A 57,671-nucleotide genomic window follows, 5' to 3' on the forward strand; every position below is an offset into this window, starting at 1 on the left:
CTGCGCCGGCAGCGAGGCGCTCAAGCTGCGCTTGAACATGAACAGCTGCGGTGCTTAGCTGTTCGACGAGGCTTACAGTCGCATCAATTCCGTTGTTTACGTCATCTGAGTAAGCCTCGGTTTGCTGTACTTCTGTCAAAACTTTAGTTGTTTCTTCAGCAATCTCTTGAAAAACCGAGCTAATCGTTTTGACGTTCTTAAGTCCATTTTCTACAGTTGCTTTCGTCTGCTGCATTTCAGAAGTGAGTGCATCAGCATTGTCTTGAAAAGCTGTGAGTGTTGTCTCAACGGTTTCTGCATGACGGCTCGTTTCATCAGCAAGTTTACGAACCTCAGCGGCCACGACGCTGAAGCCTTTTCCTGATTCGCCTGCGCGTGCAGCTTCAACTGATGCGTTTAAAGCAAGCAGGTTGGTTTGGTCGGCAATTGAAGAAATTCGGTTAAGTGTCGCTTGAACATCGGCGGCATGCTCCTGCATTAAGGAGCTGCGTTTCTCCGTTTGTATAACATTTTCTTCAACTGATTGGATCATCTGCTCGGTTTGTTTCATCGACTGTCTGCCGGATGCTGCATTGGATGCTGTTGATTGCGCAGCTGTCAGCGCATTGTTCAGCTGGTTAATCATATGTTGCACGAGGTGCGAGCTTTTCGTTAACGTCGCGCGCATCTCTTCAGTCTGCTGACGTTGCGCTTCATAATTTTCATTCATTTCTTCAAGCTCTGTAGCTGAAGTTTTTGAAACCGCTCGTGTTTCCGCTGCGCCTTTACGCACCTGTCCTGTCTTTTCTTTTACTTCAAGGGCGGTATGTTCAATTTCTTCATTTAACAAATACATATCCTTTTGATATCGAGCTTCACGGGCTTCAACTTTCGTTTCATACCGCTTTTTGGCTTCGATTTGCAGCATAACCGCACTGCTTGTAAATAAGAGAAAAACAGCATGAATCATGAGCAGGCCGAATGGGTAGTCACTGGTGCCACAGATGAGCTCCGGGGCTGTAAAATAACCCGCAGCATGATGGGCAACAAAAATGCCCGTACTAATTAGAATCAGCCGGTGGCTTGCAAAATAGGCAAGGGCTGCAATGACCATAAATATGGAAAAGTGATACTCAACCATACCGTCGCCGCCAGCAATGATTGATATGCTTGCAAATGTTAAGGTGAGTGTCATAAGCATTGGCAGCGCTCGGTGCGTGCTGTTGCGGATGTATAAGATGATCACAATGAGAAAAGTGAGAATTGGAAGCAAGAGTAATGCGTTTAACGCCGGCACTAAATGCGCCTGCTGACTGCTGTGCATCATGGAAACGGCGAGGTACATATCCATCCAGCCGAAACCGCGGTGTAAGATATGGATGACAATGGATAAGAGGACAGTAAAAGCGGTAATTCCGAGCATAACCCGGTTTTTTTCTTTGTACATTAGATCACCAATTCTCATTGTAAGATAGTTAACCATACACTGTACAAACGTGAAACAAAACCTGCGGTTCTTGTACATATCTTCAGATTTACTCAGATTGATAAATATAAAAAAGCACCTAACCCCGATTGTAGAGGGTTAGGTGCTTTCGTTCATTTTGGAAGTTTCCTCAGCCTTTATTTAATAATCATGACCGGGCAGTTGACGCGTTTAGCAACTTTGTGGCTGACACTGCCGAGTACCATGCTCTGCAAGTTATTTAAGCCGCGGCTTCCGACAACGACCACGTCGTAATCATTTTCATTGGCTCGTTTTACAAGCGTCGGGCCCGGCTCCCCGTGCACGATGTGTACCTCGTAGGAAACTTCACTTTTCAACACATCTTCTACGCCGTGCAGTTTCTCGCGCCGCTTGTCATCAAGCATGTGCGATTCGCCGAATTTGAGCACTTCCGTTTTTGCTGTCTCAGAATCGATGATGTTGACGATATCGATATGGCTGTTTGCTGTAATGTTTGCCAGCGCAAGTGCGTGTTCGGCTGCCCGGATGGAGTGGTCTGAACCGTCAGCGGCTAGTAGAATTTTTTTGTACATTGTAGTCCTCCCTTATTCCTTTGTAAACGTTGTCACTATCTCTATCATATTAAAAACACGGTAAGATGAATAGTAGGTCTGCTTCTCTTTTGTATGCAAATCGCGACACAATGTGAAAAAACGGGCTGCCCGAAACTCGGACAGCCCGGCACTGTTCTTACTTAATGCCCGCCTGCTTTCATGGCGGCAGCAGCTCGTTCAACAAGTTCGGAGCTTTCTTTGTTTAAGCCAACGACATGCACGGTAATGTCATTCTGTTCGAATTTTGTTTTCACCCGCTCTAAAGCGTCGACGGCAGAATCATCCCACAGATGGGCTTTGTTTAAATCGATGGTAACTTCTTCAACTGTATCATCGTACTTAAAAGATTTGATAAAGTCGGTGACAGAAGCGAAAAATAGCTGACCGTCCACTTCGTAATGACGTTTGGCTGTGTCTTCAGCAATGTTGGTCACTTTCACTTTAGAGATCTTAGCTGCAAAGAAAATCGCACTCAAGATAACACCGGCAAGAACACCGATCGACAAGTCGTGGGTGATCACAACTGTACTTACGGTCACGACCATAACGGCAGCATCGGTTTTTGGTACTTTATGAATCGTGAATACAGAGTTCCAGTCAAACGTGCTGATCGAAACCATAATCATAACTCCGGCGAGTGCCGCAAGAGGAATTTGTACAACCAAATCCCCGAGAAGCAGAATCATCCCCATTAACACAGTTCCGGCAACGAGTGAAGATAAGCGGCCGGCAGCACCGGATTTCACGTTGATCACCGACTGACCAATCATCGCACAACCAGCCATACCGCCGAAAAAGCCGGTCGCAACATTGGCATACCCTTGTCCGCGGGATTCTTTATCTTTATCACTATCAGACTGGGTCATGTCATCAACAATCGTTGCGGTTAAAAGTGATTCTAAAAGACCTACCATGGCAAGCGACAACGCGTATGGAAAGATAATCGCAAGCGTTTCAAAGGTAAGTGGAATTTCTGGAATTAAAAACATCGGGAGTGTATCCGGCAGTGCGCCCATGTCTCCGACCGTACTTACGCCAGAACCTGTAAAAATCACAACACCTGTAATGACAACAATCGCGACAAGCGTTGAAGGGACAGATTTAGACACTTTCGGAAACAAGTAAATAATGAAAAGTGCAGCGGCAGTAAAAGCATACATCTGCCAGCCGGCGCCTTCAAAATGGTCGAGCTGCGCCATAAAGATTAAAATCGCAAGCGCGTTCACAAAGCCGACAAGGACGGAGCGCGGCACAAACTTCATTACTGAAGAAAGTTTAAATACACCGAATAAGACTTGTAAAATTCCCGTTAAGACGGTGGCAGCAAGTAAGTACTCCAACCCTTCATTGGCAACGAGGGTAACCATTAAAAGCGCCATCGCCCCGGTTGCACCACTAATCATGCCCGGCCGGCCGCCGACAAACGCAATAACAACAGCAATACAAAATGCTGCGTACAAGCCGACCTGTGGATCAACTCCGGCAATAATGGAGAAGGCGATCGCTTCCGGAATCAATGCCAGTGCAACAACAATGCCGGCAAGCACCTCTGCTTTCACGCCATTACCAAGCCACTGTTGTTTAAGTGTTCCTGTTTTCAAAACGACGACACACCTCTTTCTATTTTGTTGTTTAGGCATTGCATCGAGCAGCCGGAAGCCTCGCCCTACGGCGGTGTAAGGAGAGACGCCTCTTTGATGAAGAAACTAACCAGCGAACTTTTTGCAATAAAAAATGGCCTTTGCCTGTGCAAAAGCCGGCGTTTTGAACAAAGATTATTGTAGCATAGGCAACACTTTCGACAAAACCTTATGTAAGCGCATAATATAAAGTTTTTCTTTTATTTACACTTACATGCTCGTTTATATGTGGTTCGTCAATAAATCGTAAAAATGAGCAGGAAACGCGTGCTTAAGGTAGGCGGAAGGCAGCAAGCGTGATAAAGTAAGTAGCGGATATCAAAGCGAAAGAAAACGGGAAGGAGGGAGTCGATGAAGCAGTTAACTGTTCCGGCAGGGCTTGACCCGGCAGAACCTGTTGCACCAGCTGAACCGGCCGTGATGGACACAACGGTAGACCGCGTTGAAGATGGTGCAGCTGACGCATCATTTTTCCGGGCACTTGAGGGTGACGGCGTGTACTTAAATCCTGAACAACTGGCAGCCGTGCGGCATACAGACGGTCCGGCGCTCGTTCTTGCCGGTGCCGGAAGCGGGAAAACGCGGGTGTTAACTGTGAGATGTGCATATTTGATACATGAGCATCATGTGTCACCGGAGCAGATCATGCTGTTGACGTTTACGCGCAAAGCAGCAGATGAAATGAGCGAACGGCTCGGCCGGATTCCGGGCATTTCACGTGAAGCAGCCGGCCGTGTAACTGCCGGTACGTTTCACAGTGTCTTTTTGCGTCTCCTTCGTTTCCGTGGAAACCATGAAACAATTATAACTAGTGAACGGCAGAAGCAGGTCGCGCTCAAAGTATTAATGAAGCAGCAAGGATTAAAAGATGACTATGAGCCGGAAGTTCTTCTGCACGAACTGTCCAATTTAAAAAACTGCTTGCAGACGATTCACGATCTGCCTGAACGCACCACCCAGGACAAGCAGAAGAAGTCCCTTCTTTTAGCCTATGAAGATTGGAAAGCTGAGCGGCAGTTGATCGATTTTGATGATATTCTCGTCAATGCTTATCAGCTGCTGCAAACCGATGATGCGCTGCGTGAGAAGATGCAGCGTCGGTTTCGTTATATCTTGTGCGATGAATTTCAAGATACAAATCCCCTGCAGTACCAGATTGTGCAGCTGATTGCGGCGCCGGATAACCATTTATTTTGTGCCGGTGATGATGATCAAACGATTTATTCGTTTAATAGTGCTGACAGTGCGATTATGTTGAATTTCACAACAGATTATCCTGAAGCTGTCCGGCTGCCGCTCTTAATTAATTACCGCTCGGATGCCCGGATCTTAGGGCTTGCAAATCAAGTCATTGCCAAAAATCAGTATCGCCACGTAAAGTCACTGCAGGCAGCAGGCGCGCCGGCGTCTCTTCCGGTCTTTTTACAGCCGGGAAGTGTGCAGGAAGAAGCAGAGAAGGTGCATCAGCTTATTTACGAATTAACGGCTGCGGGCACTTCGTTTCAAGAGATCGCTATACTGCACCGGACCGCAAATACAGCCCGGGCGTTGTTTGAAGAATTGACGTTTTCAGAAGTGCCGTTTACGTCTTACAGTCAGACAGAAACATTTTACGAACAATCTTATGTGAAGCCGGTCGTTGATCATCTCCGTCTTGCGTTAAACGATGACGACGAAGCGGCACTTTCCGGGATTTTGCCGTCGCTTTATATTGCAAAAGATACATCAGTTCCTAACGTAACAAGCGACGGGCTGCTTCAGTCACTGCCGCTTTTGCCGCAGTTAAAAGCCTTTCAAAAAACGAAGGTGGAAAAACGGGTGGAGCTCATCAAAAAAGCAGCTTCACGTGCACCAGAGGCAGCAGTGAAACTGATCCGTGAACCGTACGAAGCGTATTTAACAGCTGATGGTTCTGGAGAGACAACAGCCGATCAGGCGATGGTGCGCGAAACGCTGGACGAGCTGGAGACGTCAGCAAAACGGTTTAAAACGATTGCTGCGTTTATCGAATATATTGATGAGCTCACCCGGCGCACGGAAATGGTGCGTGAGCGCAGTCAAAGTGTGACAGATGGTGTGAAGCTCATGACAATTCATAAAGCGAAAGGCTTGGAGTTTCCGGTGGTGATTGTCCTCGGTGCAAGCGAAAATTTACTGCCGCATCACACGGCGCTAGAAGCGTGCGCTGACCGGACGTATGCCCAAGGTGCTGCAGGTCAGGCAAGGCCTTCGCAGCAGAAGCTTGCGCTTGAAGAAGAACGGCGGCTGATGTATGTCGCAGTCACAAGAGCAGCGAAGCAGTTGTATGTTAGCTCGCCGGCACAGGTGCACGGCAAACCGGCAGGGGTTTCCCGCTTTCTGCTTGAGGCGTACCAAACAACCGGCGCAACTGAAGCGGATGCGCCGGCAAAAAGTGAACCTGTATATGAAACGAAAGAACGCCTCGTTTGGGACTGTGCAAATCGGAACTGTCATGCGTGGCAGCAGATCAAAAGTGAAGCAGAAGAGGAAAAGCAGTGTCCCCTCTGTGGGTCGCTCATGAAAAAAGCAGTCAAAGAAGTCCCGCTCCGCACGGCGAATGCTTAGCGCATGGGGCGTAGTTGAAAGGCTTCGCCGGCTTCGATGTGCTCAAGCAATGAGACGTCTGCATCAATGATTTGTCCAACAACGTTGACGCAAGGGTCCGGCGGGAGCGGTTGTTTGACAAGCTGCAATTCGCCTTCGTAACGCCCGTAATGACTGTTATCAATGGTGATTGCTCCGCGTGGCCGTGGTGCAGGCGCTGAAAGTGGTGCAATCGATAAGGCGCAGCTCGCAGCATGCGGGCGCGCCGTTTCTGAGCGGACCACATCGCGGGCAGGATCAGGGCGGCGGTAGTGCGTGAGCGAGAGCAGTTCGGCTTCGGCTTCAGTTGCCGGAAAGAGCGTTGCGCGCACCGGAAACAATCCATCTTTGAACCGGGAAAAAGCGGTCTGCGCTTCCTTTGAAAGGTCAGGGTCACCAATGATAACATCATCGACGCCGGCACCCCGCCACAGCGAAACAGCCGATGCAAATGGTGCTGCGCCGCGGTGCTCCTCAAGGGTCGGGAGCCCGCGCTCAAGCGGGCCGCGCATGGCACCATCCCCCGGGACGAAGGCAGCGATGCGTAGGCCTTCGCTTTTAAGCAACGCATTTTGCGCCTGTAATGCGCTTCGGTCCAGCCCGGTTTCCGGTCGGGGATAAAAATTGTGGCATGCAGCGGCTTCACCGAGGTTCAGCCCGGCGTTACGAAGGGACGTTAATTCTGCATGCGCGCAGGTGCTCGCATTTAAAATGATGCGGTGGCGCTTCGCGAGGTCCGCCATTTGTTCAGCTTGTAAGCTGTGGTCGATGCGCACATGGATCGGTCCTTCTAAATGATCGAGCAGCGGCAGCGCAGCCGGAGACGAATCGGTGATTAACGTCAAACCAAAAGAGGCGGCTTCTTCTGCTAACGCTTCAAGGCGGCGTTTATACAGCGTTTGGTCTTCTTCTGGAATATGAATAGATGTAAATATGTAAGAAAAGCCGGCCGCATGCATTTCCTGCATATAGCGCCGGCGTTTTTCATTCATTGGTTCATTCAAATAAAGCGAGAATCCGTACATAGGAAATCCTCCCGATTAATATAAGTGATCAGCCATGGCTTCGCGAAAGCCGAACAAGTAAGTGAAGAGAAATCCGAACACGTACGCTGCGGCTAAGCCGGTGAGAAACTGGACGTACATGCCGTCGTCAATTAACGGAAGCAATGAGATGCCTGAAACGCCAATACTTGTAGCAGCTGTACCGAGTACAGCTTGTACAGCACCGCCGCAGGCAGCGCCGAGACATGCTGTGAAAAACGGGCGGCCAAGCGGCAGTGTCACCCCGTAAGCAAGCGGCTCACCGATCCCGAGCACCCCGACAGGCAACGCTCCTTTAATGGTTGTGCGCAGCTTTTGGTGATTCGTTTTGATAAAAATGGCACCGGCCGCTCCGACCTGCCCCGCACCCGCCATAGCAAGTATCGGCAGAAGCGGCGTAGCGCCAGCTGTTTGGATGAATTCCAAATGTACAGGCGTGAGCCCGTGGTGCATACCGACGACAATAAACGGAAGGAAAGCACCAGCAAGTACTGCGCCTGCAAGAGCACCCCCGATGGTTAAAACCTGCTCAATAAACTGCGTTGTCCAGTGACTAATCAACGCACCTGCTGGATGTAAAATCGTAAAGGTGACGCCGCTTACGAGAAGCACAGTAACAACGGGGGTGAAAATAATATCTACTGCCGGTGGTATCATACGGCGGACGAGGCGCTCAACTTGAGCCATCACCCACGCTGCGAAAATGATGGCTAAAATGCCGCCGGTATCCGGTATGAAGTTTTCCCCGTACAAAGCAAAGCTTTCAAGGTCCGGGTGAATAATAATTGCGCCGGCAATTGCGCCAAAGGCAGGGGTTCCGCCAAACTCACCTGCAGCACACCAGCCGACGAGGACACCCAGGAAAGCAAAAATGGCTCCGCCTGCTAAAAGAAACATGGCAAGCCAGGTGGTATCCGGGTCAACTCCGGCATTCGCTGCAGAATTTGCGATACCGCTAATCAAGCCGGAAGCGATTAGGGCAGGCATTAGTGGGATGAAGATATTACCAATCGACTTTAAAAATCTTTTCACCCCGGTTTGTTCATTAGCTGGAAATGTTTTTTCAGTATCACGGGCTTCGCTTGCAATTGTACGAGTTTTGAGGCCGCTTTGAGCTGCAAGTTCATCAGCAAGTGGCTTCGACATTTTTGAACCGACGACAATTTGGATCATTTGTCCTTCAATGACCCCCATGACTTCGTCGCTGCTTGTTAAACTGTCCCAGTTAACGAAATCAGTATTATAAACAAAGGCATGAATACGTGTCATGCAGTGGGTAATCGACTGCACGTTAGCAGGACCACCGAGTGAGGATAATAAATGATGAGCAAGCTGTGGTGTCGTTTCCATATCCAACGGATCCTCCTCGGAGTTACTTGCGTCTTTCGTCTGCTTTTTCTTTCGCGTCGCCGAATGCATCAAGCAGATCAGAACCGAAGGCTCTAAAAATAGATACGTAGAGTGCATCGATCAAATTGAGTTGAATGGTGCGCGAAGCGATACTGCCGATTCGGTTTTCAAATTCAACATCCGGCATGGGAAGGACATAATCTGCCGCCCGGTAAAGTGGCGTTGTTTCTAAGCGTGTGATCGCAACAACGGTGATGCCGCGCTCTTTCGCGTACTCGGCAACTTTCACGACTTCATGTGTGCGGCCGGAGGTGCTTAAACAAAATACGACTGATGGGGTTTCCATTAAACGTAAAAGCGGCAGCATATAATGGTAATCGGCGGAAGCGGTTGCGTGATAGCCGAGCCGCATAAACTTATACTCGCCGTCCACCGCTGGGGAGTAAGCACCGCCAACACCGAAAAAGGCGACGGAGCGGGTGTTTTTAAGTGCCTCAACGACTTGTTCAAATTCAACATACCCCACAGTCTTAGGGGTCATATCGAGCCCCATCCGGTTAAGGGTGCTTACTTTTTGCAGCAATGTGTAGGAGCTGTCATTTGATTCTAAGAGCGATGTGCTGTTGATGGCTGGTTCGCCGTGGGAGAACTCTTGGGCGAGGGCAACTTTCAGCATGCGGAAGCTTTCCATCCCAATTCGTTTACAAAATCGGATGATACTGGATTCGCTAGCATTTGCTTCAGCGGCGAGCTGCTTTGTTGTCATGGTCGGTACAAATTCCCCGTTGTTTAAAATGTAATCCGCAACTTTTCGTTCTGCTTGGGTAAATTCGTCCCATGAATTTCGGATTTTCGCGACGATGACAGTATCCACCATAATAAGCCTCCGGTTCTTCAAATAAATTCATTTACTTTATATTATCGAGCATCAGCCTGTTGCTTGGCAAGGCGGTATCATCGACAACCTAGTTTGCTTGTCTTATCATGAAATTAGCATTAAATATATAAGGTATCAAATGGTTGTTTAAGAAGGGAAGGATTAGGTGGCTAAGCCGAGGATACTCGATTTTCGTGAAGATGTTACAAATGTTCTTGAAGGTGTATATTTAGCTGGTACCACAATGTTTATGGCAGAAGTGCCACTTGTGTCATGCAGGTGTCACCTGTTGGGAGCTTTCGATCAAGCCAATCCGCTTGTAGAAACGGTACGGGGGATTGAAAATGCAACGTTTGATCGGGCAAGCGCTTCACCGCTTGGTCAGTTTTATGATATGTATCAACCGGAAACACTTGCAGAGGCGCTCGGTTTAACTGAAGATGAAGCGACAGAAGAGCTGAAGCGTTCGCCGGTAGGGGCTTTAGCACCTGCACCATGGGATGCTGGCCCTGTCTTGAAGCGAAGTGGAAAAAAGCGCAGCTCCTCAAAACGACAAAGCAGCCGGCTGCGGTCTACAGACGGTTCGCTCTATTACGGCCCTGCAGGCGAGACGTTTATTCAAAAACAGATTGATAAGCTGACGGCGCTGCAAACGCATGCCGCGGTAAACGGGAGTGAACCGGGAGCGGACTTTGATTTTATTCATGGCAGTTTACTGCTTACAGAACAATCACACAGTATTTGGATTTCTAAAGGGCACTTAGCGCTTGCTGTGTTAGCCGCCGCAGGCTATGAAACAGTGCCTGTCGTTTTTGGGGATAAACACCACCCGCATGTGATCCGTCGTGAAGATGCACCGTTTTGGGCGCTCGTTCAGCGTAAAATATTCACGCAGGTACAAGCACGCCGGATTTTTGATCAAGTGCTTGGCGCACGTATGAGCGATCCTGGTGAAGCCTATATTCATTAAAGGATTACTGCCCCGCAGCGGAACGCCGGAAAGCCGCCTGTTGCTCAAACACATATTGAATGATTTGCTGACGGTCAGCATCACGGATGGTGCTGAACTCTATTGTAAATATTTCGTTTTCAAAGGCACTTTTTTTCAGCTTTCGTACGATCGAAGCCCGGGTGCGGATCCACGGGAGAGCCCCGCTTTCCATTGGGAGCACGAACGAAACATCAATCTCCCCGTGTTCCGGGATAACTGCCCCTTTAGGCAGTGAAAGAGCAGCCCCACCGCCGCTGATGTTCAAAGTGAAAGTGGTAAATGGCGTAAATGCGCCAGGCGAAAGTGGGTGGACGGCAGCATTTACACCAGCATCCACACGAGCGTAATTGCGCCGTTGAATGCGGGTGTGTTTTTTTCGACCTGGATCATTCAGCAGTAGAACAGGCACGTTACGATGCTCGCGGCCAATAATTTTTGTATGAAAGATATAAAGGGCTTGATCAATGCCGACAAATGAAGCTTGCAGCACCTTCCCTACAGGAAATGGTGTTGTTTTCCCTGTTTCTTCATTTATGGGTAAATCAATAATAAATGTATCATCCTGCCGATCCACCAAGCGGCAGCGAAATGTTTCCTGCGCTTCATCACCTTTCACATTTTTCTCTAGTATTCCGGTCTCAAGCGTGATTGAATCCCCAATATGAAGCATGAAACTTCCTCCTCACTCACCGTTTGATTTCTCGTACTTTTTTCCAGCCTCGCATTCGCATTATGCCATAAAAATGAAATTAGACTCAAACATTATTACAAAAAATTTCTAAACAAGTAGTTCATTATGAACAATTGAAATTTAAGTTATACATGATGATTGGTGTGGTATGGAAGAGATAATACGAACAACTTTTTAAGCGGGACTTCAGAAAGGACGTTAATACTTATGATGATGCTGCGAAAATTTCTGCCACGGCCGCTGCGGAGGCTGGCTAATATGTCGCGCCGACAACTGTGGTATGAATTGCGTACTAATTTATGGTTCTCATCTGTAATCTATGCACTTTTTGCGCTTTTGATTGTATATTCAGCTTATTGGCTGGATTTCAATACAAATATTAGTGCAGTTATGCCGGAAACACTATTGATTAACTACGAATTTTTTTACACGGTGATCAGCACTTTGCTTGCTAGTGTCATTACGTTAAATGCGTTTACGTTTAACTCAACGCTTGTGATTTTAACGACATTTTCCGGCCAATTTTCACCGCGCTTACTGTTAAATTTTATTAACGACCACCGAACACAACATGTGCTCGGCATTTTTAACGCGACGTTTGTTGTTATGATTACAGCATTTTTTATCGTAAATGAAGCCGTGCAGGAAACTTACGTCATGCTGCCGCTGTTAACGTTTTCGATGATGTTTCTTGCGATGGCCAACTTTGTATATTTTATTAACCACGCCGTTAAATGGATGCAAGTGCCGACGCTTGCTTTTAATATGAAAATGGAATCGCGCGATAAAATTATGAAAATGCTCGGCGAAGATTTAGAGCCTTACCGGATTCGTGAGCCGGATAAAAATGTGGAGGAACTCTCAAGTAAAGATGCTAACACTATTTATGCTGATAAAACCGGTTTTTTACAAATTATTGATTTTAAAAAGTTAATTAAGCGTGCCAGTAAAGATGATGTCATTCTAAGGCTTGAGGTTCGTGTAGGCGATTTTGTCGTCAAAGGTACGCCGATCTTATTGTATTGGATCAAAGAAGGCGAAAGAATCAATGAATCGAGTTATCGTAACTTTTTATATTTCGGTCATAAGAAAACCGAGATTCAAGACCTTGAATTCGGGTTAAACAAGCTAAAAGAAATTGCAATTAAGTCCATTGGCAACAACGATCCGGATACAGCTAAAAATGTCGTCTATCAGCTCACTGATTTACTGCTTGATATTGCAACAATTACGAAGTTTACGCCGTACTTAGCCAATGAAGATAACGAACTGCGCTTAATCATTCCAGATGAGTCGTTTGATTACTATTTAAATACGGCGTTTGCCCATATTGTGTATTATGCCAAAGACGATCCGATCATTATGAACGATATTGTTGAAGGCTTGGCGCTTTTGGCCAAATCTTTAGAGACAAGCGACATGAAGTGCTGCTGGAAGTTTACAGAGGCAATGATTCGTGCGCACACACCGAAGCATTCGTTTACGTACGAAAACAAGCGGCTGCACAGCAGGCTGCGTGAAATTGCGGTGATGACCGATGAAGTTGAAGCCTACAATGAATTGATTGATGATATCAAAATCGGTTAATTTCGATTCAGACTGTCGACAAAGTACAAAATCTAAAATTCACGCACAGCTTACTGCTCCAAGCTCCGCGGACTGCCCTAAAACCGAATCATGAACGCAACCTTCACTTCAGACGGACGCTTTCCCGAGGGCTTGGCTTCAGCTAACTTGTTCGATTTAATTGCCCATCGAACAAGTGGATCTTCAGCCTGCGCTTCATCCTCTGGGAGTCGTCGTCTTTCGTTTCGGTCACGTTGATATTTGTATATGGTTCGTTGAATCATTCATAAGGCATCGTTATGAAACGGATTCATGTAAATATGGCTCGATCAAAAGGATCTTTACAATTGATGACCTTCAAACGTGACAGGGCTGACGATCATCGGCGGCGACGCCTACGGGAAACAGTACGAGCCGAAAATCCCGCAGGCAGCGGTTTTCTGCCGAGGAAGTTGAGGAGGTACAAGAGGCTAAGAAGACACGGTGAGGTCAAGCGATAGCGTAGACCAAACCGATGTCGCAATTGTGCCTCCGGGTGCAAGCGTCCGCCGAAAAGCGACGTCAGCCTTTGTTTTTCTTAAAAGTTTGTCTACACGCACAATTGAATAATTACGGTTGTGATGCTGTAATCATTGGATTGTGAATTCCCGTCTAATATGTTTCGTGTTAAAATCAATGCGTGTAAACTTCGTACAAAATCGGGAGGACAATTCATGAATCGACGGGTGTTTATGTATACAATCGGTGGCATTGCTTTAATTGCAGCTTTATTAATTTTTATGCAGCTGCAGCCGCCGGCAGGCGAAGAATCACCAGAAAGCGCTGAGGCAGAAGCGCATTACGATATCATCGTAGCAAGCGGTGAGCCAGAAGGTGTTGCAGCTGCTGTAAGCGCTGCGAGGAACGGAGCAGAAGTGCTCCTGTTAGAGCATCGCTACCTCTTAGGCGGTTTAATGACACATGGGATGTTGAATTACTTAGATCTACCGCAAAACGACGATGGCGAGATTGTTTCACAAGGAATCTTTGACGAGTGGCATGAAAGTTTAAATTATGTTCATACAGTTGATTTAGAAGAAGCTGAAGCTGCTTTTAGCACGCTTGTTGATAATGAAGATAACATAACGCTGCAGTTAAATCATGAACTCGAAGACGTTGTGATGGAAGATAATCGGATTACCGGGGTCGAGGTTTCAGATGATGAAGAAACGAAAACTTATACAGCAGACCGGGTGATTGATGCGACACCGGACGGGGATGTTGCAGTTAAAGCCGGTGCGCCTTATTTTATCGGTCAGCAGGATATTAATAATGATGAATTCATGTCTGTCATCTTAATGATTTATCTAGATGATGTAGATTGGGATCTTGTGAGTGAAGCCGCCGAGGAAGGTGTGCTCGGTGGTGCAGGCATTCATGATTATGCTGCTTGGGGTTTCCCGGATGTGTTGTGGGACTACGAGGAAGAGACGAATCCAGAAAAAGTAAATATGCGTGGCTTAAATATCGGCCGTACACCGAACGAAGAAGTGTTTATTAATGCGATGCAGCTGTTCGGGGTAGATGGGCTCGATGAGGAAGAAAGAAATGAAGCGATTGAACTTGGCAAAGAAGAAACCGATTACTTTGTAGAATGGCTCCGCGAAGAGCTGCCAGGCTTTGAAGATGCTGAAATTGTAACTTATCCTGAAGAATTATATGTACGTGAAACCCGTCACATTGAAAGTGAGTATATGCTGCCGGTTAGTGCGCTTTGGGAGAGTGAACATCATTGGGATGATATTGCAATTGGTGGTTATGAAGCAGATATTCAAGCGACTGATCCATCAAACTACGGTGTCATTACGGTGAATCCGGACCAATACGGCATTCCGTTTCGCTCTTTAATTCCACAAGAGGTGGACAATTTACTCGTTGCGAGTAAAGCAAGCGGCTATTCATCGCTTGCGGCCGGTAGTGCCCGGGTCATCCCAACTGGGATGGCGACGGCAGAAGCTGCCGGAGCAGCAGGTGCATTAAGTATAGAAGCAGGCGAAACTTTCCGGGAACTGCAGGAAAATGAAGATTGGATCCAGGAGCTTCAAGAAAACCTTGAAGCACAAGGGGCTTATTTAGAGCAGCGGGAAGATCCGGATTATCCGTATCAAGGAGAAGACTTTTATCCGGCATTAAAAACGTTGTATTCGCACGATATCATTTTTGGCGGCTATAACAACGACTTCCGGCTTGATGAAGAAATGGAAGCGGCGTTGTTTGCTGATAAAGTGAAACGTGGTGTAGAGCGTTTGCAGCCGGAAGAAGCGGAAGGAATGACTGAAGAACTCGAAGCACTTGTAGACGGTATGCCTGAAGATGAACTTTTAATGGATGACCATATGGAAGAAGTGTACGAGACGTTAGGCTGGGGCGAACCACCGGAACAAGACGGTGTCTGGCAGCGCAAAGACGCACTGCTCGAACTTGAATCGCAGCTGACATCTTAAAAAAACCTAAAATTTAGGCACAGCTTATTGCTTCAAGCTCGCGAGCTGTCCTAAAAAACGCAACCTTCACTTCAGACGGACGCTTTCCCGAGGGCTTGGCTTCAGCTAACTTGTTCGATTTAATTGCCAATCGAACAAGTGGATCTTCAGCCTGCGCTTCATCCTCTGGGAGTCGCCGTCTTACGTTTCGGCCACGTTGATATTTGTATATGGTTCGTTGAATCATTCATAAAGCATCGTTATGAAACGGATTCATGTAAATATGGCTCGATCAAAAGGATCTTTACAATTGATGACCTTCAAACGTGGCAGGGCTGACGAGCACCGGCGGCGACGCCTACGGGAAACAGTACGAGCTGAAAACCCCGCAGGCAGCGGTTTTCTGCCAAGGAAGTTGAGGAGGTACAAGAGGCTAAGAAGACACGGTGAGGTCAAGCGATAGCGTAGACCAAACCGATGTCGCACTTGTGCCCTCCGGGTGCAAGCGTCCGCCGAAAAGCGGCGTCAGCCTGCACTCTTCTTAAAAGTTAGTCTACACGTTAAAACCGCCGGGCGGCTGCCCGGCGGTTTTTGGTTTATGCTGATTCGTCTTCCCAAGGTTCGAGCTCATTTAGTCGTTCGAGCAGTTTCTCACCATCATACCCATTAGGCACATTCATCCGGTGAAACAACTTGTCGTCCAAGTCGTCTGGCGTATTTTTGTTTGGATAAATTGTAATCATTAAGTCATAGCCTAAGTCTTCGGCGACATCCATCAACACGTCGTTGAACTGTCCAAATGGGAACGTAAAGGAATGCACATCATGACCAAGTTCATCTTCAAGCCGTTCTTTTGCAAGCCCTAAATCTTCGCGAATCCGTGCTTCGTAAGCCGCTTCGGATTCGTCCTCTTCAAGCATAACAAACAAAGAACGGTTTGAGCGCTTTTCACCGTCGATATTATAACCGTCAACTGTATCATGGTGGTCATAAGAGTGTGCTTGAATATTCATGACACCAGATTCCTGCATTTCTTTCATCTCGTCCCAGGATAAAAACCGTTCCTGCGCTGTGTCATTCCGTTCAACATTTGGGTAAACCGAAGCGCGGAGACCAAGCTCTTCTAAAATAGGAAAAGCGTATTCGTAATTACTTTGATAACCGTCATCCATTGCAATCAACACCGGTTTTTCCGGCAGTAAAAAGTCATCCTCTTCCCGAAAACGGACGATATCTTCATCAGTTACCGTTTCATAACCCCCTTCAATAAGCGCTTCCATTTGTTTTTGGAAATTTCCCGGGCTTACTTGGGCATTTTCGCGTTGAATGTCTTCTTCAGGCGAGAAGTCATGATACATTAAGCCATACAAAGCTTCAGGCTCGTATTTATAAGCGCTTGTTATCGGCTTCCGATGGATGTTGAACATTTCTTCGGAAGTTTTTGACGGAAATTGAAGCATCTGTCCATCTGTTTCATAGTCCACATTGAAGTTTTCAAGCACAGGTTCAATCGGTATGTATGCTTCGGATTGGATGGGGCGGGCTGGAGCATTAATGGTTGTCGTCTCCCCATTAATTTGAGCATCTGTTTCACCGGTCTCAAAAGTGAACGAAAATTCTTCCCAAGTAAAAGTGATGATCTCATCTTCGACTGTCAGTTCACTTGATTGAAACATTTCTTCAATATCAGTGACGGCCACTAAAGTTTCTTCTTCTTCAGTATAGCCATAAACAGGTGTTTCTAGTGGCTGAAAACTTTCGAGACTATTTGCAGCCGGTGCATCATTCATACAGCCAGTTAGTAAGATTGAACAAAGGCTAAAACCTAAAAGTGTTTGATATCCGCGCATCTTGTCAAAAACCTCCATTGAATGTTAGTTAAACTTTAGCACGGATATCACATTTTGAACAGATGGAAGATTAAAGCAGAACTACGGTGAGGTTGTCGTAACGTATGGTGAGGCAAAGTTCTCGTATAGCGTATCCCGGATCCAAGGCTCGCGACCGGCTTGTTCAATGTAATGCGTGATTGCTTCGCCGGAAAGGTATTCGCCGTATTTGGAGCCTGCTTCTTTTGAGATGTTTTCTTCCATTAAAGTGCCCCCAAAGTCATTTGCACCAGCGTGCAGACACTTCGACCCTTCCTCAGGACCCATTTTCACCCAGCTGATTTGTATGTTTTCAATAAAGCCGTGGAAGAACACTCTTGCGAGAGCATGAATTTTTAAATGATCTTCCATACTAGCACCAGGACGTGATTTTCCAATGCGGAAGAGATGAGTATTGTAGTGAATAAAACCAAGCGGCACAAATTCTGTGAAGCCGCCTGTATCCCGCTGAATGTTACGGAGACGCTCCATGTGATATACCCAGTCGTCCGGTTCTTCAACATGACCGTACATCATCGTAGAAGTCGAACGCAGGCCGACCTCATGGGCTGTTCGAATAATTTCTTCCCACCGGTCAGCTGTCAGCTTTACCGGAGAGAGCTGGCCCCGGATGCGGTCATCGAGAATTTCTGCTGCTGTTCCAGGGACGCTTCCAAGACCAGCTGCTTTTAGCTTTTGCAAGTAATCTCGAACTGATAAACCAGTAATTTCTGCTCCGTAATCAATCTCCATAGGGGAATAGGCGTGGATATGCATGTCTGGATATGCTTCTTTAATGCCTTCAACCATACGGATGTAATGCCACGGATCCATCGTTTCTTCAAGCCCTCCTTGAATGCAGACTTCGCGCGCACCAAGTTCCCAGGCTTCTTTTGTTTTTGCCACCATGTCCTCTACAGATAAAAAGTAGGCATCCTTAGCTGTTTTCGTCCGGCTGAAGCCACAAAATTTACAGCCGACAAAACATACATTTGTAAAGTTAATGTTTCGGTTGAGGGTGAAAGTGACACGCTCACCGACGGTTTCTGAACGCATCGCATCAGCAACCGCGACTAAGCCATCAAGGTCAGCCCCAGACGTATGTGCAAGCTTACGTGCATCTTCAACGGAAACCTCTTTGCCATCTAAAGCAGTTTGTAAGATGTTGCGGACCTCTGTGGAGGTTTCGGCTAAGTTTGGCTGATGAATAATCGGTTGGGTCATACAAATTGACTCCTTTCTTTTTTCAGCTCATGTACAGCTTCGTGGGCAGGACCTTCAAGAAATCCAGGTTTATGAATATAGTGATCATAAATCGCTAGACGTTCTTCAGCTTTGAGACCGAGAGATTCAGTCGTTTCAATTAATCGATCGCGGGCAGGCCACGGTGCTTCAGGGTTAATATAATCAATTGTTAATGGAGATACCCCGCCCCAATCCGTAATCCCTGAGGCAAGCAGTTCTTTTAAGTAACGGCGGTTTAAATTCGGCGGCACTTGCACATGAATTTTACCTTGAAACATTACTTGTGCCACAGCTGCAAGGCGAAGCATATCCTCTTCAGATACGACGCCATCTTCAAGAGAGGACATCCCTTCTTTCGGTTGAAAGTTTTGGATGATCACTTCTTGGATGTGCCCGTAAGTGTTGTGTAAATCGCGGATGGCAAGCAGTGTATCGATCCGCTCCTCCCACGTTTCGCCGATCCCAACAAGCAGTCCGGTTGTAAATGGGATCTGCAGGCGTCCCGCTTCTTCAATCATGCGAATTCGACGGTGTGGTTTTTTGTCAGGTGCATGCTCATGAACTTCACCAGGTTCAGTTAAGCGGGGACTTACGTTTTCAAGCATCATCCCCATACTTGCATTGTAAGGTTTTAATCCGGCAAGCTGGTGCTTTGTTAACACGCCGGCGTTTGTATGAGGCAGCAGGCCGGTTTCTTCAATGATCATCTTACATATAGCGGTCGTGTATTCAATCATGTTACGGTAGCCGCGTTCATTTAACCAGGAACGCACTTCCGGAAAATAATCTGATTTGTCTCCTAGGCTGACAAGCACTTCTGTGCACCCTAACGCTTTAGCCTGCTTTACCCGGTCGAGAACTTGCCCCGGGGTCATAATTTCAGCACCAGGGTCTTCTGGCCGGCGCTGAAATGTACAGTACGTGCATCGGTCTTTACAAATGTTTGTCAAAGGAATAAAAACATTTTGACAATACGTGACGGTGTTTTCGTGGCAGTGGGTGCGAATATTACTTGCACGTTTTTTTAACGATTCAATCGGTGTCGTGCGGGTATAAGTTGTCCAGTCCATAACTCCCTCCTTACGTATTGGCAGCAGCTTTTTCGTCAGTGATATCAAACGGGCGAACCCAGGCAACCTCGTCAGTATCAGCAGCTGCTTTCAGCTGATCTTCGATGGCATTCATTTCACTGTTAACCATTTCAATTGTCATATCCAGCTCCATCATTGTTGACTGTTGTTCCATAATCATCGATTGTGTACCGTTTGTTCCTTCAGCCATAGAGCTCATACGTTCTTTTACAGCCTGAAGTGATTGTAAACTTTCTTCACTAACAGACCGGGCGCTTGCAGATTCTGTACGAATCGTTTCAATATAATCTAGAAGTTGTTCAACAGAAGATATCACCTCTTGAAATACGGCAACAACTTGCTGATTTTTTGTGATACTTTCATGAATTGAGCTCACTTCCCGGCGGAAGGTTGCTTCTTGATTTTTCATGTTGTCAGACAGTTCGGTTGTTGTGCTGCGGATATTATCTGCAGTCGTTGTCACTTGCTCAGACAGTTTGCGGATCTCTTGAGCAACCACAGCAAACCCTTTTCCTGCGTCACCGGCGCGTGCCGCTTCAATGGAAGCATTTAAGGCGAGTAAATTTGTTTGTGAAGAGATGTCTTCAATCGTTGCCATCGCTTCGTGTACTTGGTTTACATTGTCTATTAATGCTTTGTTCTGCTCGCCAAAGGCATGAATATTATCAGAAACACCTTGAAGTTCTTCGCTGAATGCGTTCGTCTGTGCTTTACCATCCTGAGCATAATTCGTAACACTGCGGGTGGTATCAGCAGTATCTTTCACCATATTGTCTAATGTCTGCATGAGCTCATATGTGTTTTGAAACGAATTGTTCAATTGATCTGTCATACTAGAAACTTCTTGAATGTGATCGTTCATTGTTGTCATCGTTCCAGATACTTGCTCAGATGTTTGACTCACCTGTGACCCCATCGTTTGTAAATGGCCGGCCTGGGCATTAACGTGACGTAATTTTTCAAGAGGCTGCTTAATTCGATCACCTAATAGGTTTTCACCTGCAGCTGATGTCTCAGTTTCTTTAGGTAGTGAAAATTGCCAAAGTAGAACTAAAACCGCAAGCAATAAAATGGTTGAATAAGGAACGGTTAGTACTGGCTGGGCTGAAGCAATCAGCCAGGCATTGCCGGCAGCCATAAGCAGGACGGCCCCTGCACCAATCAAAAAAGCCTTTTGAGTGAAAAGTTCGCGCATTTTTGTCATTCATACATACCTCCTAGTAATTTTAGTTTAATTTATATAAACTGTTTAATCAATTTATAATAATTGTTTAAATTAAAATAATGTTTTATAATGACTTTAGGATTAATTATTTTTAAAATTGGGAAATTGTTTGATGCATCACTATTAATTTGCAAAGGGGCAGATGTTTTTGGCAAAGTTAAAAGATATTTCAGTATTTGAAACGTGTTTTGGTGAAGTAAATGATGAAGTGAAGTCGCTCGATAAACAAGCTGACAATTCAACGCTGGCTCAATCTTCATTAAAATACGAGACGAAAGTTCCGCAGCTTGAGTATATGTGCTTAATGATGGAAAATATGGTGATGACAAAAAAGTTGAACGGTACAATTTATGCTGGCTTTCAAAAGCAGTCGCGTGCAACTGCAATCATGGATCGTTATCTTGCGATGGCAGAGTATTGTAACATTTATTTGTTTGGAGAAAACGACGTGGACCTGCCGGAACATCCAAATATCACGTATATTGATTTGCCGCCGCAGGCAAATTTAATGCGAGAATGGTTTTTAGTCATTGATGGTGACGCTTTTAAATCGATGATGGTAGCTTATGACCTTGATGGCTTTGGCAATCACGCCGTTGAGGAAGATCGGAACTTTAAAGGAGTTAAATCTTCGAGTCCTGAAGTGATTAACCAGGCAAAAGGGCTGCTGAGCAGTGTCATATAAGCGGTTTTAAGAAAAAAGGCTTATGTATAACAGGTTGTAATTGGTTTAAATAATCCATTTGTCGCAGTCACGTTAAACCATTCCCGTTTTTGATACGATAAAACGTGGTCTTTATGATGTGTTATGAATTTATGCATACAAAAAACCGCCTGGATCTATAAAGAGATCCAGGCGGTTTTGATCGATTTAATCGATGGATATTTTGTTAATCCACTCGTCAACTTCGCGTTCTGCTTGTTCTTGTGAATAGTTATAGCGTTCTTGAACTTTACCAATTAACTTATCGCGGTTGCCCTCAATGTATTGAATGTCATCATCTGTAAGTTTACTCCACTGTTTCTTCGCTTCCCCTGAGATGCGGTTCCATTTACCAAGTAAATCTTCTGCGCGCATAATTAGTTCCTCCTTTAAAGGTAGATTGCTTTGAATTGTTACTAGGAACCTTATTGCCGTTAATCAAGGGCATTTAAACTTCAAATGTTATAATGAGGAAATCAAACTAATTAAAACGATAATCACAATCGCAAGTGCAGCTAGGCGAAGGGCGCAGCCGATGCCTCGCATAATGAGCGGAAAGAAAAAGATAATCGCGATAATAAGGAGAATAAGTGTTAAAGGATCCATAGGGGATCACCTCTTTGTTTAAGCGTTAACTTCAAGTATATCATAAGCACGTGTTGTGATTGTTTGTAAAAGTTGTGGTTGAGGGGTTTTTCGTTATAAAATGAAACAAGGTATTGAGAAGTTCAGTGCTGCACACTAAATAAAGGAGGTTGACGACATGTCTGTACAATTACAGGTAGATCCGACGCCAAACCCGAATGCGATGAAAATTACAGCGAATGAAACATTGTTTTCTGACAGCACATCAGTGAAAAAAGGTGAAAGCTCTGGTCATGCATTAGCTGATGCCCTTGTGCAAATTGAAGGTGTTGATAATGTATTTGGCTTTGGAAACTTTGTTACTGTAAATAAAACAGCTGATGCTTCGTGGGATCCAATTCTTGATGAAGTAGAAAAGGCGTTTGAAGAAGCTGAGCTCGGTTAAATAATGATGCCCCCTGCAATCTAATTTGCAGGGGGCAGTTTTATCTTCTTGATATTAAGCAATTAGTCAATATCGAGCCACTCATCAACTGAATCGCGGTTGTCTTCAATCCAGTCTGCAGCTGCATCTTCAGGATCCATTTCGTTTTCTGAGATATCCAGCATAACTTCGTTCATGTCATCTGGGGTCCAGTAGAAGTTATCAAGAATTTGATAAGCCTCTGAATGATCCTCTTCTAGTCCTTCACGAACCATTGTTCGAATTTCTTCACCTTCACCAAAAGCACCTTCTGGATCATCCAAGAAGTCCATGTCATACGTGTTGAATTTCCAGTGTGGCTGCCAAGCGGTAACAACAACTGGCTCTTCATCACTAATGCGTGAATCAAGTTCTGCTGTCATAACAGCGTCAGAACTGGCGGAAAGTTCCATGTCTAAGTCGTACATTTCAATGGCATCTTCAGCAGAAGACATAATACCGGCACCTGCATCGATACCTGTAATTTCTCCAACAACATCAGAAGAGAGTTCATCAATGCTGTCGATGTCCATGTAATCTGGTACAGCAAGGCCTGTAATCGCATCTTCAAGGTTTGGTCCTAAGTCTACAACATCATCACCGTATTCTTCGTATTCTGCAGCCATATCAGATGGCAGCCAAGCAGCGACAAAACCGTCAGCATCGCCTTCAGCAACAGATATCCACATTGGCGCCTGGTCGGTTTGTGTCATTGTGACGTCATAACCAGCTTCTTCAAGTACTTGGCTGATGACATTCGTAGAAGCAAGCTCAGATTCCCAGGCTACATAAGCAAGTTCAATTTCTTCTCCATCTACATCGATGCCGCTGCCGTTTTCATCAGCTTCACCATCGTTGTCATCGGTTTCTTCAGTTGCAGTATCCTCATCGTCAGCCTCGCCGTTTGCCTCCTCGGCTTCTTCATCACCGCAGGCGGCGAGCACCGCAGCTAAAGATAGTGGAAGCCAAGCGTGTCTGCGTAAGTACTTATGCATCTTTAAAACCCCTCCATAAAATTGACAAAGTTCAATCTGTATTTATTGTTAAAAATAAATTTAACAACTTTAATCATAGTGTAACATAAGCAAGAATAAAGTCAATGTATGTTGTAAAACTTCACTGTACGCTATATTAAGCCACCGAAGTGTACAAAAGTCTCATATTTCACTGGTTTCATTGATTTTAAAAACGGTAATGTTACAATTAAGTTGCAAAATTCAGAATCTTAAAAGGAGGTACACGCAATGTGGAAGAAAGCAAGCTGGACGTTTGGTGCAGCGTTGTTTGCCGGCGGTGCCTGGATATCGATTGCTGCGGGAGCAGATGATTTTTCAGATGTTCCTGATAGTCATTGGGCGGTTGGGGAAATTGGTTACCTTCAAAGTGAAAATGTTGTGCAGGGACATGGTGACGGCACATTTGGCCCTGATGAAAATATGACAAGAGCCCATCTTGCGGTCATGATTACGCGGGCCGAGGATCTGGATACAACAGATCGGCCGGACCCTGGTTTTGATGATGTAAGTGAAGATCATTACGCTTTTGCTGAAATTGCAGCAGTAGCAGATGAAGGAATTATCTCTGGCAGCGGAGATTCGTTTTTAGTTGATGACACATTAAATCGTGGAGAGATGGCTGCCATTCTTGACCGGACGTATGATTTCACAACTTCTGATTCCGTTGAATTTTCAGATGTTCCAGACGATCATATGTTTAATTCTGAGATTAACCATGTTGCAGCTCAAGGTTTAGCCCGCGGTTATGAAGATGGTACATTCCGGCCGGAAGAAGGAACAACACGCGCAGAATTATCAACATTTTTAGCCCGTTCAATGGCACCTCATGAATTTATTGAAAACTGGGCTGACCAAGGTGCTGTAGATACAGCAGAAGAAATCGTGAGCTATTTAAGTGAAGAAGACATGGAATCCGTAGCTGACTATGTGCATCCTGAAGCAGGCGTACGGTTTTCACCATATGCATTTGTTGACCCAGATGAACATGAAAGCTTCAACCGTGTAGAAGCTGCAGAACTCTCTGATGATGATACGGTTTACGATTGGGGAACGTATGACGGAAAAGGTGGTCCGATTGATAAAACGTACAGTGAGTATCACGATCGGTTCGTTTACGCTGAAGATTACGAAAATGAAGGATCTGTTGCAGTCGATCGGAGGCAAAGCAATGGCAGCATGATCGATAATACAGATGAAGTATATCCAAGTGCCACCGTTGTTGAGTATCATGTTCCTGATGAAGGTGAAGGTTTAGAATGGCGGAGCCTACGCTTAGCGATGGCGCAGTACGATGGTGACTGGCATGTGATCGGCATCATTAATGATGAGTGGACGACGTAAATCTAAACAAGTAGCGGGGCTGTCCCGTAAGATATGATTTAAATGATAGGTATGGGAAATATACTCACTTTCACCAATAGCACAAGTGCGATATCGACTCAACCAGCTCCTACGCTTGATGTCGTCGTGTCTGCTTTGCCGAGGGCAACACTTCAGCTAACGATTTACTTCCACAAAGAATCAATATTGTTAGGTGTCAGGCACAAAAAAGTGTGCCTGACACCTAGCACAAGTATGAAATAAAGAAGCGGCTGCCGAACATCGGCGGCGACGCCACCAGGAACAGCGCGAGCCCAAAATCCTGCAGAGAGTGACGTTCTGCCGAGGAAGTTGAGGCCGTGCCTGAGGCAAGCCTCCGCTGTGCTTAAAAGTTTGCCTATATGATCGCGGCGCGGGTGAGAACCCGTGCCGTTTTTGCGCGGCGGCACTTCTGCGTTTACATAAGGCAGGTCAAACAATTACACTGATAGCGGCTATATTATAGGAAAGTAGTTGAGTGTATGTCTGCCTTAGAAGATACAACCATTTGGCGCAATCGAACATTTTTACACGTATGGGCAGCCGGCGTCTTTGCGATGCTCGGCTTTTCAATGTTGTTTTTAACGACCTCATGGTATGTCATCAATGAATTAAATATGCCGGCGTTTGTCGGCGTTGTCTTAACTGTCATTACCGTGCCCCGGGTCGTGATGATGATTTTCGGAGGCGTTGTTGCTGATCGGAAGAAAAAATCGAAAGTCATGTTCGTCACAAACAGCCTGCAGACGCTGATGCTCTGTATTTTAACAATGCTTCTTGCTTTTGATGCACTGACGATCTTGCCCCTCCTTATAGGTGCATTTATTTTCGGCGTGCTTGATGCCTTCTTTTATCCCGCTGTTATGGCGTTAATTCCAAGTGCTGTAGCGCACCACCAAATTCAGCGGGCGAACTCGGTGTTTCACGGTACGGTGGAGCTCATGTTTTTGTTTGGTCCGCTCCTTGCCGGTCTGCTGTTAACTGTAAGCAATTATACGGTGACGCTGGCGGTGGCTGCAGTGTTTGTAGGTGTATCAGCTATCGCAGTTTACCCACGGTTTATTCACGATGTGCCTGCGTCTACGAATAGTGATGAAACTCCGCAGGCGGTCGGGCGCGATTTAATGGTCGGTCTCCGCTATGTTCAAGGCTCACAGATGATTCGTTCAGGGATCCTCGCCATTGTATATGTGAATTTATTTGTGATTGGCCCAATGATTGTCAGCTTTCCGATACTTGTTGATGACAGCGGAGGTACGGCATTTGATTTAAGCCTGCTTGAAGCTGGTTTATCTGTCGGTACTTTTGCGGCAAGTTTTTGTGTATATATCATTTCGCAGCGCCCGGGTCGTGGGCGGATTGTGAGTGTGACTCTGCTGCTTACAATGGGTGCTTTTTTTGTGTTCAGTCAAGTGGAAAGTATACCTGCATTAATGGTTTGGGCTGCAGTTGCAGGTTTTGGTTGTATGATCGTTTACTTGCCGAGTTTAACGATTATTCAGGAACATACCGATGAAGATAAGCTCGGGCGGGTGATGAGTGTCGTGACGGTTGCGTCTGAAGGTTTTGCCCCGGTAGCTTTTGCGATTGTTTCATTGTTCGTTGGCGTTGGCATCCACATTAATGCGGTTTTAACGACAGCGTCGCTTGCAGGTGTCGTGCTTGCCTTGCTCTTTTTGCTGCGGGCTCATTTATTTCGCACTTCGGCATAAAATCTCTACCTTTCATAGACTTTCAAAACGATTTGTTATATACTTTAAAATAATCAGAAAGTATTAAATACAATTTAAAAAGTGACAAAACGCAGGAGGAATGCCGTTTTTGTCATTCACAATGAAAGGAGCGGAAACGTGATGACGAAGCAGGACCCATTGTACCAACCGTATACATCAAAGCGGATGCCGATGTACAGCCGAGAAGGAATGGTGGCGACATCTCAACCGTACGCGGCTGAAGCAGGCAAAGAAATGCTGCAAAAAGGTGGTAATGCAGTAGACGCAGCGATTGCAACAGCTGCCGCACTCACTGTTGTGGAGCCAACTTCCAACGGTATCGGTAGTGACGCTTTCGCCCTCGTCTGGGTCGATGAAAAACTGCACGGTTTAAACGCCAGCGGACACGCACCAGAAAAAATGACCCGTGAAACCTTTCAAGAGCTTGGACATGAGCAGGTGCCGCAGCACGGGATGCTTCCAGTAACAGTACCTGGTGCACCTGGTGCCTGGGCAGAGCTCTCCTACCAATTTGGTAAACTTTCACTTGAAGAAGTACTTGCGCCGGCCATTGATTTAGCTGAACGTGGTTTTCCGGTATCGCCTGTACTTGCAAAGTATTGGAAAGGCGGCGTCAAAGCAATGGAGCGCCGTGCGGAAGGTGAAGCGTTTCAGCCGTTTTTTGACACATTTGCACCAGAAGGCAAAGGGCCGGAAGCAGGAGATGTCGTGCAGCTGCCAGGTCATGCCCGTACGCTTCGTAAAATCGCGGAGACAAATGGCCGCGCTTTTTATGAAGGCGAGTTGGCTGATGAAATTGAGGCGTTTTTCACAAAGCATGATGGTTTACTACGTAAAAGCGACTTAGCTGCGTTTCAACCGGAGTGGGTAGACCCGATTTCGGTCAATTTCCAAGGCTATGATGTATGGGAGATCCCGCCGAATGGTCAAGGGTTGAACACGCTTTTAGCGTTAAAGACGCTTGAAGGTATGGATGTAAATGCAGATATGACGCCTGAAAATCTGCACAAGCAGATCGAAGCGATGAAGCACGGCTTTGCTGACGGGCTGAAGTATATTACCGATCCGGAAAAGATGCAGGTAAGTGTGAATGACTTGTTATCGGAAAGCTATGCGGCTAAACGCCGGGCGTTAATCGGTGATGAAGCCATTCAACCGGAAGCAGGCGAACCGCCAAAAGGTGGCACAGTTTATTTAGCAACTGCTGATAGTGACGGAAACATGGTATCTTTTATTCAAAGTAATTATATGGGCTTTGGTTCCGGCATTGTTGTACCGGAAACCGGGATCAGCTTGCAAAACCGGGGTCACGATTTCAGCTTGGATCCAGCTCACCATAACGTGCTTGAGCCTGGCAAGCGTACGTATCACACCATTATTCCCGGCTTCTTAACGAAAGACGGCGAGGCTGTCGGGCCATTTGGTGTGATGGGCGGTTACATGCAGCCGCAGGGACACTTGCAAGTCGTGTTAAATACGGTATTAGGTGCTTTAAATCCGCAGGCTGTCTTAGATGCTCCGCGCTGGCGCTGGGTTGAAAATAAAACAGTTGAAGTCGAACCGGACTTTCCGGATCACGTGGCGCAGGCGCTTGCTCGTAAAGGCCATAACGTACGTAAAAGTGTTGATGAGGGTGGATTTGGCCGCGGCCAGATCATTTGGCGCGACCCGGTACGCGGCGTTTTAATTGGCGGCACGGAGTCGCGGACCGACGGCTACATTTCATTCTTGTAATCACGAAAGGAGTCCGGTGCTGATGGCAAAGCAGGATAAGTACGATCAACAAATATTGAGCCTTCTTACCGATAACGGCCGGATGTCTTATGTTGATATTGCAAAAGAACTCGGCATTTCCCGCGTAGCTGTGCGCGATCGTGTCCAGTCAATGGTTGATGAAGGTGTGATTGAAAAATTCAGCGTTGTGATTAATTCAGAAAAAGCCGGTAAAGAGATTTCAGCGTTCTTTGAAGTGGACTGTGATCCGCAGTATTTAGTGGAAGTTGCGGAAAGCTTAGTGAATAAGCCAAGTGTGGCGAGCTGTTATCAAATGACCGGCCCAAGTACACTGCACATGCACGTGCTCGTTGAAGATATGGCGGCTTTAGAAACCTTTATTAATGAAGAGCTTTATACCCTTGATGGCATTACGCGGGTAGAATCGCATATTCTGCTGCGCCGATTTAAAAGCCGGACAGGTTTAAAGTTGTAAACCATACAAAGTTTAGGGAAAAGAAGAGGGCGCTGTGCAGCGTTCTCTTCTCTTTCGTTTTTACTGTTTGTGAGAAAGGAGGTTAACGTTGTGGATGTAAAGTTGCAGTCACAAATCTTTTTGGCATTTTTCCGTGTAGGCATGCTCGGCTATGGCGGCGGACCGGCGGCGATTCCGCTCGTTCAAAAAGAAGTTGTCGAATTGTATGAATGGATGGATGATGAAGAGTTTGGTGACCTACTTGCGTTAAGCAATACACTGCCCGGCCCGGTCTTGACGAAGCTTTCCGGCTATATTGGCTACCGGGTAGGTGGTTTCTTCGGTATGCTCGGTGCGCTATTTGCTTCGGTTATACCAACCGTCGTTCTAATGATCATTTTGATTGGATTTTTAACATCTTTTAGTGATTCGCCGATTGTTCAAGGGATGACCCACGCCATTGCTCCGGTTGTTGGTGTAATGATGCTCGTTTTAACATATAACTTTTTAAAAACATCTCGTAATCAGATGGGCTGGACCGGGATGCTCGCTTTGACAGGACTCGCTATATTAATTACAGAAATCGCTGATGTCCATCCAGCCATCTTAATCGGGATCCTGCTTATCATCGGTTTTTCTTCCATACGTCATCGTAAACAAGAAGCAGGTCAAACTTAAAAGGAGGAACTGAACGTGGTTTATTGGGATTTGTTTGTTGCTTTTTTCATTCCCGGGATTGTTGGCTACGGAGGTGGACCAGCTTCAATACCCTTAGTTGAATACGAAGTTGTGCAGCGTTACGAGTGGATGACAACCCAGGAATTTGGTGAAGTGCTGGCACTCGGTAATGCGCTGCCGGGCCCGATCGCAACAAAAATGGCCGGATTTATCGGTTATGAAGTTGCCGGCGCGCCAGGGGCTGTAATTGCTTTATTTGCAACGGTTGGCCCTTCACTGCTTGCGATGCTGCTCCTTGTGGGGCTGTTAATGAAGTTTAAGGAATCACCGCGTGTTAAACGGATGACCTCGTTTATTCGCCCGGTTATTGCTGTTCTTTTAGGGGCACTTGCTGTTGATTTTTTTGCAACGGGTCAAGAGGGTGCCGGCTGGATTCAAACAGGGATTTTAGCGGTAGGAAGTTATATCTTACTTGAAGTTCGTAAAGTTCATCCTGCGTTTGTCATTTTATTTGCGCTCGCTTATGGCGCCATCTTTCTCAGCTGGTGACTTAACACAACAAAGCCCACACCGACAACGGCGTGGGCTTTGTAACGTTATGGTGTCATCATTGGTTGATCCATCAATCCACTTGTAAATGCAAAAACAATTAAAGCGATAAATAGGATAGAGATCACGAGACCGATAATGCTCATAATTAAACCAGCAATCGTCATGCCGCGGCCAGCCATCCCTTCGCGCTTAATCGTCTTAAACGCAAGGATCGATAAAATGATGCCGGCGATTCCTGTAAGCGGTGCAAGAAACAGAAATAAAAGCGACAACACAAGTGTTGAAATGCCAAGAACGAGTGAGGCAATCGCCTGGCCGCTCGTTTTTGGCGGAGACGAGGCAGTTCCAGGTTGCACTGGATCTGGCGTCTCCTTTTCAATCGTTTCATTGCTTTCCTCATGACGCGTTTCTTCATTATTAATGTTTTCATCCTTATGCTCGTCGCGCAAACGGGCTCACTCCTTTATTAAATGCAAAGTTCTTACAGAGCATATACCCTTTGATGATCCTTTTCAAGCTTTCAGCAGTTAATTTAAACTACCGTCGATTGCTGACCATGGAATTTCAAAGCGTTGTACGCCTTCAGAAGCATTGGTTAAAGCGCCTTCCGGAAAGACAATGACCATCCCAGTTTCATAAATGTAAAAGTCACCGTTATCCTCGTAAAAACCTTCGAATTGAAAATCCGTGCGTCCGGTGGCGTCTCGCTCTTCGACCATCGGCTCTAATGTTTCATTCAGCATAGTTTCATAATTAGCGGTTTCAAAAAAGTCGCCGATGTTCATAACCCGTGCTTCATTGCGATCAATCGTGATCCCTTCCTGCCAATGCATGCTGCCAAGCACCTCACTCGTATAATAATCATCGAGTACGATACTTAAATAATCAGGAGTATCCATCTGTACACTATATTCACCGATGTAAGAAATATCCGGATCTTCTACTTGCAAGTTTTCGAATTTACGAACACTATCGATGGCTGCATCGCGAAATACGTCGTTAATAAAGGTTTGACTCGGACCGCCAACAGCATAAGGGGTGTAAATTTCAGCTGTCTCGTGTTGAGGAATAATGGTGTTTTCCTGCTTAAACTCACTATTTTCCGCTCGAGCCGCAAATGTAGCAAATTCGGCACGGGTAATATTTTGATCCGGACGGAATGTTAAGTCCGGGTACCCGGTGGTCAGCTGGTTATGTCCGAGGTAGCCAATATATTCAGCTTCCCAGCTTTCAGAGTTAACATCGCGAAACTCAGCCGCAGGTTCTCCGGTTAAATTGTAAGCCCGGGTGATTACTGCAGCCATTTCTGCACGAGTTAAAGAGTCATCAGGGCGGAATAAATGATCGTCTTGGTAAATCCCTGCATCAACGGCAGCGGCAAGCATTTCATCAAAATTGTTATATGTTGGCACATCTTGAAAAGATAGATTTTCAGGATTTTGAGGTTCTAAATCCAGTGCCCGGTAAATAAGATATACAGATTGCTCCCGGGTGACATCTTCCATAGGAAGAAACCGCCCATCTGAGTGACCTGTAATAATTCCAGTCTCGGTTAAGTAATCAATTTCGTCATGGCCCCAAAAATCATCAGCAACATCAGGAAAGGCAGCAGCAGGTAAGCTAAAAGCAAAGTATAAGGCAGTGCCGGCAAGCAGGCCGGTCATTTGTTTTAACATTTGCATTCATCTCCTTATTTTATGTTTAAGTGTAACTTTGGTGTGGAAACAGACGACTAAGAGGATAAAAGAAAAAAGATGGCTTCTTAAAAAGAAACCACCTTTTTGAGCCTAATCTTTATTACTGGTTGATGATCACTTCGCGGTTGTTGCTATCCCATTGTACCTCAGCACCAAGTGTTTCGCTCACAAAACGTACAGGAACCATAGTGTGACCATTCGTGTTTATTGCTGCTTGATCAAGTGAAACTGTACCGTTATGGGTATGTGCTTCAGTTGAATCAATAGTGATACTTACTTCTTGGTTACCTAGTGTCGCAGAAGCGGTTTTGCTATTGTTGTCCCATTGTACATCAGCACCGAGCTCTTCAAAAATGGCACGCATTGGTACCACAGTGCGTTCACTTTCAGTAACGTAAGCATCTTGGTTTGCTTGAAGTGATGAACCGTTAACGGTGACTCCTACACTTTTTTCAACGGAAGTTGCAGCAACTTGTTCATTGCTGGACTGCTCGACTACGCGCTTTGCGCCAACATAACGTGGTGACCAGTAAGTGTTGCTCATGCTGTCGATTGACACACCGGAAGAGGAAGCAGCGTGCATGAACTGATTGCCGCCGATGTAAATGCCGTTATGACCAATGCCGGAGCCATGGCTGAAGAAAACAAGGTCACCTGGCTGCAAATCGCTGCGCGATACAGAAGAGCCAACGTTGTATTGTTGTGCTGCTGTCCGCGGAAGGTCAATGCCTGCTTGAGCGTAAGCGTGCTGTGTAAATCCAGAGCAGTCAAAACCGGAAGTGGAAGTGCCACCGTATTGGTAAGGTGTGCCAAGTTGCTCTTCTCCAGCGCTAATAATTGAGTCTACAGTAGAAGCGTCCGCCTCTGTACTGAAAAATGGTGCAGCGATCAAAGCAGCAGTGCAAATCATAAGAAATTGTTTTTTCATTGGTAATTCCTCCAAAAAATTTATGTAGTAGTTTTAAATGTTTGTCGTTCGATCTCACAGGGAATAGTGTATCATCTAAGCAAGCTTTGTAGATTACAAACAGTTAACATATTGATGTTAATCATTTAACATTACGTTTCATTTTGTAATAGGCATCGAACGAGCTTAAATACAAAAATTTCGGAATTTTCAGAAAAGAGTGGTCATATGTTTAATAAATGCATGGCAATGGCCGTTATCTTAATCATTAGCCTTCTCGGCACAGCTGCTTCCGTAACGGCAGAAAGCGACGTTACCATCTATGTAGATGAAGAGATGCAGCAGAACCAACAGGCATTGATTGATGAAGGGCGGACGTTCGTTCCGATCCGTGGTGTTTTTGAAGCTATGGGGGCCCGCGTTCACTGGGATCAAGAAATACGCACTGTTTTTTTGGATCATAGTGGACAGGCGCTTGAGCTTTCTTTAAACAGTGATAATGCTGTCATAAATAACGAAATTGTCCGCAGCAACCTTCAGTGGATAAACAAGGACGGGCGGGTATATATCCCGCTGCGCTTTACTTCAGAATCATTAGGGGCAGACGTTTACTGGGATGGTGAAAATCGTGAAGTGCACATTAAACAAGAACGGGAAATGGTAAAAAGTGCAGCTGATGCGCCCCTATCTCTGCAAGGCTATACATTAGGTGAAAGCAGCAGTGAATTACAACCGGCAGACTACAGCACAGGGTTGTATGAGTGGGTGGAGCTTGAAGCGTCGAATGCGGCGCACGAACAAGTGGCAGTCAATGCCGGGGGTGAAGTGAGTGCAATGTTTACAACTCTTCCGGAACAACTGTCTGGCTTAGGAATCTTTAATGGCGCGGATGAAAAAGCGGTCAATAATTTGCTTGGATCCCCTGATCACGAGTTATCCGATGTTTCAAAAGGGTGGAACGTTTATTCCTTGGATGATAAATATGTTACCGTCTTTTTTGCACCTTATCGAAACTATGAGGCGGTCGGCGTATTGATTGAAGCGGAATTAAAAGAAAATCAAACAGGTCTTGAAGAAGAAGCTGATGCTTTTGCAGCTATGCTGCTTCAGCTGGCCAATGCTGAGCGGCAGGCAGAAGGGTTAAATATTTTACAAGAAGATCATCAAGTACAGGAATCTGCCCAAAATCATGCAGATTATATGGTTGAAAATGATGAGTTCGGTCATATTGCTTCTGAAGGTTATACGACCCCATTTGACCGAATGCGGGCCGCCGGTGTGGATTTTGATGAAGGTGGAGAAAATATTGCCCGTGGCCATCGGACGCCGATGCATGCTCACATGGCACTTATGAATTCCTCAACGCACAGACATAACATTCTTCATGCGTCGTATACTCATATCGGTGTAGGAGTGTCATATCAAGAAGAACGTCCGTATGCAGCGCAAAACTTTGCATCAATACAATAATTAAAATGAAAGCGGCGCAGCAAATGTTACTACGCTCAGCGTGTAGACGAAGTACAAAACCTAACATTCACGAACTACTTACTGCTTTAAACGCTGCAGGTTACCCTACTAAGAGGAAAAACCGAATCATGAACGTAACCTTCACTTTCAGACGGACGCTTTCCCGAGGGCTTGGCTTCAGCTAACTTGTTCGAATAAAAACCATTCGAACAAGTGGATCTTCAGCCTGCGCTTGGTCCTCTGGGAGTCGCCGTCTTTCGTTTCGGTTACTTGTAAAGTTAAAGATCAGCAAGCATTTCCAATGTATATCATTCGCTTAATCGTTCATGAAGCATCCTGAGGAAACTGATTTATGTAGATATTGCTTGACCAAAAAGGTTTCTACGATTCATGACCATCAAATAACGCAAGGCTGACAAGCATCGGCGGCGACGCCTACGGGAACAGTACGAGCCGAAAATCCCGCAGGCAGTGATCTTCTGCCGAGGAAGTTGAGGCCGTACCCGAGGCAAGCGTCCGCCGAAAAGCGACATCAGCCTCCGCTTTTCTTAAAAGTTTGATCTACACGTACACGCTGAAGGAGCTTGTTCAAAAGGTTTATAAACACTCGATTTAAGAAAAAGGCACAGGAAATATACGATACTCCTGCAGGAGTCGGGCAGCTGAAGATCACGCAAATAAGCGGTTTTTTCACGCGCAAGCTGATGCTGATACGTTATCCGGCGTTAAAGCACACACGACGAAATCAAGCGTGAGCGCAGGTTAAGTCGATGTCGCGCTTGTGTAGTTGGTGAAAGTGAGCATATTTCCGACTTCTGTCATTTGAATTATATCTTACGGAACAAGTACCTTTTTTATAAAATTTATTTCTTTTTTAATCTGCTTGCCACATTGACAACGCGCTCGCGGCGCAGAAACATTTGCTGCGCTGCCTTTTTGTGTGCGCTAAAACCACCTATAAAATGACAAACATTACGAAATTAGTGTAGGCACTTTCTTTTTGCCGTGGTAGAGTAATAGATAAACTATCTATTACTCTATTACTTTTAAAGGAGCGTACAACCTATGAAACGTGACTTTGTAAAATACGCAGTGCTCGGGGCTGTGACAGCAGCGGCTTCAAGCTTAAGCACTGCATCGGTTTTTAGTGCAGATGCTGATCATTTCCCCTCAAGTGAAGGTGTTGATTTTTATAATGAAAGAGTAGGGGGAGAAACGCAAAGTCAGCGGGTGCAGATCGATTTAAATGAAGCTGACCTTGATGTACATATCCCTCAGCCGCTTGGAACATTGCAAACATTAACCTCACAAGCAGCGGCTTGGGAACACGGCAATAAATTTCCGGCAGCAGGGATTAATGCTTCCTTTACCAACCCGGATTCTTTAATTGTAAAAGATGAAGCTATTCACAACTTGAATTTAAGACTTCCGGAAAGTGATGAGAGCCCGTTGTTTCAATATCAAGCTTTTGGTATGACAACTGAAGGAGATCCGGTAATTGACAGCTACGATGCAGAAGTTGCCGTAGAGCATGAAGGTACAAGTTTTGATGTTGAGGGTGTAAACACTGGCCAGACAACAAATGCAGCGATCTTATTCACGGGCAACTACGGGGCGGCAGCAACGAATGAAAATGAGTATGCATATGAACTTGTGCTTAACAATTTTGAGAAGCCGACTGGCGCATTTGGTTTTAATGAAACAATGACAGGTACGGTTGAGGAAATCCGTCCGTCTGGAGCCGCCTCGCCAGTCAATGATGAGCAGGCAGTACTCTCATTAAATGGCAGTGAGCTGCGCGAACAAGCAGAAAATATTGATGCTGGTGATGAAATTACGCTTACTTCAAGCGTGAATGGTGCTTGGTCGGAGGCGGACTTTATGCTTGCCTCAGGGCCGCGTCTTGTATCAGACGGTAATGTGGATATCAGCATGGACGAGTCTTTATCATTTGCGGAAACGCGCCACCCACGCTCGGTTGTAGGGTATAATGCTGAGCAAAATGAAGTGATGTTTACAATTTTTGATGGACGTCAGTCTGGTTACAGCAACGGGGCGACTTTACGCGAGGCAGCTGATTATATGATTGCAAACGGTGCAGATTATGCGCTAAACCTTGACGGGGGTGGTTCAACAACACTTGCAGGAGCATTTGCAGGGGATCAAACCCCGGCTTTGCTTAACCGTCCATCTGGTGGTATTGAGCGCGGGGTAAGTGCGACTTTATGGGCGTTAACCAACAATGCACCAGCTCCGATTGATGAAGCATATGAGCCGATCACACAGTTCATTGGTGAGGATAAGTGGGACGTCTCGACGATCCGTGCGTCTGCATCTTACAATGAACGTTCTGTAGAAACGGACCGGGGCGGCACTGCCGCGGAGTTAAATTATGATTATACAACTGGAGATGGCGGTACTGCTGCTGTTTATTTGGATCGTAATCAAGAGCGGTTACTGCCGGGCTCAGCTGAAAAAATTGGCGCCTGGGTGCAAGGAGACGGACGTGAACACTGGTTGCGTGGTGTTGTGACTGACCGTTTCGGAAGTAGTTACACCATCAATTTCACAGAAGAAGACGGGCTTCATTGGGACAATGAGTGGTATTATGTGACAGCAGAATTACCTGAAGGATACGAAGGTAAGCTCGGACTTGAACGTATTTACACAGCCCAGCCGGACGAGGACAAGCAAGCAGAAGGTACAATTTTAATTGACCAGCTCGATGTAGTGTATGATGCGTCATATCAACCTGCCCAACCGCCGGAACCTGTAACGCCAGAGCCGCCGGAAGAAGATGAAGATGAAGATTTACCGACAGACCCGGCGCAGCCTGATGTGAGTTTTTCAGACATGGATGGTGAACACTGGGGGCATCAAAATGTCATTGAACTCGCTGAACGTGGAGTGATTCAGGGCTTTGAAGACGGAACATTTCGCCCTGATAATTCATTAACGCGCGGTGAAGCTGTTGTGATGCTTACCCGGGATTTGGATGTCAACGCAGACGCTTTTGAAGATACCGACTTTCCTGATGTTGCTGAAGACCGGTTTTATGCTGCAGCAGTAGCTGCCGGAAGTGAATTAGGCTGGGTAGAAGGAAGCAATGGTAAGTTCCGACCAAACGAATCGTTAAGCCGAGCTGAAATGGCAGCCATCTTGACGCGTGCTTATGAAATTGAAGCTGTTACAGGTGGAAACGCAGGCTTCCCGGACGTACCTTCAGATCACTGGGCAGCAGGCGTTATAGAGACGATCCAGCACCAAGGGATTACAACAGGTGATGACAACGGGGAATATCGCCCAGAAGACGATTTATCTCGTGCCGAATTTGCAACGTTCATTCAGCGTGTGAGCAACTAAATCATGAAAGATAACAACGTGCTGCGGTGTTATTAAGCTATCGGCAAGGTATAAAACCTAAGATTCACAGATGACTTACTGCCCGTAGTTCCGCGGGCCCCTTATTAAGAGGATAAAAACCGAATCATGAATGTAGTCTTCACTTCAGACGGACGCTTTCCCGAGGAATTGGCTTCAGCTAACGATTCATTCCCGCAAAAGATTCATAATTTTAGGTGTCAGGCACAAAAAAGGCGTGCCTGACACCTAGCCCAAGTATGAAATAAAGAGCGGCTGTTGAGCATCTGCGTAGACGCCACCAGGAACAGCGTCCGCCGAAAACCGATGTCAGCCTTTATATATTACAAATTTGTTTCCATGAAAAAAACGTCGTGCTTCGGCGTTTTTTTCATTTATCAAGTGTTTTTTAGCTTTTCATTTAAAATTCGGGTAACATTTTGTAACACACACTTAATGTTTAATCCGGGTCTCTACCGGTGAGTTTAAGTGTAATTTTTGGTAGAATGAAAAAGAATCTTCTAAAACAATGAAACAATTTCTCATATTCTTGAATAAACTTGGTCGATATTAAGAAATAGGAGGGTCGCTGTGTTAAAGTGTTAACCGAGCGGGCCGGAGGGTTGTGCTTTACATAAAGGACAAGCGTAAAAGGGCCGGCATGCATTGAATTGGCGACGTCTTTACTTTACATCTACGAGAAACGTAAATTACGTATCATTCATAAGGAGGAGACTAATGCGTTTTAGAAATTACTCATTGATAGCCTTGGCAATTTTATTTGTTGCCTCCTTGATCGTTCATCCTTTGTACGCTCAAAGTGGTGGCACAAGCGGTACAGCAGATGTTTATGTAAATGGAGAAGAAATCACCATACCAGGTGGCGACCTGCCGTTTGACAATGACTCCATTCTTGTACCATTTCGTGCGATCAGTGAAACATTAGGTGTCCCGGTAAGCTATGACGGTGATACGCGGCAGGCTACAGCACACGATAATGGTACCGAGGCAGTCTTTAATATTGATACAGGGGCAACAACTGTTAACGGCCAAAGCCAGGATTTAGTTGCGCCACCGCAAAACATTAATAATCGTGTGTTTTTACCATTGCGATTTTTTGCAGAAACCTTTGATGCTGATGTGAGCTGGGATGCAGATTCCCGCACTGCAACAGTTGAGCGGGCGACAGAAGCGAGCAGTGAAGAACCGGTAGATGAAGAACCTGTAGGCGATGATTCGGAAAAAGAAGAAGTGAGAGGAACGTATACAGCTGAAGTAGCAGCCGAGAGCGGCCTTCACCACCGTTCTGAACGAAGTGCGGATTCCGAGTCACTTGGAGCTCTGCAAAACGGAGAGACGGTTGAAGTTCTCGGTGTCCAGGGCGGTTGGATAAGCACAAGTGTTAACGGTACAGAAGGTTGGATGAACGGTTATCATGTCGACATTCACGACGGAAATGAATCGGTGAAAATGCTTGGACATCCGGAAGTGAGCAACGGCTCCACAATTTACTGGCCGAAAGTTGGTGGAGCGACGGAGGTTGAAATCGACAACCGCGGGCAGGATGTTTACCTCCGCACAACGGCCAATGATGTTGAAGACCTTGATGCTTCTGAAGTGGAAGGTCTCGCTTCTTCAGAAGTGATTCCGACAGAATCAGGTTACACGATTGCACTTGAGCTGCATGACGGCTATGAAATTACAGCAAGTGACGAAAACAGCTATACAGAGGTTCAAGTGCAGTCCGAGTCCGCCCAGGGTGGCAGCGGTCATCCAATCGAAGGAAAAACGATTGTTATTGATGCTGGTCACGGGGGACATGATGCAGGTGCAGAAGCTTATGGATTAAAAGAAAAGAACCTTGTTTTAAATATGGCTTGGAAAGTTGAAGAGTTGTTAGAAGATGAAGGTGTCGATGTTGTAATGACGCGCGACGGTGATTATTTCGTTGAGTTATCGGAACGTGTAAGTATTGCTGAATCAGTTGATGCAGACTCATTTATCAGCCTTCACGTTAATGCATTCAACGGTTCGGCACATGGGACAGAGACGTATTGGCATGAGCGGTATGCTTCGCAGGATAGCAAAGAGCTTGCAGAACATATTCAGGAGAATTTAATTGAAATGCGTCGCACAATGGACCGTGGTGTGAAACACGGAAACTTCCATGTGATCCGTGAAACGACAATGCCGAGTGTCCTTGCTGAAATTGCTTTTGTTGACAATTATGAAGATGCGCAGCGTCTAAACTCTTCTGAATTTAGACAGCAAGCCGCTGAAGCAATTGCAGAAGGTGCAAAAGATTATTACGAAGCTCAATAATAAAAGGCGGAGGCTTTAAGCTTCCGCCTTTTTTGGGTTATATCGGAAGCATAGTGGCACTTTCTCCTTGGGGATTCGGTCAAAAAGCATGGGAGTGGGCATAGTCAAGAAAGGCTTAATGGCGAATTGCGAAAAGCAAAACCCTTGACGAAGCCTAATGGGCTTGCCAAGGGTTAATGAGCTTATGCACCGATATCATCAACATCGGTGGACGTAAATGAAACCGCCGTATACGGAACCGTACGTACGGTAGTGTGAGAGGTCGGGGGTTAGGCCCCCCCTCCTACTAGATTCGACAGAGTAGAAAACCTAACATTAACTCACAACTTACTGTTCCAACCGCCGCGGGGTGCCCTATTAAGAGGCGAAGCCGGATCATGAACGTAACCTTCACTTTCAGATGGACGCTTTCCCGAGGGCTTGGCTTCAGCTAACTTGTTCGAATATAAACCATTCGAACAAGTGGATCTTCAGCCTGCGCTTAATCCTCTGGGAGTCGCCATCTTTCGTTTCGGTCACTTTTCAATTTATAGATGATCATCATGTCTAATGTATATGGTTCGTTTTGATCGCTCATGAAGCGTCATGATGAAATTGATTCATGTAGATGTTGCTTGATCAAAGTGACCTCTGCCATTCATGATCATCAAATGACGAAAGCCTGAGGAGCATCGGCGGCGACGCCACCAGGAACAGCACGAGCCGAAAATCCCGCAGGCAGTGACTTTCTGCCGAGGAAGTTGAGGCCGTGACGGGGGCTAAGAAGACACGGTGAGATCAAGCGTCAGCGTAGATCAAACCGATGTCGCACTTGTGCCCTCCGGGTGCAAGCGTCCGCCGAAAAGCGACGTCAGCCTCCGCTTTTCTTGGAAGTTCGTCTACACGCTGAGCTGCGATCCTACAAGATCGCAGCTCTTTGCTCGCTATTTTGACTGAATGTTCGTTTTCGCCTGCTTGGGCGGCTGCGCCGTCCATGAGCTTAAGTCAATTTCATCTTTTAAAATTAAGTGAGATGGAAAAATAAATGTCCACGGTTTGCTCGTATTGGCCTTCACTTTAAATTGTTCAAACTTAAAGCCGCCACGGGCAACAATCTCGTTACTTGCATCAATAATCTCAAGTGGAAACTCTTCAAGTGTGATATCTTTTTCACTGCCGTTACGAATCAACATCGTTACGTGCAGATCTCCGTTTTCTGTCCGCTTTGCTTTTAACCCCATAAAGTTAAATTCCCCTGCCTTTGGTGGATCCAGACGCTCCACCATATCTTCAAGCTGCTGGCGCGAAGAAGCGGCAAGTGAACTTTCCCAGCTTTCTTCAAGCTCTAGGCTGTGCCGGCGTGAAGATGGCTTCAATTGAAAAGCGAGTTTCCAGCCAGCTTCAGGAACTTCTTCACTAAACAATTCTTCCGGTTCAAAGGTGAACTGCCAAGGGCGGCTGCTTTCTGCTGGGATCTTACCAGCGTCTGACAGGTCAAAAGCTTTACGACCGAGCACTTCATCCTCTTCATTCAGCAAAACGAGATTCGTTTCTTTCAATTGAATGGCTTTACTTAAGCTGTTCCGAATAAATGCAGTGATTTGGTACGTGCCGTTTTCCGCTTGATTCAATTCAATTCCGGAAAGGGACAGCTGATTAGGTGCGAGCGGCGGGCATTCCATATTTAAAAACTGAAAAGCATACCAATCTTCGCTAGCAAGGTTCCACTCCGGGTGAACTGAAAGGACAGGATGAACTTCCTGCTCTCTGCTATCTTCAGTCTCTTCTTCACCGAGAAGTTCCTTTGAAGATACTTGCGCTTCCTGCCCATCAAGGGTCGGCTGCTGCTTCGATTTTTTCTTGAAAAAAGGTAACATTAAGATTGATCCTCCTGTGTTGCCGCAAATGGCTGGGTGATTTGTTTCGCGTGTAAAGAGATGGTGTATTCAAGTTGTTTATACATCATTAAAAACAACTCATAGCCTTCACGTGTATAAACGCGCATTGGGTCTTCTTGATAGCCCCGCAGGCCGATACCTTCTTTTAAACGGGACATCGCTTCAATGTGCTCAATCCAGTGGGTATCAACAGCCATAAGTACCTGCCGCTTTAGTTTTTCATGCACCGTGCGGTTGGAAGCAGCCTGCTTTAATGTTGATAAGTGTTCTTGAATATCAGGTGCCAAAACATTTTTAATGTCCTTTTGGCTTTCAATTTCAGCCGGTTTCTCTGCTGTAATCACGGTCAGCAAATTCGGCAGTTGTTGAAATAGTTCATCAGTCTGCCATTCTTCTGGCAGCTCATGATCTGGACAATATTCATCAAGCAGGTGCTGAAGGCTGTTTTCAATCATCGGTACGACAAGCTCGGTAATATCTTCACTTTTTAGTGCGTTTTCGCGCATTTCATAAACCGCATTGCGCTGTTCGTTAACGACATCATCCATTTTTAATGTGTATTCACGCACAGAATAGCCGGCGCTTTCGCAAGCCATTTGCGCTTTGTTGATGACATCAAGCACTTCATGATTTGTTACTTCACCGTTTTCATTCGGTTGGAGCTTTGGCTGCAGTTTTTCTAGCTCTTCATCTGCAAAGCGGAGAAACATCTCGTCTTCAAGCGCAATGAAAAACATTGTCTCCCCTGGATCGCCCTGGCGTCCGGAGCGGCCGCGGAGCTGGTCATCAATTCGACGGTTTTCATGTTTCTCTGTGCCGATCACGCATAATCCACCGAGTTCAGCAACACCTTCGCCGAGCATAATATCTGTACCGCGGCCGGCCATGTTTGTTGCCAGCGTAACTTGATCTTTTTGGCCGGCGAGAGAAATGAGTCTAGCTTCATTTTCCACACTTTTTGCATTCAGCAGTTCATAAGGAACTTGGCGCTCATCAAGGTAGCGGGCAAGTGTTTCTGATTGAATAATAGAAGTTGTGCCTAAAAGTACCGGCTGTCCGGTTTGGTGGCGTTTTGCAACTTCATCAGCTGCAGCTTCATACTTTTGATGTGCAGTTTCAAATACAATATCTTCGTGATCGGTACGGATGCGCGGCTTATTTGTTGGAATTTGAAGAACGTCCATGCCGTATAAAATCCGGAATTCTTCTTCTTCAGATTTTGCAGTTCCCGTCATACCGGCGAGTTTATCATACATCCGGAAGTAGTTTTGCACCGTCATTGTCGCCTGCGGTTTGTTCTCCTGCGTGATGTGCAAGCCTTCTTTTGCTTCAATGGCTTGGTGCAATCCTTCGCTGAATGTCCGGCCCTGCATGACTCGACCGGTGTACATATCAACAAGGTGGATTTCATCATTTTTAACGATATATTCAACATCGCGGGTGAACATTGCCCGGGCCCGGAGTGCCTGCAGCATAAAATGATAAAGGGTTTGATGTTCTAGATCATAAAGGTTGTCGATACCGAAGGCACGTTCAACCCGGCTGATCCCTTCATCTGTAAAGTTGACCGTTTTAGTCACAGGGTCGTACGTATAATCCCAATCTTGTGTAAGTGTTTTTGCCATTCGGGCACATACGTGATATAAGTTTGGATGAACATCCGTTTTGCCGGCGATGATAAGCGGTGTTTTTGCCTCATCAAGCAGCACACTGTCAATTTCATCAATTAAAGCAAAGTGAGGTGTTCGCTGCACTTGATCCTGAATACGAGCTGCCATATGATCGCGCAAATAATCAAAGCCGAATTCGCTCGCGGTACCGTAAGTAATATCGGATTGATAAGCAGCCTGTTTTTTGCCGGTGGCCGTCTGGGAAATATTTAACCCGACCGTAAGCCCGAGAAATTCATGGACTTGACCAATAAAGTTACGGTCGCGCGCTGCTAAGTATTCATTCACGGTAATAACGTGTACACCTTTTCCTTCAAGGGCATGCAGGTAGGAAGGCAGCGCAGCGACAAGGGTCTTTCCTTCACCTGTTGCCATTTCTGCAATGTCATTATCGCTCAAAGCAAGACCGCCAATCAGCTGCACATCAAACGGGCGCAGGCCGAGCACCCGGCGGGAGGCTTCACGAACAACCGCAAAGGCTTCCACTTGCAGTGACGTCAGCTTTTCCCCATTAGCAATCCGGCTCCGGAACTCCTCGGTCTTCTGCTGCAGTTCTTCATCAGAAAGCTGCTCCAATGTGGACTCAAGACTGTTTATTTCCTCTACTTTTTTATTGTATTGTTTTAGCTTTTTTTGTTGTGGATCTCCAATTACTTTACGTAAAGCGCCAATCATCGACGTCGCTCCTTCATTCATAGTTAAGTTGTATTATATCATGAACACGTCCGCTGAAAATACATGCCGGCAGAGGAAATATATATAGGAAAAAAGAGATACACCGAAACGTCAATTTCCAACCATGAAAAAGTTTGTTATCCTAAGAAAAGCCATCTTCGACACGGTTTGCCTCGAGCGCTCATTGGAGGACGGCCGAGGAGGCTGTTGCCGCCGCAGGACGTACGAAATGACGCCAAGAGGCAGTCGAAGATGGCTGGACAGAGAAAAAGAAGAAAAGACACGGTTTGCCTCGAGTGCTGATTGGAATTAAAAATATGATAGTTTGCCAAGCAAGTTCACATAAGGAAAGGAATTACGGTGGTCAATCATGACAGAAAAAAACAGCGTTCGAATCTTAGATATTCCGTTTGTACATACGACGCTCGAAGAAATGACCCATACGCTGTACACACACGCAGTAGAGAAAGAAAAGGCATTCGTTGTTACTGCGAACCCGGAAATCGCCTGGGCAGCGCACCACGACCCTGAAAAAAAGAAACTTTTAGAAGAGGCAACGTATGTAACTGCCGATGGGATTGGCGTCGTGAAGGCTGCTAAATGGAGTGGGCAGTCGCTGCCTGAACGCGTTACCGGCTTTGAGCTTTTTATCAACCTGCTTGAAAAAGCAAACGAACGAGGGCAGTCCGTTTACTTGCTCGGTGCCAAAGCAGAGGTGATCGAAAAAGCGGCTGATACGATTCGTGCGACGTACCCGAATGTGCAGCTCGCAGGTTTTCATCACGGCTATTTTGACTGGGATGACCCGTCCATTGCGAATGACATTGCAGAAAAGCAGCCGGACTACGTATTTCTTGCGCTCGGCTTTCCGCGTCAAGAAACCTGGGTCGCCTCCCATTACGACAAATTTAACCATGGTGTGTTTATGGGCATCGGCGGAAGTTTTGATGTGCTCGCAGGAGAGGTGAAGCGGGCGCCTGTGATTTGGCAGAAGTTTCATATTGAATGGTTGTACCGTTTATTCCAGCAGCCGGCACGCTGGCGGCGGATGCTTGCTATTCCGAAGTTTGTGTTTGCAGTACGCCGGCACCGGCGGCAAGGTTAAGTCATGGCACAAACGTTAATTAAAAGTGCGCTGTTTTTAACAGCTGCGACGTTTTTATCTAAAGTTCTCGGAAGTGTTTTCCGCATTCCGCTTCAAAATATTGCCGGCGATGATGTTTTCGGGATTTTTTCGATGGTATATCCCGTCTATATGGCTGTGTTGATTATTACTGTCGCCGGTATCCCGATTGCAATTTCAAAGTTGATTTCTGAAGCGAGATTTAACGGCGGTATCGATGACATTCGTGATATTTTTGCAAGTGCAAGTATTGTCAGTTTCAGCTTTGGTGTGATCAGCTTTCTCTTGATGTTCAGTCTTGCTGATCACATTGCACTGCTTTTAGGTGGAAGTTATGCGGCAGAGGCGGTGCGGATTGTATCCTTCGCTCTAATTATTGCACCGTACATGGCTGTCTACCGTGGTTTCTTTCAAGGTTATGATGATATGCAGCCAACAGCAGTATCTCAGGTACTAGAGCAGTTGATCCGTGTGCTGCTGCTGTTAGCTTTAGCAGTGATCCTGGTGGAAATGCAGGCGGAGAGCTCAGTCGTTGCTGGTGGGGTGATGGCAGGGTCGGCTGTAGGAGCACTAGCGTCTCTCGTTTATTTACGACGCTTATTTGTGAAATCAAGCCACCGGCCGAAACCACAAAGCAAGTTTACGCTCATCATATTTCGACGCTGGTCCAAACGCATTCTCCTGTTAGCCTTACCGATTTGTGCTGGGGCGCTTGTGCTGCCAATTTTAAGTATGATTGATTCGGTGACAGTCCCGCTGCAGTTACACAGTTACGGCTATAGTGCAGATGCAGTGCCGGATGCGTTTGGTGTTTACTCGCGCGGTACGGCACTTGTACAAATTGCAGTCGTGTTTGCAAGTGCCTTAATTTTGCCGCTCATTCCGGCAGTGACCGGTGCTTTAGCGCGGGGTGAAGAACAGGGAGCTGCCGGTTTGATTGAGAAGTCTATGAAGCTCAGCCATTTAACCGCACTGCCGGCAGCCGCTGGTTTATTTGCACTTACGGCGCCGTTAAACTTAGCGTTTTTCGGAAGCTTAGATGGGCATTGGGCCATCGCTGTCCTTCATTTAAGTGCAGCACCAATGGCTTATGCGATTGTGACGACTGGTATGCTGCAAGGTGTTAATCAACCGGTGCGTGCAGCAGCAGTTGTTATTGGTGGTGCGCTTGTTAAAGCTGGCCTTAATGTATGGCTTGTGCCAATTTACGGGCTTGAAGCGGCGGCTGGAACAACGCTTGGAGTATATACCTTTATTGCGTTCATCCATACCGCAATGATTCGTAAACGCCTTGCGTACACAACGCAGCGGCGGGTGCTCTTCGTTTCAGCTATAGGAAGTTTGCTGATAGCTGCGGCTGTCGGTCTGCCGCTTTTTGTTATAGAGATCGAAGCTTGGTCACGGTTGGCAGCTTTAATTTACAGCGGAGCTGCCGTTGCCGGAGGAGTTATCATATTTGCCGCAGCGGTCTGGTTTGGTCGAGCGGTGACAAAAGAGGATTTACGTCAAGTGCCGGGACTACGGCGGTTTGCACGTTAACTTATTGAGGGAGAGAATTTACGCATGATAAAGAAAATACTCTGGGGTTTGCTCGCTGTCATCATCGCTGCCACAACACCGTTGTTATGGGAGCGCCTGCAGGCAGAAGACAGCAATCCTAATTATGAGGTTGGGGTTCCCGGCGATCAACTCGCTGGGATGGTTGATATGCTATCAACATTAAATGAGCAGTCGTACTGGCTTGAAGAACTGCGTGATGCTGGTGTTCGCTCGGTCACTTTAGAGCCGTTTAACTTAGAAGATTTAGAAGACGAAGGTTATGTAAAGAAAGTTGAGCGGCTAGAAGTGCATGAAGAAGCTGGTGTAGAAGAAGAAGACCTGCCAGAACTGCAAGGGCTATATCTTGAAGTTGATGAGTCCGATCAAGATCGCATCGAGCGGTTGCTTGATGTATTAGCCTATCATACCAATCAGTTTGCAGAGACTGAAGAAACAGCAGGGCTTGATCAAGCGCTTGAGCTTGAAACAATTGAAGGTGAAGAGCGGACATTTTACTATGTGCCTCTAGGTGCTCAGTATGCCGATGTCCCGATAGGCTTTGATTTTGAATATGCAGAAAGGTTGGCCGACGCCGGCTTTCAAGTCGTGCCGCGCCCAGGGAACAATTTCCATTACCTTGAAGATGAAGATCATTATTTATACGACGAGTTAGATGAATTGGCATCCCTTGGAGCCGAAAATTTGTTATTTGAAGGAACTGAAGTAACGGCACACGGTGACCCTGAAGTGATGGCGTTGTTTGCAAACCGCGTAGCAGACTTGGGCTACCGGCCGATGCCGATTGACTTTTTTGATCAGCGTGGCATGCATGAATTCATCTATGCCGGTGGACTTGAAAACGATGTTGTGCGCGTCTTAAGCCGGACGATCGGCCTTGAGGACGAGGTGGATCTACGTGAAGAAGCTTCTGTAATGGTACGTGGTGTTCGTGAACGTAACATCCGCTATTTAAATATCAATCCGCTTGAATCGAGTGGAGATGTAGAAGAGCAGTTCGAAGTACCGCAGCAGGCAGCAGAAGTGTTTGATGACTTAACAACACTTGTAGAAATGACACACGACGTCATGCCTGCCTCATTTGAAGGTGGCGCAGATACGGGGGCCGGCACATTTGATGCATTTGACCAGCCGGGCTGGGCGCTATACACACTGATGATCGGTGTGACAGTTTTAAGTGTACTACTGGCGCTTTATACGTTTCCGGCGCTAGCTTTCGTATTTGTCCCGGGGTTGCTGCTGCTTATGACAGGCTACGCTTTCACAGGTCTCGACGTCATTGTCAAAGGCTTTGCACTTGCAGGAAGTGTCGCTGGTGCAATGCTTGCGGTGATGGTAGCACGCCGGGTTGAAAGCTGGCCTCAGTTATTTTTCAATTATTTTAAAGCTTTCGGTGTGGCACTGATTGGAGCGTGGCTTGTTGTTCACTTGTTGCACGGTCATGAATATTTAGTAGCGATTGATCAATTCCGAGGTGTTGTTGTGCTGGCAGCACTACCGTTTATTGCAGGGCTCATTTACTTTTATTATCAATTGATCCCGCCGCTTTTGAACACCCAAGTAAGGTACTGGCATTTAGTTGTGCTTGCTTTAGCGGCCGGGCTGCTGTTCTTTTACGTCATGCGTACTGGAAATGAAGGTGTTGTGCTTCCTTTTGAAAGTGAGTTCCGCCAGTGGTTAGAAGATACGCTGTACGCAAGACCGCGTACGACGGAATTTCTCATCGGTTTGCCGTTTTTCACGCTCGGTTTATATTTAAGCTGGCTGAAACATCGTGCAGCGCCATTTTTCATGAGCTTTGGTTTCTTAGCTTTTGCTTCAATGATCGGCTCATTTACACATTTACACACCCCGGTTGCTATATCATTTTTAAGATCGTTTAACAGTCTCTGGCTTGGCTTGATTCTCGGCCTTGTGTTGGTTGGTCTTGTCCATCTAGGCACGCGTTACATTTATCCTGCAGTCAAACGGAGGTGGTTGTAATGCACGTTGTCTTATCCGGCTACTTCGGCTTTAAAAATGAAGGAGACGAAGCGATTCTTAGAAGTGTCGTTGAAGCGCTCCGACGTGAGGATCCGGAGATTACAATCACAGCGCTGTCAAACGACCCTGAAGAAACAGAAAAGACGCACGGCATCAAAGCTGTCAACCGCTGGCACGGACCCTCCGTATACCGGGCATTAAAACAGGCTGATGGTTTGATCAGCGGGGGCGGGAGCTTGCTGCAGGATCAAACCGGGCCTAAAACACCGGTATATTATACAGGTGTAATGCATATGGCGCGCTTTTTAAGAAAGCCGGTTGTGATTTATGCGCAGGGGCTCGGACCGCTCTCGACAAAGCTCGGACGCAGGGTTAGTAAAGCAGGCTTAAAGCGGGCAGCCTTACTATCCGTAAGAGATGAAGGTTCAAAAAAGCTTTTAGGAGAGCTGGGTGTGAAGCAGGAAGCCGTTGTTGTGCCGGACCCCGTCCTTGGGATGACCCCGGATCCGGACAAGCGCCCCTTTTCTTTAAACAGTAACCAGCCGTATACAGCGGTTTCGGTGCGTCCGTGGCCAGCTGTGACAAGTGACAGCTGGCAGGCGCTTGCCAAAGGTCTTGATCAAATCGCCGAGCGGGGAAGCCGGATCGTATTTGTTCCAATGCACGGCGAAGAAGATGCAAATGCGAGTGAACAAGTGAAACAGCTGATGACCTATGATGCAGAAGTGCTCGCACACGATGAAACGCTTGAAGGGAAAATGGCTGCTTTTGCCGGTGCGGAGCAGGTCGTAGGTATGCGGCTGCACGCGCTGATCTTCGCAGCGTGTGGCCACACCCCGTTTGCTGCCTTGTCATATGATCCAAAAGTTGAGGTTTTTGCTGCCTTGGCGAATCAGCCGGTAGCAGCGGATATGAACGAGCCAATTCGACAGGAAACTGTCAAAGAAGTATTTGCCGATATTCAAGCGAACCAGCAGAGCTACGGCGCACATGTGAAAGCGTATGCTGAAGAGGCAAAACAAGAAGTGCAGCAGCTGGCAGCGCAAGCGCTTCAGACCTTGCGCTGAAACCTCCATCATCTATCTGTCTGTTGCACTAATAAAACGAGGCGTTTAAATGTGTAGTATTGTGGAAATTTCATAGAATATGTGAAAATGCGTAGGTGCCGCTTTATGCTTTATGATAGAATGAGGTTATTGCGTGTACGAGAGGTATGCTGCATAATGACGCTATTGGCGGTTAAAGTAATGGAGGAGGGTCAATGTTGGAGATATTGGCGCTTATAATTTGTTTTCTCGTGGCCTTAATTGCCACACCTTATATAAAGAAACTTGCTTTTCGAATTGGGGCAACGGACGCTCCAAACGGCCGTAAAGTGCATCAAGAAGCAATGGCCCGTATTGGTGGTTTGGCGATTTATTTTGCCTTTCTTGTCGGCCTTGTTATTTTGCAGCCGGAAAGCAGTTACTTACTGCCGATGTTGATAGCCGGAACAATTATTATTCTCACCGGCTTTATGGATGATGTTAAAGAGCTTTCACCAAAAGTTAAACTACTGGGACAGCTTGCAGCAGCGGTTGTTGTGATCGCTGGTGGTGTACGGATTGATTTTATTAACCTGCCGTTTGAAACCCAAATGCAGCTTGGCTGGCTAAGTATTCCGCTGACGCTGCTTTGGATTATTGGAATTACGAATGCGATTAACTTAATCGATGGCTTGGATGGTTTGGCTGCTGGCGTGTCATCGATTGTATTAGTTACAATAGCGAGTCTTGCTGCATTACAAGGGAATATTTTTATTGTCGGGATGGCATTAATTCTTCTCGGTAGTACACTTGGCTTTTTATGGCATAACTTTCACCCGGCCAAGATATTTATGGGTGATACAGGCTCTTTGTTTTTAGGGTTTATGATTGCGGTCATTTCACTGCTCGGTTTTAAAAATGTGACGTTGTTCTCACTCGTTGTACCGGTTATGGTGCTCGCTGTACCGATTTCCGATACATTTTATGCGATTGTACGCCGCTTAGTGAACAACAAGCCGCTTTCTGCACCGGACAAATCGCATATGCATCACTGTCTTTTACGTATCGGTTATTCCCACCGGCAGACGGTGCTGCTCATTTACGCAATGAGTGCGCTGTTTGGACTTGCGGCTGTTGCGTTTACGTTATCAACGTTGTGGGTGGCCCTGCTTGTGCTTACCACCGTTATCATAGCAACTGAACTTTTGGCTGAGCGAATTGGCTTAGTAAATGAAGAGTTTCGTCCGGTTGGGAAATTTCTTGACCGCTTCAACGGAACAAAACGAACGTAAACAAAAAGACGAAAAAGCAGCTATGCGGCATCGCATAGCTGCTTTTTGTGCATAGACCAACCTTAAAAAAGGGCAACCGTGGCTAACTATGCATTTCAACAGAAGCCTTCATCTGTAGGGAACAAGTGCGACATCGGTTTGGTCTACGCTATCGCTTGACCTCACCGTGTCTTCTTAGCCTCTTGTACCTCCTCAACTTCCTCGGCAGACAACCGCTGCCTGCGGAATTTTCGGCTCGTACTGTTCCCGTAGGCGTCGCCGCCGATGCTTGTCAGCCTTGCGTTATTTGATGGTCATGAATTGTAGAAATGGTTTTTATCAATCGCTCTCTAATTGAATGAATTTCATCACTCATCATAAGAGGATAAAATCGAACAATGAACATAACCTTCACTTCAGACGAACGCTTTTCCGATGGCTTGGCTTCAGCTAACTTGTTCGATTTGATTGCCAATCGAACAAGTGGATCTTCAGCCTGCGCTTGATCCTTTGGGAGTCGCCGTCCATCGTTTACTTTTCAATTTACGGATCATCATTTCCAATGTCTATGGTTCCTTTTATCGCTCATGTAACGTGATTGTGGAATTGACTCACTTATGCGAAAACTAGAAAATCTTAAGGTCAGTCTTTTAACGAAGATATGGTGCTGTTAATCGTCAATACAACAGTAACGCAGGCACCTTAAATCGTGATTGTTTTCGAGCATGAAGCGTCATAGGTCATGATGTTTTGTAATTATAACGCACAAGCTCTTCGAGACACTACTTGGAAGCGCAGCAGTCGAAGACCCAGCAATGAGCAGGTTTTTCTTTCTCATGAGGAGGCTGAAACCAAGGTAAGCGAGTAGCAAGCTGGGCGCTTATTTTAGGTTTTGTACTTTAATTACAGTCTGAAAGCGGCAAGGCGATTAAAGCCTTGCCGCTTTTTTTATGAGGTCTGGGCTGCAGGTGCGGTCCAACGCAGGCGCAGCTGTTCAATGCGAGGGTAGAAGATTTGAATTAAAGGGCCGAGCGATAAAGCAATAATGATCGTACCGATACCGATCGGTCCGCCGACGATAAAGGCAAGAACTAAAACAAAAATCTCAAGTAGCGTCTTTGACATGCGCAAACTAAAGCCTGTACGAAAGTGAACAGCCATCATAAGCTGGTCAATTGGATTGCGGGCAAACTGGGATTGCAAATAAGAGCTGATCCCTGCAGCTGCAAAGCCAAGGCCGGTACTTAAAAAAGCAACTTGCATCCAAGTACTTGCCGGCGTGAATCCACTAAAAACGATCAACTGCCAGAAATCCACGAATATGCCGACAAGAAAAATTGTTATAACAGCTGAAGCATCTGGAATTTTCCGTAGTAAATACCCGTTAAGTAAGATTAACAAGCAACCGACCATAAACACCCAGCTGCCCATCGTAAAGCCAAAGCTTGTGCTTAAACCGACATAAAAAGCATCCCAAGGTCCGGCGCCAAGGTCAGCTAAAATCATTAAGCTGATTCCAAAAGATAAAAATAAGACACCAACGATATAGAAAGAAAAGATCTTAAAGTGGTTACGCATAATATGCTCCTTTGCTGCAAAACTTCAGATGTTGACCCGGGGTAGTTTAGCATAATTGATGTAGGTCGTCCAGATATAAAATTTATACAGTTAAAAGCAAAAAAATTTTTATTTAAAGGATATCGAATATGATTTGAATGAAGTGAAACTTCACTGTAGAGGTAATGCGATTGGTTGAAAAAAATACAGTAATAGACCTTTTTGTATCCATAAAAAGGTTGAAAATATAAGAAAAAAGGATTTCATTCGGCAGATCCATTTATTAAAATTAAAATAATTAATTTTAATTTTAGGTGGAAAGAAGGGAAGGGACAGAGAGGTGTAAAGCGAATATGGTTATTTATGGATAGAAAAAATAAAAAAAGAGGCCCGGCATGCCGGGCACTCAAAGATAAGGTTAACGCACGGAAAAGAGGAGATACTTAATGAAATCCTCTAAGTGAAATTTTAAATCAGTATTTAGAAAAACGCAAGTACGGATTTCGTGGGTCAAATTTACATACGTGAAACAAACGAATAAAATCCAGACTATATGGGTAACGTAAAATAAAGTGAAGCTTCTTTGAAACTATATTTCATACTTAAATTCGGCAGATTTCGAATAATTTTTGTTTGACCCGATATTTCAAAACCTGTATCGTAAGAAATTGTTGCGTTTTTAAAGCAACTATTAAATAACAAAAATTGGAACTTGGATAAGGAAGGAGATTCCATTGACTCAAAAATCAACAGCACAAAAGCTTATCGATTGGCCTGTTCTTGTCATTAGTGGCGGCTTACTTGTGTTATTCGTTTTGGCCGCGGTGATCGATGCAGCAGCTGTACAAAACTTTGTGGATATGACATTTGGCTGGGCAGTTGAATATTTCGGCGCTTTTTGGCAGATTTTGTTATTAGCCACGTTCATAACCGCACTTGTCCTCGGCTTTTCAAAGTACGGCCGGGTTCGTCTCGGCGGCATGGACCAACCTGAGTTAAGTACATTTAAATGGATTTCGATTATTATGTGTACATTGCTTGCCGGCGGGGGCGTTTTCTGGGCCGCTGCAGAGCCGATGTTTCACTTTATGGATGTACCGCCGGTGTTTGGGAGTGGCGTAGAAAGTGCCACGTCATCTGCAGTACACCCTGCCCTTGCCCAAAGCTTTCTTCACTGGGGCTTTCTCGCTTGGGCAATCTTAGGGACGTTAAGCACGATTGTTCTCATGCATGCCCATTACAAAAAAGGGCTTCCGTTAAAACCGCGGACACTGCTTTATCCGTTGTTCGGTGAGCGGATTGTATACAATAGTGTGTGGGGAACGATCATTGATGCAAGTGCAATTATTTCCGTTGCAGCCGGTACGATTGGTCCGATCGGGTTTTTAGGACTGCAGGCTGGTTACGGTTTAAATGTGATTTTCGGCATACCAGATACGTATCTTGTTCAACTTTTAATTATTGTGTCACTCGTTGCAATTGCTTCCATATCAGCAATTACAGGCGTACACCGCGGTATTCAAGTATTGAGCCGCTTTAATGTTATTTTAACGCTTATATTGATCGGATTTATCTTATTAATTGGTCCTGGTGGCTTTATCATTGATTCTTTCATTGCAGCTTCCGGGATGTATGTGCAGGAGTTTGCACAACTGACAACATTCCGTGGTGCAGATGAATGGCTAGGCTTATGGACCGTCTTTTTCTGGGGTTGGTTCCTTGGGTACGGGCCGATGATGGCAATCTTTATTGCCCGCATCACTCGTGGCCGCACGATTCGTGAGCTGGTGCTTGCCATTGCAATTATTGCTCCTATTGTCACAAACTTCTGGTTTACTGTTGTCGGCGGAAGTGGGATCTTTTATGAGATGCAAAATGAAGGGTCAGTGTCTAATGCCTTGTTTGATGAGGGGATGCATGCTGCGATGATGTCAATTGCACAGCAGCTCCCGCTGGGTGCGTATGTCGCTTTCGCATTCCTTGTTGTTACCATTCTTTTTGTTGTAACGACGACAGATTCAATGTCTTACACCATTTCAATGGCAATTACGGGTAAAACAACACCTGAACCTTGGTTGCGCGTTTTTTGGGCCGTGGTGATGGGTGCTGTAGCTTCGGTATTGTTATATATGGGTGAAGGCACGGTTGAGGCGCTGCAGTCCTTTATTGTTGTTGCAGCTATCCCGGTATCGCTGCTGCTTCTGCCAATGATTTGGCTTGGACCGAAGGCAGCGCGCCGCATGGCTGAAGAACAAAAAATTGTACAAAAGAAATAAACAAAAAGCGAGTCAGGGAATACCTCCCGGCTCGCTTTTTTCGTTCATAAGCGTACTGCTTTTGCATTCATTCGGCACGTTATATAATGGAAATTAAATTAAATTAAATTGACAGGAGGCCTTAACTTGAGAATTATTGTAGCACCTGATGCTTTTAAGGAAAGCGCGAGCGCACAAGAGGCTGCCGGTGCATTAAAGACCGGCATCGAGCGTGTGGCGCCGGGGTGGGAAGTGGAAGCTGTTCCGATGTCTGATGGAGGTGAAGGAACGACCCAGTCACTCGTTGATGCCACCGGTGGTACATTTGTGGAAGAAACAGTTAGCGGCCCGCTTGGCTCACCAGTCACAGCTTTTTATGGGGTTTCAAGTGACCGCAGTCAAGCTTTTATCGAGATGGCTGCCGCTTCAGGTCTTGAATTGGTCCCGCAGGCAGAACGAAACCCTCTGCACACATCAACCGCTGGAACTGGTGATCTTATCCGGGCTGCGCTAGATGCAGGTGCGCGGCACTTCATCATCGGCATTGGAGGGAGTGCCACAAATGACGGCGGTGCCGGCATGCTTCAAGCGTTAGGTGTCCGCCTGCTTGACACGAATAGTTATGAAGTTAACGCGTCAGGTGGCACCCTTGCTTCGATTGCACATATGGACTTCTCCAGCCTGGATCCACGCCTTGACGAAGCGCGAATTGAAGTCGCTTGTGATGTTGATAATCCACTTTTAGGTCACGATGGAGCGGCTTACGTTTACGGGCCGCAGAAAGGGGCTGACCCTCCCATTCTTGAGCAGCTTGAATCAGGCATGGTTCACTATGCAGATGTGCTCGAAGCAGCAGCCGGAAAAAGTGTACGTAACCTGCCTGGAGCGGGGGCAGCAGGTGGACTCGGAGCTGCTTTTCTTGCCCTTGGCGCCGAACTAAAACCTGGAATTGAAACTGTGATGAACGTCACCGGTTTCCGCGAGCGCCTGCATAGCGCTGATTTAGTTATTACCGGCGAAGGTAAGCTTGATGAACAGACGCTTTACGGTAAAACCATTGCCGGTATAGCAGAAGCCGCCGCAGAAGCAAGGGTCTCAGTTATTGCTGTAGCAGGCAGTGTCGAAGTCTCCCAAGAAGAACTTTTAGAAGCCGGGATTGCTTCAGCTTTCAGCATCACCCCGCGGCCGATGGCACTCGATGAAGCTATGATGCAGGCAGCTTTTCTGCTTGAAGGCACAGGGGCCTCTCTAGCTGGCGTCATTCAGGCGATTCGATAGCAGACTGCTGCTCGCTCAACGCATGCATAACCGGTTGAAGAGCTTCATAAAGTCGGCGATAGGACTGGTAAGCCGACCGGTAAGCCGATCGGTCGGCTCCCCTCGAGTTGAGGCGTTTTTCCATCGGAACACGCGCCTTAATATTTACAAGCTTTTCTTTTGGGTCGGCGGCCATACGGGCAAACCACGCCGCGCCCCAAGCTGCACTTTGGTGGGAAACCGGAACTTCCACCGGCTGTTCAAAGATGTCTGCCACAAGCTGCAGCCAGAAGGGAGACTGGGCGAAGCCGCCGTTCGCATAGATTGCACTCGTTGGTACGCCGTGTTTGTTAAGCGCCTCATGCACGTGGGCCAAATTGTACACAACACCTTCCACTCCGGCACGAAGCATGTCAGCAGTGCTGTGGTTATTCGTTAACCCGACAAAGCTTCCGCGCGCTTTAACATCCCAGTAAGGGGCACGTTCGCCATGTAAAAGCGGGAGACAGAGCAGATGGTTTGCCCCTGGTGTTGAGCTTGCAGCTGCAGAGAGCAGCGCTGCGGCGTCTTGCTCGTGCTGATCACCAATTGTCCGGCTGAGCCAATCCAAAACGTTACCACCGTTGTTTGTCCCACCGCCGATTAACCATAGTTCCTCTGTCACGGCATAACAAAAGGTTGCCTGCGCCTCGTCTGTCTGCGGTGTGTTTGTTAGCTGCCGAACAGCGCCGCTCGTACCGATCGTCACTGCGGTTTCACCCGGCTGCAGGGCGCCGATGCCGATATTGGCAAGTGCGCCATCAGCACCGCCGGCGGCCACTGGTGTTTCAACCGGGAGGCCAGTGCGTTCCGCAGCTTTTGTATGCCACGGTCCGAGAGTATACGTTGGTGGTACAGGGCGGGCAAGTTGTTCAGCCTTGATGCCCGCAGTTTCAAGCGCTAACTCGTCCCACTGCAATGTTTGCATATTGAACAGGCCGGACGCCGAAGCTGTACCATAATCGACAACGAATTCACCGAACCAGCGGTAGAGTAACCAGTCTTTGATCGAACAAAACCGTTCGGCTATCAGGTAAGGTTGATAGTTTGCATTTTTCATCCAGCACAACTTCGTTAGCGGGCTCATCGGGTGGACTGGTACCCCTGTTCGCTCATATAGCGCTGAAGCTTCACCATTGGAAATGAGGCGTTCTGCTTCAGCGTGCGCCCGGCCATCGGAAAAGATAATGACAGGTGATAAAGCTTCACCGCTCTCATCTGTACATATCAAGGTATGCATTGCAGAAGACAGTCCGATACCGATAAGTTTTTCGGCGGCTATAGGTGCTGAAGTAACAGCTTCTTTTATAGCTTCAAGCGCAGCTTCTTCAATCTCATACGGGTCTTGTTCAGCATAGCCAAAGACAGGTGATTTCACTGCGTAAAATCGTTCTGCCTCTGCCTGAACCTCCCCGGCGTCATTAAATACGACGGCTTTAGCACTTGTTGTGCCTAGATCAAGGCCGGCACTCCAAATCTCTGTCCCCATGTGGCATTTCTCCTTTTACAATCGTTTCTTCGAGATTGCTTTTCTTATTTCTGTTAATGACTGCTGCATTAATTCTTTTCTCCCCATACTTACCGTTACATATAAAGCATCGATAATACTTAATTGTGCAAGTCGTGAAGCAAGAGCCTCTGAGCGGTACTCTGTTT

At 46.3% G+C, this 57,671-nt stretch carries 44 protein-coding genes (2 of these 44 running past the window's edge); 22 read left to right on the forward strand and 22 right to left on the reverse strand.

What is annotated here, in order from left to right; translation table 11 throughout:
* From B0H94_RS04500 to B0H94_RS04510, 3 genes are all read right to left on the reverse strand, one after another.
* Positions 1–1,426: the 5' portion of a methyl-accepting chemotaxis protein gene (locus tag B0H94_RS04500; RefSeq protein WP_181315255.1), read on the reverse strand. Its footprint begins 101 nt before the window's first position; the window shows 1,426 of its 1,527 coding nt (coding positions 1–1,426); it begins with the start codon at positions 1,424–1,426; its stop codon lies off the left edge, out of view.
* 176 nt (positions 1,427–1,602) lie between these two features.
* On the reverse strand, positions 1,603–2,019 hold the full coding sequence (locus B0H94_RS04505; RefSeq protein ID WP_106588061.1) for a universal stress protein: 417 nt from the start codon (positions 2,017–2,019) through the stop codon (positions 1,603–1,605).
* A 161-nt stretch (positions 2,020–2,180) separates the two neighbouring features.
* Positions 2,181–3,641, reverse strand: coding sequence for a SulP family inorganic anion transporter (locus B0H94_RS04510; protein WP_245893900.1), 1,461 nt, complete (start codon positions 3,639–3,641; stop codon positions 2,181–2,183).
* Between the two features lie 390 nt (positions 3,642–4,031).
* On the opposite strand from B0H94_RS04510, the gene B0H94_RS04515 reads away from it, so the two are divergent.
* On the forward strand, positions 4,032–6,266 hold the full coding sequence (locus B0H94_RS04515; RefSeq protein ID WP_106588063.1) for a UvrD-helicase domain-containing protein: 2,235 nt from the start codon (positions 4,032–4,034) through the stop codon (positions 6,264–6,266).
* Here the strand turns inward: B0H94_RS04515 and B0H94_RS04520 are convergent.
* The 3 genes from B0H94_RS04520 to B0H94_RS04530 are packed head-to-tail and all read right to left on the reverse strand — an operon-like array spanning position 6,263 to position 9,554.
* Entirely contained in the window at positions 6,263–7,309 is a 1,047-nt protein-coding gene (locus tag B0H94_RS04520; RefSeq protein WP_106588064.1) for a MupG family TIM beta-alpha barrel fold protein, read from the reverse strand. The two genes, B0H94_RS04515 and B0H94_RS04520, sit on opposite strands and share 4 nt — an antisense overlap.
* Positions 7,310–7,324: 15 nt before the next feature.
* A complete protein-coding gene (locus B0H94_RS04525) occupies positions 7,325–8,677 on the reverse strand; it encodes a PTS transporter subunit EIIC (protein WP_106588065.1) in 1,353 nt (450 codons plus the stop codon).
* A 22-nt stretch (positions 8,678–8,699) separates the two neighbouring features.
* Positions 8,700–9,554, reverse strand: a complete 855-nt coding sequence (locus B0H94_RS04530) for a MurR/RpiR family transcriptional regulator (protein ID WP_106588066.1) — start codon at positions 9,552–9,554, stop codon at positions 8,700–8,702.
* A 166-nt stretch (positions 9,555–9,720) separates the two neighbouring features.
* Between B0H94_RS04530 and B0H94_RS04535 the strand changes: the two genes are divergently transcribed.
* Positions 9,721–10,524 (forward strand): hypothetical protein, encoded by an 804-nt coding sequence (locus B0H94_RS04535; RefSeq protein ID WP_106588067.1) that lies wholly within the window; start codon positions 9,721–9,723, stop codon positions 10,522–10,524.
* A gap of 4 nt (positions 10,525–10,528) precedes the next feature.
* Here the strand turns inward: B0H94_RS04535 and B0H94_RS04540 are convergent, their stop codons facing one another.
* Entirely contained in the window at positions 10,529–11,215 is a 687-nt protein-coding gene (locus tag B0H94_RS04540) for a flagellar brake protein (protein ID WP_106588068.1), read from the reverse strand.
* A gap of 279 nt (positions 11,216–11,494) precedes the next feature.
* Between B0H94_RS04540 and B0H94_RS04545 the strand changes: the two genes are divergently transcribed.
* Positions 11,495–12,823 carry a DUF2254 domain-containing protein gene (locus B0H94_RS04545; protein ID WP_245893901.1) on the forward strand — a complete coding sequence of 443 codons (1,329 nt, stop codon included), beginning with the start codon at positions 11,495–11,497 and terminating at the stop codon, positions 12,821–12,823.
* Positions 12,824–13,515: 692 nt separating this feature from the next.
* Positions 13,516–15,285, forward strand: a complete 1,770-nt coding sequence (locus tag B0H94_RS04550) for an FAD-dependent oxidoreductase (RefSeq protein ID WP_181315256.1) — start codon at positions 13,516–13,518, stop codon at positions 15,283–15,285.
* Positions 15,286–15,860: 575 nt separating this feature from the next.
* On the opposite strand, the gene B0H94_RS04555 is transcribed toward B0H94_RS04550, so the two are convergent.
* The 4 genes from B0H94_RS04555 to B0H94_RS04570 all read right to left on the reverse strand — a co-directional run bounded on the left by B0H94_RS04555 (position 15,861) and on the right by B0H94_RS04570 (position 20,672).
* The gene (locus tag B0H94_RS04555; RefSeq protein WP_181315257.1) at positions 15,861–17,114 is read right to left on the reverse strand and encodes a polysaccharide deacetylase family protein; all 1,254 of its coding nucleotides are present in this window, start codon (positions 17,112–17,114) and stop codon (positions 15,861–15,863) included.
* Positions 17,115–17,195: 81 nt separating this feature from the next.
* The gene (gene cofH, locus B0H94_RS04560; protein ID WP_245893902.1) at positions 17,196–18,356 is read right to left on the reverse strand and encodes a 5-amino-6-(D-ribitylamino)uracil--L-tyrosine 4-hydroxyphenyl transferase CofH; all 1,161 of its coding nucleotides are present in this window, start codon (positions 18,354–18,356) and stop codon (positions 17,196–17,198) included.
* Complete coding sequence (gene cofG / locus B0H94_RS04565) at positions 18,353–19,447, reverse strand: 7,8-didemethyl-8-hydroxy-5-deazariboflavin synthase CofG (protein WP_106588072.1); 1,095 nt, start codon at positions 19,445–19,447, stop codon at positions 18,353–18,355. The genes cofH and cofG overlap by 4 nt, the downstream gene beginning before the upstream one ends.
* A 10-nt stretch (positions 19,448–19,457) precedes the next feature.
* Positions 19,458–20,672 (reverse strand): methyl-accepting chemotaxis protein, encoded by a 1,215-nt coding sequence (locus B0H94_RS04570; RefSeq protein ID WP_106588073.1) that lies wholly within the window; start codon positions 20,670–20,672, stop codon positions 19,458–19,460.
* Between the two features lie 163 nt (positions 20,673–20,835).
* Here B0H94_RS04570 and B0H94_RS04575 point away from each other — a divergent pair, with 163 nt between their 5' ends.
* The gene (locus B0H94_RS04575; RefSeq protein ID WP_106588074.1) at positions 20,836–21,378 is read left to right on the forward strand and encodes a DICT sensory domain-containing protein; all 543 of its coding nucleotides are present in this window, start codon (positions 20,836–20,838) and stop codon (positions 21,376–21,378) included.
* Between the two features lie 186 nt (positions 21,379–21,564).
* Here B0H94_RS04575 and B0H94_RS04580 read toward each other — a convergent pair whose 3' ends face one another.
* Positions 21,565–21,771: a CsbD family protein gene (locus B0H94_RS04580; RefSeq protein WP_106588075.1), complete on the reverse strand. Its 207-nt coding sequence runs from the start codon at positions 21,769–21,771 to the stop codon at positions 21,565–21,567.
* Positions 21,772–21,858: 87 nt separating this feature from the next.
* Positions 21,859–22,002: a hypothetical protein gene (locus tag B0H94_RS15095; protein ID WP_181315258.1), complete on the reverse strand. Its 144-nt coding sequence runs from the start codon at positions 22,000–22,002 to the stop codon at positions 21,859–21,861.
* A gap of 157 nt (positions 22,003–22,159) precedes the next feature.
* Here B0H94_RS15095 and B0H94_RS04585 point away from each other — a divergent pair, with 157 nt between their 5' ends.
* On the forward strand, positions 22,160–22,426 hold the full coding sequence (locus tag B0H94_RS04585) for a NifU N-terminal domain-containing protein (RefSeq protein ID WP_106588076.1): 267 nt from the start codon (positions 22,160–22,162) through the stop codon (positions 22,424–22,426).
* Positions 22,427–22,488: 62 nt separating this feature from the next.
* On the opposite strand, the gene B0H94_RS04590 is transcribed toward B0H94_RS04585, so the two are convergent.
* Complete coding sequence (locus tag B0H94_RS04590) at positions 22,489–23,439, reverse strand: glycine betaine ABC transporter substrate-binding protein (protein WP_106588077.1); 951 nt, start codon at positions 23,437–23,439, stop codon at positions 22,489–22,491.
* A 249-nt stretch (positions 23,440–23,688) separates the two neighbouring features.
* Here B0H94_RS04590 and B0H94_RS04595 point away from each other — a divergent pair, with 249 nt between their 5' ends.
* The 6 genes from B0H94_RS04595 to B0H94_RS04620 all read left to right on the forward strand — a co-directional run bounded on the left by B0H94_RS04595 (position 23,689) and on the right by B0H94_RS04620 (position 29,967).
* A complete protein-coding gene (locus B0H94_RS04595) occupies positions 23,689–24,801 on the forward strand; it encodes an S-layer homology domain-containing protein (protein WP_106588078.1) in 1,113 nt (370 codons plus the stop codon).
* 500 nt (positions 24,802–25,301) lie between these two features.
* Positions 25,302–26,531 (forward strand): MFS transporter, encoded by a 1,230-nt coding sequence (locus B0H94_RS04600; RefSeq protein WP_106588079.1) that lies wholly within the window; start codon positions 25,302–25,304, stop codon positions 26,529–26,531.
* Positions 26,532–26,672: 141 nt separating this feature from the next.
* Positions 26,673–28,286 carry a gamma-glutamyltransferase family protein gene (locus B0H94_RS04605; protein WP_106588080.1) on the forward strand — a complete coding sequence of 538 codons (1,614 nt, stop codon included), beginning with the start codon at positions 26,673–26,675 and terminating at the stop codon, positions 28,284–28,286.
* Between the two features lie 22 nt (positions 28,287–28,308).
* Positions 28,309–28,761 carry an Lrp/AsnC family transcriptional regulator gene (locus B0H94_RS04610; protein WP_106588081.1) on the forward strand — a complete coding sequence of 151 codons (453 nt, stop codon included), beginning with the start codon at positions 28,309–28,311 and terminating at the stop codon, positions 28,759–28,761.
* Positions 28,762–28,851: 90 nt separating this feature from the next.
* Entirely contained in the window at positions 28,852–29,418 is a 567-nt protein-coding gene (locus B0H94_RS04615; protein WP_106588082.1) for a chromate transporter, read from the forward strand.
* Between the two features lie 15 nt (positions 29,419–29,433).
* Positions 29,434–29,967 carry a chromate transporter gene (locus tag B0H94_RS04620; protein WP_106588083.1) on the forward strand — a complete coding sequence of 178 codons (534 nt, stop codon included), beginning with the start codon at positions 29,434–29,436 and terminating at the stop codon, positions 29,965–29,967.
* A 47-nt stretch (positions 29,968–30,014) separates the two neighbouring features.
* Here the strand turns inward: B0H94_RS04620 and B0H94_RS04625 are convergent, their stop codons facing one another.
* From B0H94_RS04625 to B0H94_RS04635, 3 genes are all read right to left on the reverse strand, one after another.
* Positions 30,015–30,419, reverse strand: coding sequence for a DUF4190 domain-containing protein (locus B0H94_RS04625; protein WP_106588084.1), 405 nt, complete (start codon positions 30,417–30,419; stop codon positions 30,015–30,017).
* Between the two features lie 78 nt (positions 30,420–30,497).
* Entirely contained in the window at positions 30,498–31,646 is a 1,149-nt protein-coding gene (locus B0H94_RS04630) for an S-layer homology domain-containing protein (protein WP_181315259.1), read from the reverse strand.
* Positions 31,647–31,767: 121 nt separating this feature from the next.
* A complete protein-coding gene (locus B0H94_RS04635; protein ID WP_106588086.1) occupies positions 31,768–32,595 on the reverse strand; it encodes an NlpC/P60 family protein in 828 nt (275 codons plus the stop codon).
* Positions 32,596–32,802: 207 nt separating this feature from the next.
* Between B0H94_RS04635 and B0H94_RS04640 the strand changes: the two genes are divergently transcribed.
* The 3 genes from B0H94_RS04640 (at position 32,803) to B0H94_RS04650 (ending at position 39,726) form a co-directional block, all read left to right on the forward strand.
* Positions 32,803–34,044 carry a stalk domain-containing protein gene (locus tag B0H94_RS04640; RefSeq protein ID WP_106588087.1) on the forward strand — a complete coding sequence of 414 codons (1,242 nt, stop codon included), beginning with the start codon at positions 32,803–32,805 and terminating at the stop codon, positions 34,042–34,044.
* Positions 34,045–35,109: 1,065 nt separating this feature from the next.
* On the forward strand, positions 35,110–37,407 hold the full coding sequence (locus B0H94_RS04645) for a phosphodiester glycosidase family protein (protein ID WP_106588088.1): 2,298 nt from the start codon (positions 35,110–35,112) through the stop codon (positions 37,405–37,407).
* Between the two features lie 735 nt (positions 37,408–38,142).
* Complete coding sequence (locus B0H94_RS04650; protein ID WP_106588089.1) at positions 38,143–39,726, forward strand: N-acetylmuramoyl-L-alanine amidase; 1,584 nt, start codon at positions 38,143–38,145, stop codon at positions 39,724–39,726.
* Positions 39,727–40,649: 923 nt separating this feature from the next.
* Here the strand turns inward: B0H94_RS04650 and B0H94_RS04655 are convergent.
* Complete coding sequence (locus B0H94_RS04655) at positions 40,650–41,582, reverse strand: accessory Sec system S-layer assembly protein (RefSeq protein WP_106588090.1); 933 nt, start codon at positions 41,580–41,582, stop codon at positions 40,650–40,652.
* Positions 41,582–43,948: an accessory Sec system translocase SecA2 gene (secA2, locus tag B0H94_RS04660; protein WP_106588091.1), complete on the reverse strand. Its 2,367-nt coding sequence runs from the start codon at positions 43,946–43,948 to the stop codon at positions 41,582–41,584. The genes B0H94_RS04655 and secA2 overlap by 1 nt, the downstream gene beginning before the upstream one ends.
* A 370-nt stretch (positions 43,949–44,318) precedes the next feature.
* On the opposite strand from secA2, the gene B0H94_RS04665 reads away from it, so the two are divergent.
* The 5 genes from B0H94_RS04665 (at position 44,319) to B0H94_RS04685 (ending at position 50,928) form a co-directional block, all read left to right on the forward strand.
* Complete coding sequence (locus tag B0H94_RS04665) at positions 44,319–45,053, forward strand: WecB/TagA/CpsF family glycosyltransferase (protein ID WP_106588092.1); 735 nt, start codon at positions 44,319–44,321, stop codon at positions 45,051–45,053.
* Positions 45,054–45,056: 3 nt separating this feature from the next.
* The gene (locus B0H94_RS04670) at positions 45,057–46,610 is read left to right on the forward strand and encodes a putative polysaccharide biosynthesis protein (protein WP_106588093.1); all 1,554 of its coding nucleotides are present in this window, start codon (positions 45,057–45,059) and stop codon (positions 46,608–46,610) included.
* A 24-nt stretch (positions 46,611–46,634) separates the two neighbouring features.
* The gene (locus B0H94_RS04675; RefSeq protein WP_106588094.1) at positions 46,635–48,611 is read left to right on the forward strand and encodes a DUF5693 family protein; all 1,977 of its coding nucleotides are present in this window, start codon (positions 46,635–46,637) and stop codon (positions 48,609–48,611) included.
* Complete coding sequence (csaB, locus tag B0H94_RS04680; RefSeq protein ID WP_106588095.1) at positions 48,611–49,678, forward strand: polysaccharide pyruvyl transferase CsaB; 1,068 nt, start codon at positions 48,611–48,613, stop codon at positions 49,676–49,678. Before B0H94_RS04675 ends, csaB begins: the two co-directional genes overlap by 1 nt.
* Before the next feature lie 197 nt (positions 49,679–49,875).
* Positions 49,876–50,928 (forward strand): glycosyltransferase family 4 protein, encoded by a 1,053-nt coding sequence (locus tag B0H94_RS04685; RefSeq protein ID WP_106588096.1) that lies wholly within the window; start codon positions 49,876–49,878, stop codon positions 50,926–50,928.
* A 927-nt stretch (positions 50,929–51,855) separates the two neighbouring features.
* On the opposite strand, the gene B0H94_RS04690 is transcribed toward B0H94_RS04685, so the two are convergent.
* A complete protein-coding gene (locus tag B0H94_RS04690; RefSeq protein ID WP_106588097.1) occupies positions 51,856–52,485 on the reverse strand; it encodes a YczE/YyaS/YitT family protein in 630 nt (209 codons plus the stop codon).
* Between the two features lie 713 nt (positions 52,486–53,198).
* Between B0H94_RS04690 and B0H94_RS04695 the strand changes: the two genes are divergently transcribed.
* Positions 53,199–54,740, forward strand: coding sequence for a BCCT family transporter (locus tag B0H94_RS04695; protein WP_106588098.1), 1,542 nt, complete (start codon positions 53,199–53,201; stop codon positions 54,738–54,740).
* Positions 54,741–54,866: 126 nt separating this feature from the next.
* Positions 54,867–55,997: a glycerate kinase gene (locus tag B0H94_RS04700; RefSeq protein WP_106588099.1), complete on the forward strand. Its 1,131-nt coding sequence runs from the start codon at positions 54,867–54,869 to the stop codon at positions 55,995–55,997.
* On the opposite strand, the gene B0H94_RS04705 is transcribed toward B0H94_RS04700, so the two are convergent.
* The gene (locus B0H94_RS04705) at positions 55,978–57,504 is read right to left on the reverse strand and encodes a gluconokinase (protein WP_106588100.1); all 1,527 of its coding nucleotides are present in this window, start codon (positions 57,502–57,504) and stop codon (positions 55,978–55,980) included. The genes B0H94_RS04700 and B0H94_RS04705 overlap by 20 nt on opposite strands.
* A gap of 15 nt (positions 57,505–57,519) precedes the next feature.
* A protein-coding gene (locus B0H94_RS04710) for a MurR/RpiR family transcriptional regulator (protein WP_106588101.1) crosses the window boundary here: on the reverse strand, positions 57,520–57,671 show its end. 736 nt of this gene lie beyond the right edge of the window; only the last 152 of its 888 coding nucleotides appear in the window; its start codon lies beyond the right edge, outside the window; its stop codon occupies positions 57,520–57,522.

This window comes from Salsuginibacillus halophilus, from assembly GCF_003014715.1.
GTDB classification, from domain to species: domain Bacteria; phylum Bacillota; class Bacilli; order Bacillales; family Marinococcaceae; genus Salsuginibacillus; species Salsuginibacillus halophilus.

Bases quoted from the DNA above. Each gene is read 5' to 3' on its own strand.
- B0H94_RS04505 (WP_106588061.1), bottom strand. From the start codon at position 2,019: ATGTACAAAAAAATTCTACTAGCCGCTGACGGTTCAGACCACTCCATC.
- B0H94_RS04515 (WP_106588063.1), top strand. From the start codon at position 4,032: ATGAAGCAGTTAACTGTTCCGGCAGGGCTTGACCCGGCAGAACCTGTT.
- B0H94_RS04520 (WP_106588064.1), bottom strand. From the start codon at position 7,309: ATGTACGGATTCTCGCTTTATTTGAATGAACCAATGAATGAAAAACGC.
- B0H94_RS04525 (WP_106588065.1), bottom strand. From the start codon at position 8,677: ATGGAAACGACACCACAGCTTGCTCATCATTTATTATCCTCACTCGGT.
- B0H94_RS04530 (WP_106588066.1), bottom strand. From the start codon at position 9,554: ATGGTGGATACTGTCATCGTCGCGAAAATCCGAAATTCATGGGACGAA.
- B0H94_RS04540 (WP_106588068.1), bottom strand. From the start codon at position 11,215: ATGCTTCATATTGGGGATTCAATCACGCTTGAGACCGGAATACTAGAG.
- B0H94_RS04545 (WP_245893901.1), top strand. From the start codon at position 11,495: ATGTCGCGCCGACAACTGTGGTATGAATTGCGTACTAATTTATGGTTC.
- B0H94_RS04550 (WP_181315256.1), top strand. From the start codon at position 13,516: ATGAATCGACGGGTGTTTATGTATACAATCGGTGGCATTGCTTTAATT.
- B0H94_RS04555 (WP_181315257.1), bottom strand. From the start codon at position 17,114: ATGCGCGGATATCAAACACTTTTAGGTTTTAGCCTTTGTTCAATCTTA.
- cofH (WP_245893902.1), bottom strand. From the start codon at position 18,356: ATGACCCAACCGATTATTCATCAGCCAAACTTAGCCGAAACCTCCACA.
- cofG (WP_106588072.1), bottom strand. From the start codon at position 19,447: ATGGACTGGACAACTTATACCCGCACGACACCGATTGAATCGTTAAAA.
- B0H94_RS04570 (WP_106588073.1), bottom strand. From the start codon at position 20,672: ATGACAAAAATGCGCGAACTTTTCACTCAAAAGGCTTTTTTGATTGGT.
- B0H94_RS04575 (WP_106588074.1), top strand. From the start codon at position 20,836: ATGTTTTTGGCAAAGTTAAAAGATATTTCAGTATTTGAAACGTGTTTT.
- B0H94_RS04580 (WP_106588075.1), bottom strand. From the start codon at position 21,771: ATGCGCGCAGAAGATTTACTTGGTAAATGGAACCGCATCTCAGGGGAA.
- B0H94_RS15095 (WP_181315258.1), bottom strand. From the start codon at position 22,002: ATGGATCCTTTAACACTTATTCTCCTTATTATCGCGATTATCTTTTTC.
- B0H94_RS04585 (WP_106588076.1), top strand. From the start codon at position 22,160: ATGTCTGTACAATTACAGGTAGATCCGACGCCAAACCCGAATGCGATG.
- B0H94_RS04590 (WP_106588077.1), bottom strand. From the start codon at position 23,439: ATGCATAAGTACTTACGCAGACACGCTTGGCTTCCACTATCTTTAGCT.
- B0H94_RS04595 (WP_106588078.1), top strand. From the start codon at position 23,689: ATGTGGAAGAAAGCAAGCTGGACGTTTGGTGCAGCGTTGTTTGCCGGC.
- B0H94_RS04600 (WP_106588079.1), top strand. From the start codon at position 25,302: ATGTCTGCCTTAGAAGATACAACCATTTGGCGCAATCGAACATTTTTA.
- B0H94_RS04605 (WP_106588080.1), top strand. From the start codon at position 26,673: ATGACGAAGCAGGACCCATTGTACCAACCGTATACATCAAAGCGGATG.
- B0H94_RS04610 (WP_106588081.1), top strand. From the start codon at position 28,309: ATGGCAAAGCAGGATAAGTACGATCAACAAATATTGAGCCTTCTTACC.
- B0H94_RS04630 (WP_181315259.1), bottom strand. From the start codon at position 31,646: ATGTTAAAACAAATGACCGGCCTGCTTGCCGGCACTGCCTTATACTTT.
- B0H94_RS04635 (WP_106588086.1), bottom strand. From the start codon at position 32,595: ATGAAAAAACAATTTCTTATGATTTGCACTGCTGCTTTGATCGCTGCA.
- B0H94_RS04640 (WP_106588087.1), top strand. From the start codon at position 32,803: ATGTTTAATAAATGCATGGCAATGGCCGTTATCTTAATCATTAGCCTT.
- B0H94_RS04645 (WP_106588088.1), top strand. From the start codon at position 35,110: ATGAAACGTGACTTTGTAAAATACGCAGTGCTCGGGGCTGTGACAGCA.
- B0H94_RS04650 (WP_106588089.1), top strand. From the start codon at position 38,143: ATGCGTTTTAGAAATTACTCATTGATAGCCTTGGCAATTTTATTTGTT.
- B0H94_RS04655 (WP_106588090.1), bottom strand. From the start codon at position 41,582: ATGTTACCTTTTTTCAAGAAAAAATCGAAGCAGCAGCCGACCCTTGAT.
- secA2 (WP_106588091.1), bottom strand. From the start codon at position 43,948: ATGATTGGCGCTTTACGTAAAGTAATTGGAGATCCACAACAAAAAAAG.
- B0H94_RS04665 (WP_106588092.1), top strand. From the start codon at position 44,319: ATGACAGAAAAAAACAGCGTTCGAATCTTAGATATTCCGTTTGTACAT.
- B0H94_RS04670 (WP_106588093.1), top strand. From the start codon at position 45,057: ATGGCACAAACGTTAATTAAAAGTGCGCTGTTTTTAACAGCTGCGACG.
- B0H94_RS04675 (WP_106588094.1), top strand. From the start codon at position 46,635: ATGATAAAGAAAATACTCTGGGGTTTGCTCGCTGTCATCATCGCTGCC.
- csaB (WP_106588095.1), top strand. From the start codon at position 48,611: ATGCACGTTGTCTTATCCGGCTACTTCGGCTTTAAAAATGAAGGAGAC.
- B0H94_RS04690 (WP_106588097.1), bottom strand. From the start codon at position 52,485: ATGCGTAACCACTTTAAGATCTTTTCTTTCTATATCGTTGGTGTCTTA.
- B0H94_RS04705 (WP_106588100.1), bottom strand. From the start codon at position 57,504: ATGGGGACAGAGATTTGGAGTGCCGGCCTTGATCTAGGCACAACAAGT.